This window comes from Pseudoalteromonas aliena (assembly GCF_038155085.1).
GTDB classification, from domain to species: domain Bacteria; phylum Pseudomonadota; class Gammaproteobacteria; order Enterobacterales; family Alteromonadaceae; genus Pseudoalteromonas; species Pseudoalteromonas aliena_A.
In genome coordinates this window covers 173,015-215,827 of sequence record NZ_JBAKAU010000004.1, presented here as the reverse complement: position 1 = coordinate 215,827, position 42,813 = coordinate 173,015, and the positions used below count along the sequence as shown (strand labels likewise).

The 42,813-nt window shown below is 39.1% G+C and carries 40 protein-coding genes and 1 tRNA gene (1 of these 41 running past the window's edge); 24 read left to right on the top strand and 17 right to left on the bottom strand.

Annotation, left to right across the window (positions count from 1 at the left end; all coding sequences use genetic code 11):
• Positions 1–237 precede the first annotated feature (237 nt).
• Positions 238–1,713: an NAD(P)H-hydrate dehydratase gene (locus tag V6260_RS06645; RefSeq protein WP_341593249.1), complete on the top strand. Its 1,476-nt coding sequence runs from the start codon at positions 238–240 to the stop codon at positions 1,711–1,713.
• Positions 1,714–1,726: 13 nt separating this feature from the next.
• Here the strand turns inward: V6260_RS06645 and V6260_RS06640 are convergent, their stop codons facing one another.
• From V6260_RS06640 to V6260_RS06620, 5 genes are all read right to left on the bottom strand, one after another.
• Complete coding sequence (locus tag V6260_RS06640; protein ID WP_341593248.1) at positions 1,727–2,167, bottom strand: hypothetical protein; 441 nt, start codon at positions 2,165–2,167, stop codon at positions 1,727–1,729.
• A gap of 58 nt (positions 2,168–2,225) precedes the next feature.
• Complete coding sequence (locus tag V6260_RS06635; RefSeq protein WP_341593247.1) at positions 2,226–2,504, bottom strand: hypothetical protein; 279 nt, start codon at positions 2,502–2,504, stop codon at positions 2,226–2,228.
• A gap of 136 nt (positions 2,505–2,640) precedes the next feature.
• Positions 2,641–4,290: a chaperonin GroEL gene (gene groL / locus V6260_RS06630; RefSeq protein ID WP_341593246.1), complete on the bottom strand. Its 1,650-nt coding sequence runs from the start codon at positions 4,288–4,290 to the stop codon at positions 2,641–2,643.
• 47 nt (positions 4,291–4,337) lie between these two features.
• Complete coding sequence (locus V6260_RS06625) at positions 4,338–4,625, bottom strand: co-chaperone GroES (RefSeq protein ID WP_089348829.1); 288 nt, start codon at positions 4,623–4,625, stop codon at positions 4,338–4,340.
• 108 nt (positions 4,626–4,733) lie between these two features.
• On the bottom strand, positions 4,734–5,210 hold the full coding sequence (locus V6260_RS06620; RefSeq protein WP_341593245.1) for an FxsA family protein: 477 nt from the start codon (positions 5,208–5,210) through the stop codon (positions 4,734–4,736).
• A 178-nt stretch (positions 5,211–5,388) separates the two neighbouring features.
• Here V6260_RS06620 and cutA point away from each other — a divergent pair, with 178 nt between their 5' ends.
• The 15 genes from cutA to V6260_RS06545 all read left to right on the top strand — a co-directional run bounded on the left by cutA (position 5,389) and on the right by V6260_RS06545 (position 20,972).
• Positions 5,389–5,709, top strand: coding sequence for a divalent-cation tolerance protein CutA (cutA, locus tag V6260_RS06615; protein ID WP_341593244.1), 321 nt, complete (start codon positions 5,389–5,391; stop codon positions 5,707–5,709).
• On the top strand, positions 5,709–7,544 hold the full coding sequence (locus V6260_RS06610) for a protein-disulfide reductase DsbD (protein ID WP_341593243.1): 1,836 nt from the start codon (positions 5,709–5,711) through the stop codon (positions 7,542–7,544). Before cutA ends, V6260_RS06610 begins: the two co-directional genes overlap by 1 nt.
• A gap of 227 nt (positions 7,545–7,771) precedes the next feature.
• Entirely contained in the window at positions 7,772–8,224 is a 453-nt protein-coding gene (aroQ, locus tag V6260_RS06605) for a type II 3-dehydroquinate dehydratase (protein WP_341593242.1), read from the top strand.
• A gap of 38 nt (positions 8,225–8,262) precedes the next feature.
• Positions 8,263–8,724 carry an acetyl-CoA carboxylase biotin carboxyl carrier protein gene (accB, locus tag V6260_RS06600; protein WP_341593241.1) on the top strand — a complete coding sequence of 154 codons (462 nt, stop codon included), beginning with the start codon at positions 8,263–8,265 and terminating at the stop codon, positions 8,722–8,724.
• Positions 8,725–8,750: 26 nt separating this feature from the next.
• Positions 8,751–10,091: an acetyl-CoA carboxylase biotin carboxylase subunit gene (gene accC, locus V6260_RS06595; protein WP_341593240.1), complete on the top strand. Its 1,341-nt coding sequence runs from the start codon at positions 8,751–8,753 to the stop codon at positions 10,089–10,091.
• A gap of 129 nt (positions 10,092–10,220) precedes the next feature.
• Positions 10,221–10,685 (top strand): tRNA (adenosine(37)-N6)-threonylcarbamoyltransferase complex ATPase subunit type 1 TsaE, encoded by a 465-nt coding sequence (tsaE, locus tag V6260_RS06590; protein ID WP_341593239.1) that lies wholly within the window; start codon positions 10,221–10,223, stop codon positions 10,683–10,685.
• Positions 10,686–10,737: 52 nt separating this feature from the next.
• The gene (locus V6260_RS06585; RefSeq protein WP_341593238.1) at positions 10,738–12,081 is read left to right on the top strand and encodes an N-acetylmuramoyl-L-alanine amidase; all 1,344 of its coding nucleotides are present in this window, start codon (positions 10,738–10,740) and stop codon (positions 12,079–12,081) included.
• A gap of 35 nt (positions 12,082–12,116) precedes the next feature.
• The gene (mutL, locus tag V6260_RS06580; RefSeq protein ID WP_341593237.1) at positions 12,117–13,961 is read left to right on the top strand and encodes a DNA mismatch repair endonuclease MutL; all 1,845 of its coding nucleotides are present in this window, start codon (positions 12,117–12,119) and stop codon (positions 13,959–13,961) included.
• Positions 13,962–13,998: 37 nt separating this feature from the next.
• Positions 13,999–14,889, top strand: coding sequence for a tRNA (adenosine(37)-N6)-dimethylallyltransferase MiaA (gene miaA / locus V6260_RS06575; RefSeq protein WP_341593255.1), 891 nt, complete (start codon positions 13,999–14,001; stop codon positions 14,887–14,889).
• Positions 14,890–14,970: 81 nt separating this feature from the next.
• Entirely contained in the window at positions 14,971–15,234 is a 264-nt protein-coding gene (gene hfq, locus V6260_RS06570; RefSeq protein ID WP_341593236.1) for an RNA chaperone Hfq, read from the top strand.
• A 15-nt stretch (positions 15,235–15,249) separates the two neighbouring features.
• Entirely contained in the window at positions 15,250–16,539 is a 1,290-nt protein-coding gene (gene hflX, locus V6260_RS06565; RefSeq protein WP_341593235.1) for a ribosome rescue GTPase HflX, read from the top strand.
• Between the two features lie 100 nt (positions 16,540–16,639).
• Positions 16,640–17,809, top strand: coding sequence for an FtsH protease activity modulator HflK (gene hflK / locus V6260_RS06560; protein WP_341593234.1), 1,170 nt, complete (start codon positions 16,640–16,642; stop codon positions 17,807–17,809).
• Between the two features lie 5 nt (positions 17,810–17,814).
• On the top strand, positions 17,815–18,693 hold the full coding sequence (gene hflC / locus V6260_RS06555) for a protease modulator HflC (protein WP_341593233.1): 879 nt from the start codon (positions 17,815–17,817) through the stop codon (positions 18,691–18,693).
• Between the two features lie 215 nt (positions 18,694–18,908).
• The gene (locus tag V6260_RS06550) at positions 18,909–20,222 is read left to right on the top strand and encodes an adenylosuccinate synthase (protein ID WP_341593232.1); all 1,314 of its coding nucleotides are present in this window, start codon (positions 18,909–18,911) and stop codon (positions 20,220–20,222) included.
• Positions 20,223–20,333: 111 nt separating this feature from the next.
• Positions 20,334–20,972 carry a tetratricopeptide repeat protein gene (locus V6260_RS06545; protein ID WP_341593231.1) on the top strand — a complete coding sequence of 213 codons (639 nt, stop codon included), beginning with the start codon at positions 20,334–20,336 and terminating at the stop codon, positions 20,970–20,972.
• An 86-nt stretch (positions 20,973–21,058) separates the two neighbouring features.
• Here the strand turns inward: V6260_RS06545 and V6260_RS06540 are convergent, their stop codons facing one another.
• Positions 21,059–22,906, bottom strand: coding sequence for a sodium:proton antiporter (locus tag V6260_RS06540; protein WP_341593230.1), 1,848 nt, complete (start codon positions 22,904–22,906; stop codon positions 21,059–21,061).
• An 856-nt stretch (positions 22,907–23,762) separates the two neighbouring features.
• Between V6260_RS06540 and proB the strand changes: the two genes are divergently transcribed.
• Both proB and V6260_RS06530 read left to right on the top strand, forming a co-directional pair.
• The gene (gene proB / locus V6260_RS06535; RefSeq protein WP_341593229.1) at positions 23,763–24,869 is read left to right on the top strand and encodes a glutamate 5-kinase; all 1,107 of its coding nucleotides are present in this window, start codon (positions 23,763–23,765) and stop codon (positions 24,867–24,869) included.
• On the top strand, positions 24,866–26,113 hold the full coding sequence (locus V6260_RS06530) for a glutamate-5-semialdehyde dehydrogenase (protein ID WP_341593228.1): 1,248 nt from the start codon (positions 24,866–24,868) through the stop codon (positions 26,111–26,113). Before proB ends, V6260_RS06530 begins: the two co-directional genes overlap by 4 nt.
• A gap of 58 nt (positions 26,114–26,171) precedes the next feature.
• Here the strand turns inward: V6260_RS06530 and V6260_RS06525 are convergent, their stop codons facing one another.
• The 4 genes from V6260_RS06525 to V6260_RS06510 all read right to left on the bottom strand — a co-directional run bounded on the left by V6260_RS06525 (position 26,172) and on the right by V6260_RS06510 (position 33,163).
• Entirely contained in the window at positions 26,172–28,373 is a 2,202-nt protein-coding gene (locus V6260_RS06525) for a two-component system response regulator (RefSeq protein ID WP_341593254.1), read from the bottom strand.
• A 66-nt stretch (positions 28,374–28,439) separates the two neighbouring features.
• Positions 28,440–31,472, bottom strand: a complete 3,033-nt coding sequence (locus V6260_RS06520) for a response regulator (protein WP_341593227.1) — start codon at positions 31,470–31,472, stop codon at positions 28,440–28,442.
• 182 nt (positions 31,473–31,654) lie between these two features.
• Positions 31,655–32,917 carry an ABC transporter substrate-binding protein gene (locus V6260_RS06515; protein WP_341593226.1) on the bottom strand — a complete coding sequence of 421 codons (1,263 nt, stop codon included), beginning with the start codon at positions 32,915–32,917 and terminating at the stop codon, positions 31,655–31,657.
• A 170-nt stretch (positions 32,918–33,087) separates the two neighbouring features.
• Positions 33,088–33,163, bottom strand: a tRNA-Ala gene (locus V6260_RS06510).
• Positions 33,164–33,332: 169 nt separating this feature from the next.
• On the opposite strand from V6260_RS06510, the gene V6260_RS06505 reads away from it, so the two are divergent.
• Both V6260_RS06505 and V6260_RS06500 read left to right on the top strand, forming a co-directional pair.
• Positions 33,333–33,728 (top strand): hypothetical protein, encoded by a 396-nt coding sequence (locus V6260_RS06505; protein WP_341593225.1) that lies wholly within the window; start codon positions 33,333–33,335, stop codon positions 33,726–33,728.
• Position 33,729: 1 nt separating this feature from the next.
• Positions 33,730–34,230, top strand: a complete 501-nt coding sequence (locus V6260_RS06500) for a prolyl-tRNA synthetase associated domain-containing protein (RefSeq protein ID WP_341593224.1) — start codon at positions 33,730–33,732, stop codon at positions 34,228–34,230.
• Here the strand turns inward: V6260_RS06500 and V6260_RS06495 are convergent.
• Positions 34,197–35,345 (bottom strand): MFS transporter, encoded by a 1,149-nt coding sequence (locus V6260_RS06495; RefSeq protein ID WP_341593223.1) that lies wholly within the window; start codon positions 35,343–35,345, stop codon positions 34,197–34,199. The genes V6260_RS06500 and V6260_RS06495 overlap by 34 nt on opposite strands.
• Positions 35,346–35,544: 199 nt before the next feature.
• On the opposite strand from V6260_RS06495, the gene V6260_RS06490 reads away from it, so the two are divergent.
• The 4 genes from V6260_RS06490 (at position 35,545) to V6260_RS06475 (ending at position 38,724) form a co-directional block, all read left to right on the top strand.
• On the top strand, positions 35,545–36,084 hold the full coding sequence (locus V6260_RS06490; protein WP_002957867.1) for a DUF2058 domain-containing protein: 540 nt from the start codon (positions 35,545–35,547) through the stop codon (positions 36,082–36,084).
• Positions 36,085–36,265: 181 nt separating this feature from the next.
• The gene (locus tag V6260_RS06485; protein WP_341593222.1) at positions 36,266–36,589 is read left to right on the top strand and encodes a c-type cytochrome; all 324 of its coding nucleotides are present in this window, start codon (positions 36,266–36,268) and stop codon (positions 36,587–36,589) included.
• A gap of 165 nt (positions 36,590–36,754) precedes the next feature.
• The gene (locus tag V6260_RS06480) at positions 36,755–37,522 is read left to right on the top strand and encodes a class II aldolase/adducin family protein (protein WP_341593221.1); all 768 of its coding nucleotides are present in this window, start codon (positions 36,755–36,757) and stop codon (positions 37,520–37,522) included.
• A gap of 26 nt (positions 37,523–37,548) precedes the next feature.
• Positions 37,549–38,724 (top strand): mandelate racemase/muconate lactonizing enzyme family protein, encoded by a 1,176-nt coding sequence (locus V6260_RS06475; protein ID WP_341593220.1) that lies wholly within the window; start codon positions 37,549–37,551, stop codon positions 38,722–38,724.
• A gap of 110 nt (positions 38,725–38,834) precedes the next feature.
• Here the strand turns inward: V6260_RS06475 and V6260_RS06470 are convergent, their stop codons facing one another.
• The 6 genes from V6260_RS06470 to V6260_RS06445 form a co-directional block, all read right to left on the bottom strand.
• Positions 38,835–39,059 (bottom strand): hypothetical protein, encoded by a 225-nt coding sequence (locus V6260_RS06470; RefSeq protein WP_341593219.1) that lies wholly within the window; start codon positions 39,057–39,059, stop codon positions 38,835–38,837.
• A 49-nt stretch (positions 39,060–39,108) separates the two neighbouring features.
• Positions 39,109–39,948: an amidohydrolase family protein gene (locus tag V6260_RS06465; protein ID WP_341593218.1), complete on the bottom strand. Its 840-nt coding sequence runs from the start codon at positions 39,946–39,948 to the stop codon at positions 39,109–39,111.
• A gap of 24 nt (positions 39,949–39,972) precedes the next feature.
• Positions 39,973–40,701, bottom strand: a complete 729-nt coding sequence (locus tag V6260_RS06460) for an SDR family NAD(P)-dependent oxidoreductase (protein ID WP_341593217.1) — start codon at positions 40,699–40,701, stop codon at positions 39,973–39,975.
• A 20-nt stretch (positions 40,702–40,721) separates the two neighbouring features.
• Positions 40,722–41,210 (bottom strand): peptidylprolyl isomerase, encoded by a 489-nt coding sequence (locus V6260_RS06455; protein WP_341593216.1) that lies wholly within the window; start codon positions 41,208–41,210, stop codon positions 40,722–40,724.
• Between the two features lie 66 nt (positions 41,211–41,276).
• Positions 41,277–42,740, bottom strand: a complete 1,464-nt coding sequence (locus V6260_RS06450; RefSeq protein WP_341593215.1) for a LysM peptidoglycan-binding domain-containing protein — start codon at positions 42,738–42,740, stop codon at positions 41,277–41,279.
• 55 nt (positions 42,741–42,795) lie between these two features.
• On the bottom strand, positions 42,796–42,813 hold the 3' end of the coding sequence (locus tag V6260_RS06445) for an MBL fold metallo-hydrolase (RefSeq protein WP_341593214.1). Its footprint extends 1,005 nt past the window's final position; 18 of the gene's 1,023 nt are visible here — the last part of the coding sequence; its start codon lies beyond the right edge, outside the window; it ends in the stop codon at positions 42,796–42,798.

Genomic DNA, 42,813 nt, shown 5'->3' with positions numbered 1-42,813 from the left:
CTTTTAAGTTAATTAATACTAAAAAAACCCGAGCTTAGTCTCGGGTTTTTTAATGTCTGAAGAAAAGCGTTTAGTTTTCAGCTATCAGTTATTAGTAAAATGATCTGACCCCGATAATTACTCTACCTATAGTGCACTTTAATAAACGAATTAATTCCGATTGAAAAATGCTCACAAAGCTAGCCCCTAGATATGTGTATTTGATAAGGTAAAGTGTCACTTATTAAAGGAGTCCTTATGCTAAATAAACGAATATTTACCGTAAAAGAAGTTAGGGATAACGAGGTTCTCGCTGCTAAAAATAGTCATTGTGAGTTATTTACTCTCATGCAGCGCGCAGGGAAAGCTGTATTCAATCTCTGGAAAGAGTTTAATGCTGGGCATACCTTGGTGATTGTGGGTCATGGTAATAACGCTGGAGATGGTTATATTACCGCGAGTCTAATTAAGCAGTCGGGTAAGCTGGTGACTTTGTGTGCTGTTGATCCCGAGAAGACATTAACAGGAGATGCCGCTAAAGCATATAAATTGTGGCGTGATGAAGGCGGTGAAATTAATGCATATTCAAGTGAATTATTACACCGTAGCGATTTAATTATAGATGCAATGTTAGGTACCGGGATCAAAAGTTCGGTATGCGATAATTTTGCTAAAATTATTAATGAAATTAACGCCTGTAATAAACCTGTATTGAGTATAGATGTCCCCTCAGGCATCAGCGCTGATACTGGCCAACCTTTAGGTATTGCTATACAAGCAAGTAAAACAATAACTTTTGTTGGTATTAAGCAGGGGCTGACAACGGCTATAGGTAAACAACATTGCGGGCAGTTAATATTTGACGATCTAAATATTGGAACTGCATTTTTAGAGCTCGCAGCTTCAAGCGGTACACTTATAAATATTAATAGTTTTAAAAAGCTTGGTGCACGAAGCCAAAATAGTCATAAAGGAACTCATGGCAAACTACTCTGTGTAGGCGGAAATGAAGGGACTGCAGGAGCAATTAGATTAACCAGCGAAGCTGCACTTAGAGCTGGTGCTGGTATGGTAAGAGTATATACACATTCAAGCTCTATAGTGCCTGTAAGCATTGGTAGGCCAGAATTAATGGTAAGCAGTGCCTATTTACAACAAGCGCTTGAATGGGCTAGCAGTGTGGTAATAGGGCCAGGGCTTGGGCAGGACGAATGGGCACAACAAACGTTCGATGAAGTAATGCAATATTGCCAAAATAATAAAATGCCATTAGTTATAGATGCAGATGCCCTTAACTTACTGGCTAAGCAAGCTTCATCATACATGTTAGAGCGATGCATACTTACGCCACACCCAGGAGAAGCATCAAGGCTATTAAGTACAGCGACACAAGAAATTGAGTCTAATAGGTTTGAAAATGCTCGCCTATGTGCAAAGCGCTATAACGCTACGTGCGTATTAAAAGGCGCAGGTACCTTAATTGATAATGCTGAGCACACATGGGTGTGTGAGGACGGCAATCCGGCACTGGCCGTGGGTGGTAGTGGCGATGTACTAACTGGTATTATTGGTGCTTTACTGGCTCAAGGTTTAAATATTGATGAAGCAGCGCGCTATGGCGTAACACTGCACGCTAAAGCCGGTGATATCGCCAGTGAGCGAGACGGGCAAAGGGGCATGCTACCCAGCGATCTATTCTCAATCGTAAGAGAGTTAGTTAATAAAGTGACGTGAGTTTAAGCGTCACTCAACTATTAGTAGTGTTCGGTTTTAAATTGTGGAACGTTATTGCGCCCACTAAAAAGCATACACCTACATAAAGCCAAACACTGCTTGCTATAATATTCCACGTATCGGCTCGTATTAATGCAGGGATAATTATTAAGCTTCGTATAATACACAAGGTTGCAATAGTAATTAAAGCGGTTCTGGTCAGTACTATGTGACGCACGAAGCCAATTGCGGATAAGGCAAATGCAGTACAGGCAAACATGAGTCCAGCTATTGCAATACTACCTAAAGGCGCAAGGAATGTACCTTGCTGTGATGATTCTATTATTTGTATTGGAGCGCGAGCAAATATAAACCAACTAGTGCCACCCCAAATACAAAGTAAATGCCATACAGCCGCTGCAGATGCAATAACTCCTGCGCTTAATAAAAATTTTGCTTTTATATTTAACAGCACTTTATCTCACTAATTATTAAGCTGTAATCGGTCACGTTTTATTATGTAAACCATCAATTTAATCGTTTAGTTCATCATCCTCGAGTGGATCGCCTGAGTCTCCTTTACGTTTACGCTGCTCTTGTTTAGCTTTTTGAACATTTTCGTAGGTAGGTGGCGGAATAGGCATCAATGAAATAAGCGGGAAAAACGCTAAAAATAAATAAGCCCCCTTAGACATGCTTTTACCCCACGTTACCATTTTCAGCATAGCCCAAACTACGAATGAAAATAACCCAGTCACAAGGGCAACAAAAACAAAGAAGATGAATATTCCGTTGTTATTTAATAAATCCATTTAATATAAATCTTAGTTATACATAATTAAGTTATGGGTATAAATTAAACAATATCAATGGTTTTTATACTAAAAAGCAAAAAACCAGCCGAAGCTGGTTTTTTATATAAGCAAGGTGCTTAAACGGTGATGTTTATTACATCATGCCGCCCATGCCACCCATTCCGCCCATGCCACCCATATCAGGTGCACCAGCAGATTCATCTTTAGGGATTTCAGCTACCATTGCTTCAGTAGTGATCATTAGACCCGCAATAGACCCTGCAAATTGTAGTGCAGAGCGCGTTACTTTAGTTGGATCTAGGATACCCATTTCAATCATGTCGTTGTATTCGCCAGTTGCTGCGTTGTAACCGTAGTTACCTTCGCCGCCTTTAACTGCGTTAATAACAACAGAAGCTTCGTCACCTGCGTTAGTTACGATTTGACGAAGGGGGGCTTCCATCGCACGAAGTGCAACTTTAATACCGTGGTTTTGATCTTCGTTGTCGCCAACAAGAGCAAGTAACTTGCTTGCTGCGCGTACAAGTGCAACACCGCCGCCAGGTACTACGCCTTCTTCAACCGCTGCGCGAGTTGCATGTAATGCATCTTCCACACGGTCTTTTTTCTCTTTCATTTCAATTTCAGTTGCTGCGCCTACTTTGATTACTGCAACACCGCCGGCAAGTTTAGCCATACGCTCTTGTAGTTTCTCTTTATCGTAGTCTGACGTTGCTTCTTCAATTTGTGCTTTAATTTGAGAAACACGACCAGTAATGCCCGCTTCTTCACCAGCACCATCGATGATTGTTGTATCGTCTTTAGTGATAACAACACGCTTAGCTGTACCTAAGTCTTCAACTGTTGCTTTTTCAAGCTCTAAGCCGATTTCTTCAGAAATAACAGTACCGCCAGTTAACACTGCGATATCTTGTAGCATTGCTTTACGACGATCGCCAAAACCAGGTGCTTTAACCGCTGATACTTTAACAATACCACGCATGTTATTAACGACTAAAGTAGCAAGAGCTTCACCTTCAAGGTCTTCTGCAATAATAAGTAGTGGCTTACTTGCTTTAGCAACGGCTTCAAGCGTTGGTAATAGCTCGCGGATGTTCGATATTTTTTTATCTACAAGTAGAATAAATGGGTTATCTAATTCAACTGCGCCTTTTTCAGCGTTGTTGATAAAGTAAGGAGATAAGTAACCACGATCAAACTGCATACCTTCAACAACATCTAGTTCGTTTTCAAGTGATTGACCTTCTTCAACAGTAATAACACCACTGTTACGGCCTACTTTTTCCATTGCTTCTGCAATGATGTCGCCAATTTCTTTATCAGAGTTAGCTGAAATAGTACCTACCTGTGCGATAGCTTTAGCGTCAGCACAAGGAACAGATAACGCTTTAAGCTCTGCAACAGCAGCAATAACTGCTTTATCGATGCCGCGCTTAAGATCCATTGGATTCATGCCTGCTGCAACTGCTTTAAGGCCTTCATTAACAATAGACTGTGCAAGTACTGTTGCGGTAGTTGTACCATCGCCGGCTGCATCATTTGCTTTAGATGCAACTTCTTTCACCATTTGTGCGCCCATGTTTTCAAACTTGTCTTCAAGTTCGATTTCTTTTGCTACAGATACACCATCTTTAGTGATCACTGGAGAACCAAATGATTTGTCTAGTACAACGTTACGGCCTTTAGGGCCTAATGTAACTTTTACTGCGTTAGCCAGGATGTTTACGCCAGTTAGCATTTTAGCGCGTGCGTCACCTGCAAAAAGTACTTCTTTTGCTGCCATGTTTAAATTCCTCTAAATTCTTAAATGTTTGTTAACGAAAAGTAGGGTTAGCCTACAATGCCTAAAATATTGTCTTCACGCATGATCAGGTACTCTTGACCTTCGATCTTTTCAGTTTTTTCAACATATGAGCCAAATAACACTGTGTCACCGGCTTTTACTTCTAAAGCTCTAACGTCACCGTTTTCTAGAACGCGACCATTACCAACGGCAATAACTTCTCCGCGAGTTGATTTTTCAGCTGCAGAGCCAGTTAATACAATACCGCCAGCAGACTTGGTTTCTTCTTCTAGACGCTTAACGATTACGCGATCTTGTAAAGGACGAATGTTCATTTTTTAGTTCTCCTAACAGTTTCTGAACAGTACAGAATAAAGCTTTTCTAATTTGCAATCATTAATGGGGGTGGAGTGAAAAATTCCAAGAGAAAAAACGATAAATTTTTAATCTTTTCTTTCATATTCTCCATCAATAGTTGTTGGTTGTTCCATTTTTGGCTGTTCTTGCTTTGTTTGTTGCTGCCCGGCGAATGGAGATGAACCTTGCTGCATACCCGCACTCATTCTAACCGTTGCTTGGCTAGCAAGACCTGCAGCTAATTTATTACGAATTGCAGGGGTTAATAACAGTAAGCCAAATACATCAGTCATAATACCAGGCGTTAAAAGTAATACACCTGCAATTACCACGCAAATTCCGGTAAATAATTCTTTGGCTGGCATTTGCCCTTGTGCCATTTGTGTCTGCACGTTTTGCAGCGCACCCATACCTTGTTTTTTAACCATTTTTGCACCTAAAATCGCGGTAATAACAACAAGTGCAATTGTTGCAAATCCGCCAATCACATCGCTTACTTGAATCAGTAAGGCTATTTCGATAATAGGGATTATGATAAACAACACAAATAAAAATCTAAACATAGCGCTCTCTAAATAATGGCACTCAAAAGAGTTGATGAAATATAAGTGAGGGTGAGTAGGTCTCTTTTCAAGGTTAGGGCATAGGTATAGTCATTTTACTGATATTTAAGCGTCTACACATTGTATCGGCTATCAGATACTATGAAGCTAGACACTGTCCAATAAGTATAGGTTCATAATGAATACGCATTTTAAAATGATTTTTACGACCTGCAAAGATGAAGCAGAAGCACGCAGCCTAGCAAGGGCATTAGTAGAAAAAAAGCTAGCAGCTTGTGTAAATATTTTATCTAACATGGGCTCTATTTATATGTGGGAAGGCGAAGTGACAGAAGCAACTGAAGCCAAGCTACTTATAAAAACAAAAGCAGATAAAATGAACGATGTGTTTTTAACTATAAAAGAGCTACATAGTTACGAAGTGCCGGAGATTCAGGTTGTAGAAGTTTCAACAGGTAATTTGGCGTATTTTAATTGGATGGACGAGGTACTGAATTAATGCGTTTTTTCTTTTTATTGTTGGTTACATTATTAACCGTACCCGTAAAGGCTGCGACTAATAATGTGCTTGGTGATCTACTTGGGCCTCCTCAACAGACTTTTTTACCTGTAGATCAAGCGTTTGTTTTTGATTTTGACCAACAAGGCAGTACCTTGTTTGTAGGTTGGGATATAGCGCCAGACTACTATTTATATAAAAAGAAAATAGAAATTATCGCCAAAGGTGCAGACATTCAAGTAGGCGATTCTGGCAGTGGCGAAATTATTGAAGATGAATTTTTTGGTAAAACAGAGGTCTTTTTCAATTCTGCGAGTGTTGTAAGTAAGCTAAGCAACATAAACGAAGGCGCCGTGGTTAAAGTTCGTTACCAAGGCTGTGCAAAAGCAGGGCTTTGTTATCCACCAGAAGTGATCAGCATCCCACTTAGTATAATTAGTGGCGCACAGATTAAAAACGTTGATAAAAATAGTGCGACCGATGAAGCGGCAACAGCGCAAAGTACACTTGCAGCACTCAACGAGCCAGCTACTGAACCAACAAGAAATTCAGATGACATCAAAAAAGAACTCACCTTTACTGAGCAGTTAGCAAGTCAGGGCTTAATAACTAATTTACTCATATTTTTTGTAGTAGGCGTAGGCCTTGCTTTTACGCCATGCGTATTCCCTATGTTTCCTATTCTGTCGAGCTTAATTGCGGGTCAACAAAACCTTTCGACTAAAAAAGCGTTTGCGTTGTCGTTTGTATATATACAAGGCATGGCAGTTACCTATGCCGCACTTGGTTTAGTTGTTGCCGCGCTTGGTGGGCAAGTGCAGGGTTACTTACAACATCCATTCGTATTAGTTAGCTTTAGTTTATTGTTTGTTCTACTTGCTATGTCGATGTTTGGTTGGTACGAAATAAAACTGCCTAGCAGTATGATGAGTAAATTAACCCAAGTAAGTAATAACCAAAAAGGCGGCAACTACGTTGGTGTATTTTTTATGGGTGTACTGTCGGGTTTAATTGCATCACCGTGTACTACCGCACCACTGTCGGCTGCACTATTATTTGTAGCGCAAAGTGGTGATTACTTAGTAGGAGGGTTAACGCTGTATGTGCTCAGTTTAGGTATGGGATTACCACTGCTATTACTCGGTACATCTGGTGGTAAATTACTCCCTAAAGCAGGTGGTTGGATGGAGCAAGTTAAAACCTTGTTTGGCTTTGTAATGCTTGTTGTGCCGCTTATATTACTTGAGCGCCTGATAAGTGCAGACATTATATTATTAATGGCCGGTGTACTTGCATTAGCAACGGCACTTTACCTACATTACTGGCAAAGTAGCCAAACACAAAGCAAGTTAAAAACAGCGCTGTGGTTTGCTGCAACGCTACTCGTTATTACAGGCTTTACGTTGACTAAAAGCTACTTTTGGCCGGTGCAAGTACAAACGGTACAGGTAAGCTCAAAAAATAATGAGTTTAAGCAGGTAGCTGATTTAGCTGAGCTAAAAGAAGCCGTAGCGCAAGCAAACGACGAAGGTCGAATGGTTATGGTCGATTTATATGCCGACTGGTGCGTGGCGTGTAAAGAGTTTGAACATTACACCTTTCCTGATGCCAAAGTACAAAGTGAGTTTAGCCACTATCAGCTTATACAAATTGATTTAACTGAGAGCGATAATAAAACAATTGAGCTGATGGAAGAGTACACGGTATTCGGTTTACCTAGTATTTTGTTTTTTAATACTCAAGGTCAAGAGCTTAGCACGCAACGAGTGACTGGCTTTTTAAACGCTGATAATTTTGCTAAACATCTAGCTATAGTGCGTACCAGCGCACAATAATAGTGCAATAGTGCCACTTAATTTAGAGAGTGGCATTTTCTTAACTCTTCTTTTGTCTGTACCTCCAACACTGATAAGACCAGTATTTTGCTGCTATTTACGTCGAAATCACTATAATAGTTGGTTAACGTGAGAAATTGTTGCTACATTACTTTTTCTGCTTACTTAAAAGTGAGAAATTAGTTAGTAACTGCTTAACTCATTACTTATAGGATATATCGCGTATTATGGCTGCAAAATTTAACCTTTTAGTTATAAATGGTCCAAATTTAAACATGCTGGGCAAACGTGAACCGGATAAATACGGTTTTCAGACGCTCAGTGAGATTATGAACGAACTAACCAGTGCCGCTAATAGTCTAGATGTTGAGTTAACGCATTTTCAAAGTAATAGTGAGCAAGCACTCATCGAACGAATTCATGATGCTTGGCAAGCGGTTGATTACATAATTATCAATCCTGCTGCATTTACGCATACGAGCGTCGCATTACGTGATGCATTGCTGAGTGTTGATATTCCGTTTTTTGAGGTGCACTTAAGTAATGTGCACGGGCGTGAAGCGTTTCGCCATCATTCGTATTTTTCAGATGTGGCACAAGGCGTGGTATGTGGATTAGGCGCAATGGGTTATCACGCAGCATTAAATGCTGCTGTAAGCCGGTTGCAAAACGCAATTTAATTTTAAATTAACACACAAACAAATAGGCGGGTCGTGTAATGGATATTCGCAAGATAAAGAAGCTTATCGAATTAGTAGAAGAATCAGGTATTGCTGAACTAGAAATCACTGAAGGTGAAGAATCAGTACGTATTAACCGTAACAACATGAGCGCAGGCCCTGGTTACCCGCAATTTGCTCCACAGCAATACGCACCAGCACAAGCAGCCCCAACTCCAGCTCCAGTTGCAGCAGCTCCTGTAGCAGTTGAAGCAGCAGAACCTACTGGTCATCAAGTTAAATCACCAATGGTTGGATCTTTCTATGCAGCAGCGTCTCCAGAAGCTCCAGCGTATGTAGAAGTTGGTCAACAAGTTAAAGTTGGCGACACGCTTTGTATTATCGAAGCTATGAAAATGATGAACCAAATTGAAGCTGATAAAGCCGGTACAGTAAGAGCTATCTTAGCTGAAAATGGCGAGCCAATAGAATTTGATCAACCTCTATTCATCATTGAATAATAGCGTAACCTAAAAGGCCAACTCTAATGTTAGATAAAGTAGTCATAGCAAACCGAGGTGAAATTGCACTTCGTATATTGCGCGCCTGCAAAGAGCTTGGGATCAAAACGGTTGCTGTGCATTCAACGGCGGATCGCGATCTTAAGCATGTATTGCTTGCAGATGAAACCATCTGTATTGGTAGACCATCAGCAACTGAAAGTTATTTAGATATCCCGCGCATTATTGCTGCGGCTGAAATAACTGACGCTGTAGCGATTCATCCAGGTTATGGTTTTCTTGCAGAAAATGCTGATTTTGCCGACCAAGTCGAGCAAAGTGGTTTTGTATTTATTGGTCCAAAAGGTGACACTATTCGCCTTATGGGTGATAAAGTTTCTGCTATTTCAGCAATGCGTAAAGCAGGCGTTCCATGTGTACCAGGATCTGATGGTCCGGTATCGGATGATAAAGAACGTAACATGCAAATCGCCAAACGAATCGGTTACCCGGTAATCATCAAGGCCGCTGGTGGCGGTGGTGGTCGTGGTATGCGTGTTGTTCGCAGCGAAGCTGAACTTATTGATTCAATTGCATTAACACAGCAAGAAGCCAAGCAGTTTTTTGGTAATAGCATGGTTTACATGGAGAAATTCCTTGAAAACCCACGCCATATCGAAGTTCAAGTGTTAGCAGATGGTCAAGGTAATGCCGTGCATTTAGGTGAACGAGATTGTTCTATGCAACGCCGTCACCAAAAAGTAGTTGAAGAAGCACCCGCACCAGGTATTACTGCAGAAACACGTAAATTTATTGGTGAGCGCTGTACACGTGCATGCATTGAAATCGGTTACCGCGGTGCAGGTACGTTTGAATTTTTATACGAAAACGGCGAGTTTTATTTCATCGAAATGAATACCCGTATTCAGGTTGAACACCCTGTAACTGAAATGGTTACTGGTATTGATTTAGTCAAAGAGCAGTTAAAAATTGCTGCGGGTCAACCATTATCATTCACGCAAGACGACGTTGTTATTCGTGGTCACGCTATTGAGTGTCGTATTAATGCTGAAGATCCTGAAACGTTTATCCCTTCACCAGGAAAAATAACACGTTTCCATCCAGCAGGTGGTTTAGGTATTCGTTGGGACAGTCATATTTATGCTGACTACACAGTACCACCACATTACGATTCAATGGTTGGTAAGTTAATCACTTACGGTGAAAATCGTGATGTTGCTATAGCACGTGCGCGTAATGCACTTAACGAGCTCGTGATTGACGGAATTAAAACTAATACTCCTTTGCATAAACGTATTCTTGCAGATGAAAACTTTCAAAGTGGTGGAACTAATATCCACTACCTTGAGAAAAAGTTAGGACTATAATTTCTCTGTTTTTAAAAAACCGGCTTAGGCCGGTTTTTTTTATGTGTAAAACTGCAATTTATCGCCTTAAATAAATATTCTGGTATGATTAGCCAATATGCGCTTTTAAGTAAATTTTTTGAGGTAATAATGACGTGTAGTTTCCAATCTCACTTAAATGATGAAATAGCCACAGTAGCAATGGGTAATCGGGTTGCAGGTATAATAGGGCAAGGCGCGGTTATTTATTTACATGGAGATTTAGGTGCTGGAAAAACAACTTTTACACGAGGCGTAATTCAAGGTTTTGGCCATACGGGTAAGGTTAAAAGCCCTACATACACATTAGTGGAACCTTATGAACTTGAACGAGCAAATGTATACCATTTTGATCTGTATCGTTTGGGGGACTCTGAAGAGCTTGAATATATGGGAATACGCGATTATTTTTCAGCAAATGCAATTTGTGTTGTTGAGTGGCCTGAGAAAGGTGGGGAATTTATTCCCGTGCCTGATTTAGATATTACCCTAAGCTATGCGGGTAACGAACGTAAAATTGTTATAAATAGTGCGAGTGAGCGCGGTGTAGCAATTGTCGAAAAACTAAATAGCTAACATACAAAGGCTAGCTTTTATAATAAAAATAGTTAAGGCAGTAGTTATTAAAATGACTCCAGGTATAACTAAATTACTTCTTACTCTCATGGTGTTTGCTATGAGTTTGCCGCTGTGGGCGCAAAATACTATTAATAGTGCGCGAGTTTGGCCATCGCCAGATAGCACTCGTATTGTATTTGATCTAGATGAAAAGCCAGATTTTAGCTACTTCATGCTTAAAAATCCGAGCCGTTTAGTCGTTGACTTAGAAAATACTAACGAGCTTAAAATACTGCCAGGCGTTCCGCCAAAACATCAAATTGTTAGTAAGCTGCGATATTCCAAACCGAAAAACAAAAAAAGCGTTCGGTTAGTGTTCGAGCTAAGTTCTCCGGTTAAACCCGTTATTTTTGCACTAGCACCAGCTGGCCCTTATAAAAATAGATTAGTAGTCGATTTATATAATAAAGCTCAAAAGCGAGCCGTTGCGTCACCTGCACAAACAGCGGCTAAAAATCGCCAACTAAGCCAAGAACGCGATATTGTAATAGCTATAGATGCAGGGCATGGAGGTGAAGACCCAGGCTCTATCGGCCCATCTGGCACTTATGAGAAAACAGTAACATTACAAATAGCTAAACGTCTAGAACGTATGATTGATGGCGAGCGCGGTATGATTTCGCGTATGGTACGAAGCGGTGATTATTTTGTAAAACTAAATACCCGCACTAATCGTGCTCGTGAAAAAAAAGCAGATTTTTTTGTTTCTATTCATGCTGATGCATTTACGAGCCCTGGGCCAAATGGTGCCTCTGTATGGGTGTTATCATTGAGCAGAGCTAATTCCGAAATAGGTAAATGGATAGAAGATAAAGAAAAGCATTCTGAGCTTTTAGGTGGTGCTGCGGATGTGATAAAAGATGCTGCAAATGAAAAATACTTAGCGCAAGCTTTACTTGATATGTCGATGGATCATTCAATGAAAACAGGTCTGAATGTTGCTGATGAAGTAGTCAAAGAGCTTAGAAAGGTAGCTAAACTTCATAAGAAAGATCCACAGCATGCAAGTCTTGCAGTATTGAAATCACCGGACATACCTTCTATTTTGGTGGAAACGGGATTTATATCTAACCCTAAAGAAGAAAAGCTACTAAAAAGCGCTAATCATCAAGAGCGTTTAGCTAAAGCGATATTTACTTCGATCAAAAATTACTATTTAAAGAATCCACCGGATGACTCCCTATTTGCTAAATTAAAGTCGCAATATCCGACTAAGCATAAAGTGCGTCCAGGTGAGTCTTTGAGTATGTTGGCAAGTCGCTATGGCATCACTGTTAGTGAGTTAAAACAAGTTAACAAACTCACCTCTAGTACTTTATTTATAGGTCAAGAGCTCGATATACCACAAAGCTAGACATTATTTTAGCGCAATGCCTGCTAGGAAACCCCATGAATATTGAAATATTACCCGCGCGTTTAGCTAACCAAATAGCTGCTGGTGAAGTGGTTGAGCGTCCTGCATCGGTAGTCAAAGAGCTCATCGAAAACAGTTTAGATGCTGGCGCTACCCGCATCCAGGTAGAGATAGAGCGCGGCGGTCATAAGCTTATTCGTATTCGTGATAACGGTTCAGGGGTAAGCAAAAATGAGCTAACCCTCGCGCTTTCTCGTCATGCAACAAGTAAATTGAAATCCCTCGATGATTTAGAAAATATTTGCTCACTTGGCTTTAGAGGCGAGGCGCTTGCGTCAATTAGTTCTGTATCGCGTTTAACGCTTAGTTCAAAACCTAAAGAACAAGAAGCTGCTTGGCAAGCGTTTGCAGAAGGTCGTGATATGGCTGTGCAGGTTAGGCCTGTAGCGCATCCTGATGGCACCACCATTGAAGTAAAAGACTTATTTTTTAACACCCCAGCTCGCCGTAAATTTTTGCGTACCGAAAAAACTGAATTTAGCCATATTGATGAGCTTATAAAACGCATTGCGCTTAGTCGTTTTGATGTTTCTATAACGCTAACTCACAATCAAAAGGTTGTAAGGCAATATCGCGCTAAAACAGACCCTGCGCAAGCTATTACTCGCGTTGCGCAAGTAGCTGGTAAAGCATTTGCAGAACAAGGGTTGCATATTCAATCGGGTGACGGCGGCCTGCAATTACATGGCTGGGTATTACCTGTCGGCTCAGCTAATACAACTCAGTATACTTATGTTAATAATCGTATGATGCGCGATAAGCTTATTTTGCATGCTATACGCCAAGCATTTGAAGAGGTAAGTGGCACTCAAGAGTTACCAGGTTTTGTTATTTATATTGATATAGATCCTCGCCAGGTTGATGTAAACGTACATCCTGCAAAGCACGAAGTGCGTTTTCATCAAGGTCGCTTAGTACATGATTTTATTTTACAGGCAATTAAACAAGTTGTAGTACCTCTGCAAGGTGAGTTTGTTAGTGAATCAATCGACAATGAGCAGCAGGCTATAACAGCTGGTTCTGAGTCTTTGTATACAGGTAATGAAACAGCACAGTCGACAGGTATTTTTGATTACCCCAAATCGCAATTACAATCATCTAAATCAGCCTTTAGTGGCGACTCTGCCTCACGTTCTTCAAGTGGTGGCAGCGGTAATGCTTATCGTAGCAATGAAGCGACTAATCATCACGACGTAAATGCGTTTTATCAAGGTGTAAGTGAGCAACATGCGGTGCATTTTGATAATATTACAAGCACTTCGAACAATACTTTTAGCAATGAACAACTCGCAAAGCTGAATGAAGTCGCAATACTAAGTGTAACCGAAGGCTTATGCGTATTTAGTTTAGAGCAGCAACTTTATTGTTCGCACTTTAAATACGCATTACCTGATGATTGGCATAGGCAAATAAAAGAGTTCGGCAGCCTTGAAGGTAAAGCACTTTTATTACCAGTAAGAGTTAATTTATCAAAAGAAGATTGCATGATAATAGCAGCGCAACAATCATGGTTTACCTTACTTGGTTTTGAACTTGTTATAGAAAAACAATTCGTTATGGTTAAGAAGTTACCTGCTTGTTTGTATTTACTTGATGTATCTAATGCAATAGAACATTTACTGATTGCATGTAAGTCAGAATTAGAAAATATTGAAAGTTGGCTTGAATGGCAGTTAGCGTGTGTACCAGCTCGCTTTTATTCAAGTAATGTATTCTTAGAGCAACAAATTCGCTTACAAAATAATCCGCAAACAATTGAACGTTTGCAAGAAAAAGCAGTTAAAATAGAGTTAAATAGCTATTTAACGCAATTAAATTAAGGTGTTCGTGTTGAGTAATTTACCGGTTATATTTTTAATGGGCCCAACCGCCGCTGGCAAAACAGCATTGGCAATTTCGTTGTGTGAGCATTTAAATACTGAAATTATCAGCGTCGATTCAGCGTTAGTATATAAAGATATGGATATTGGCACTGCAAAACCAGACGCTGAAGAACTTGCACGTGCCCCGCATCATTTAATTGATCTACTGGATCCTAGTGAAACCTACTCGGTGGCTGACTTTAGGCGCGATGCGGTACAAAAAATTGATGAATTTCATAAACAAGGTAAAGTACCTGTACTTGTTGGCGGTACAATGATGTACTTTAAGGCATTAGTTGATGGCTTATCACCATTGCCTGAGGCTGATGCAACTATACGAGCAGAGCTTGAAGCACAAGCTAATGAGCATGGTTGGCCTTACTTGTATAAAGAACTTGTTAAAGTTGACCCAAAAGCTGCCGAAAAAATAAGTGAAAACGATTCACAAAGAATTAATCGCGCTTTAGAGGTTTACCGTATATCAGGTAAAACAATGACTGAGTTGCAAAAGCAAAAACAGCCATCTTTACCTTATACTTTTCATCAATTTGCCATTGCGCCACTGCAGCGTAGTGAATTGCATAAGCGGATTGAAGAAAGGTTTAAAATAATGATTGATCAGGGGTTTGAAAAAGAAGTTTCGTCCCTATATCTACGTAAGGATTTACATCCCAATATGCCTTCTATTCGTTGTGTAGGTTATAGACAAATGTGGGATTACCTTGCGGGTGAAACAAGCCATGATGAAATGGTTTTTCGCGGCATTGCAGCAACTCGGCAATTGGCTAAACGTCAGTTAACGTGGCTACGCAGTTGGCCTGATGTTACTTGGTTAACAACAGGTGATGAAGAAAACTTGCATCGTGTAGTAAGTTCGCTAAGCTAGTAGTAGTTGAACATTATTTAGTTTATTTAAATAAGTTCAGCCACTTAATTATAATAACACCTAGAACGAAGGAATAATAACATGGCAAAAGGCCAATCGTTACAAGACCCATTTTTGAATGCACTACGTCGTGAGCGCATTCCAGTATCAATCTTTTTGGTAAATGGCATAAAATTACAAGGTAAAATTCAGTCATTTGACCAATTTGTTATTTTACTTGAAAACACCGTAAATCAAATGGTGTATAAACATGCAATTTCAACAGTTGTACCTGCTCGCGCAGTCAACTTCCAAGGTGTTCAAGGGGATGAGAACATTGAAGAGCCAGAAGCTGGAAACTTTTAATTAGGAGCGTAATGCTTGTTTGACCGCTATGAATCCGGCGAACAGGCAATTTTAGTTCATATCGACTTACCTAAAGATGGCGATCGTGAAGATCTTCATGAATTAGAAATGTTGGTATCTTCTGCTGGTGTTAGTAGTTTGGCGGTTGTGCAAGGCAGCCGTCAAGCACCACATCCGAAACTATTCGTCGGTACCGGGAAAGCAGAAGAAATAGCTGAAATTGTCAAAATCCACAATGCAGAAGTCGTTATTTTTAATCATCAATTAAGTCCGTCTCAGGAACGCAACTTAGAGCGCGTTTGCCAATGCCGTGTACTTGATAGAACGACACTTATTCTCGATATTTTTGCTCAAAGAGCTCGTACTCATGAAGGTAAGCTTCAAGTTGAGCTTGCGCAGTTACGCCATATGTCGACCCGACTTATTCGCGGTTGGACCCATCTTGAAAGACAAAAAGGTGGTATAGGTTTACGCGGACCTGGTGAAACTCAGTTAGAAACAGATAGACGTTTATTACGTGCGAGAATTAAAAACATTCGCGCTCGATTGGCTAAAGTAGCCGTGCAACGTGAACAGGGCAGACGTGCCCGCACGCGCAACGAAATTCCTACCGTGTCGTTGGTTGGTTATACAAATGCGGGTAAATCAACGTTATTTAACCGAATCACTGATTCTGACGTGTATGCAGCTGACCAATTATTTGCAACACTTGACCCAACACTACGTAAGCTTGATATAGGCGATGTAGGCTCAGTAATTTTAGCTGATACTGTAGGGTTTATACGCCATTTACCGCATGATTTAGTCGCAGCTTTTAAAGCAACACTTACAGAAACGCGAGAGGCAGACTTACAGTTACATGTTATTGATGTGGCAGACCCTCGTCGTAAAGAAAACATTGAACAAGTTCAGTCGGTGCTTAAAGAAATTGAAGCCGATGAAGTTCCGCAATTACTTATATACAATAAAATTGATGCACTTGATGATGTTAGCCCAAGAATTGATCGGGATGACGAAGGCCAACCTATAAGAGTATGGTTAAGTGCACAAACTGGTGATGGTTGTGAGTTATTAAGTGAAGCAATTAGCGACCTATTAGCTCAGCAAATGTTTAGCGAAACGTTACTGCTAGCGCCTATGTACGGGCGTTTTAGAGCTGCATTGTTTACGTTAAATGCAGTCCACGAAGAACGCTTTGATGAGCAAGGCAATTGGTTATTAGATGTTAGAATGCCAATGGTTGAGTGGAATCGTTTAATTAAAGAATTTGGTCCTGAAATTGCTGGTTTTATCAACCGTAATTAAAAATTGACGTTTTAATGTCGGTTTTTGTATGAGAAACGCGGTAGATTTGTTAGATTTAACACAATTTCCTAATTTATTTAGATAACAATGGAGTATAGCTATGGCCTGGAATGAACCGGGTAATAATGGCAATGACAAAGATCCGTGGAATAATAAAGGCGGACGTGATCAAGGCCCACCTGATTTAGACGAGGTGTTTCGCAAGTTTAGTAACAAGTTCAGCAGCTTATTTGGCGGGAAAAAATCTGGCAATGGTAGCGGCGGTGGACTTGGCGGAGCCGGTATTTCATTCATACTTATTATCGCCGTTATTGTATGGGCGTTAAGTGGTATTTATACGGTTAAAGAAGCCGAGCGTGGTGTGGTTCTACAATTTGGTAAATACGACCGAATTGCTGATCCTGGTCTACGTTGGAAAATGACCTTCATCGAAACGGTAATCCCAGTAGATATTGAAGCTGTTCGCTCGTTATCGTCATCAGGTTTTATGCTAACCGAAGACGAAAACGTAGTAAGTGTTGAGTTTCAGGTGCAATACCGTGTTATTGACCCATACCTATATGAATTTAGCGTAACGAACGCTGACAGTAGCTTAGCAGAAGCGCTAGACAGTGCACTACGCTATGTTGTGGGCCACGCGAAAATGGACCAAGTATTAACTAATGGACGTGAAGTTGTTCGTCAAAATACGTGGGATGAGCTTAATAAAATCATCGAACCTTACAATTTAGGTTTAATCGTAACAGACGTTAACTTTAAAGACTCACGCCCACCAACAGAAGTTAAAGATGCTTTTGATGATGCAATTGCTGCGCAAGAAGATGAAGAACGTTTTATCCGCGAAGCCGAGGCTTATGCGCGTGAAATTGAACCACGTGCTCGTGGTCAAGTAACACGTATGACGCAAGAAGCTGAGGGTTATCAAGAACGCATTACACTTGAAGCACAAGGTGAAGTGGCACGTTTCGAAAAGCTCTTACCTGAGTATCAAGCGGCTAAGCAAGTTACTCGTGAACGTTTATACATTGACGCAATGGAAGAGGTGCTAGGTAGCAGCTCTAAAGTGTTAGTTGATGTGAAAGGCGGCAACAACATGATGTATTTACCTCTTGATAAAATCATGGACAAGCAAGGCACTGCAACTCGCGTAGCACTTCCTAGCTCAAGTGATATTCAAGACTTACGTAATAAAGTTAATACGTCACGCAATAGCTCTGTTAACAGTGGTAATGACCGCTTTAACAATGACCGCTTTAATGATGGGAGATAATCATAATGAAAAACTTTAGTTTAGTAATACTATTAGCTGCCATTGTTATGTCTTTTTCATCGGTATTTGTAGTACCTGAAGGACAAAAAGCGATTGTAATGTTATTCAGCAAGGTGCAAAAAGACAGTGACGACAAAGCGATTGTATATGGCCCAGGCCTACAATTTAAAGTGCCGTTTTTTAGTCAAGTACGTCGTATTGATGCACGTATTCAAACGTTAGACGGTACGCCAGATCGCTTTGTTACTAGTGAGAAAAAAGACTTAATTGTTGACTCGTTTGTTAAATGGCGTGTAAACGACTTTAGCGCTTTTTACTTACGTGCTCGAGGCGATAAGCAATATGCTGAAACGTTACTTAAGCAAAAAGTGAACAATGGTCTTCGTACAAACTTTGGTACACGTACAATTCGCGAAATTGTATCAGGTGAGCGCAGCGAGTTGATGGAAGAGGCGTTAGTACAAGCTTCTGAAAGTGCACGTGAGCTAGGTATTGAGGTGTTAGATGTACGTGTTAAGCAAATTAACTTACCGCAAGAAGTTAGTAGCTCTATTTACCAACGTATGCGCGCTGAGCGAACTGCAGTTGCAAAAGAGCACCGCTCTGAAGGTCAAGAAAAAGCCGAAACTATTCGCGCTGGTGTTGATCGTCGTGTAACCGTAATGCTTGCTGATGCTGAGCGTAACGCACGTTCTGTACGTGGTCAAGGTGATGCTGATGCGGCTGCTATCTATGCAAATGCTTACAATAAAGATCCTGAATTCTTCAGCTTTGTGCGTTCGCTTGAAGCTTATAAGAAAACTTTTAAAGATAAGCAAGATGTTATGGTACTTTCACCTGATAGTGACTTCTTCCAATACATGAAAGGCGCTAAAGCCCAATAGGTCTTACGTTAATTACTTAAAAGTTAAAAGGCCTCGCATTTGCGGGGTTTTTTGTTTAATACGTTTTAGTAGTTTAAATCACTGTTATTTATGTGGATATTAGTCTCTGTTTTACTTCTAAATATTACCCGCAGAAAAAATAAGCTGAACAGGGGTGATCTTTCGTTTGGTTTTCTGGTAAAATCTCGTCCTAATTTTCTCTAAGTGAATTTACGATGGGTAAAAACGTTGTTGTATTAGGCACCCAATGGGGTGACGAAGGTAAGGGTAAGGTTGTTGATCTCCTTACAGACAAAGCATCTTTAGTAGTTCGATATCAAGGTGGCCACAATGCGGGTCATACTTTAGTTATCGACGGTGAAAAGACAGTTCTACACCTTATTCCATCGGGTGTATTACGTGACAATGTTAAATGTGTGATTGGTAATGGTGTTGTTTTATCACCAGAAGCGCTAATGAGAGAAATTGGCATGCTTGAAGAGCGCGGCGTACCAGTACGCGAGCGTCTTTTAATTAGTGAAGCATGTCCGCTAATCTTGCCTTTCCATGTAGCATTAGATGTAGCCCGTGAAACTGCACGTGGCGATAAACCAATTGGTACAACAGGTCGTGGTATCGGTCCTGCGTACGAAGATAAAGTCGCACGTCGTGGTTTACGTGTAGGTGATTTATTTAATCCTGAATTATTTGCAGTTAAATTAAAAGAAGTACTTGAGTACCATAACTTCACATTAGTTAACTACTACAAAGTAGACGCTGTAGATTTCCAAAAAACGTTTGATGATGCAATGGCTGTTGCAGATATCTTAAAAGCAATGGTTGTTGATGTAACTGAGCTTTTAGATCAAACACGTTTAGCAGGCGAGCACATTTTATTTGAAGGTGCACAAGGTACATTACTTGATATCGATCACGGTACTTACCCTTATGTAACGTCTTCAAATACAACTGCTGGTGGCGTTGCTACAGGTGCAGGTTTTGGTCCGTTAAACCTAGATTACGTTTTAGGCATTATTAAAGCGTACACAACACGTGTTGGCTCAGGCCCTTTCCCTACAGAGCTTTACGATGGTCTTGATAAGCAAGATCCAGTAGGTAAGCACTTAGGTGATAAAGGTCATGAGTTTGGTGCTACAACAGGTCGTCTTCGCCGCACTGGTTGGTTAGATGCAGTAGCAATGCGCCGCGCAGTGCAAATCAACAGCATTTCAGGTTTTTGTTTAACTAAGCTTGACGTTTTAGATGGCTTAGAAACACTTAAAATCTGTACTGGTTACCAGCTTGAAGATGGCACAGTTACAAACGTAACGCCATTAGCTGCTGAAGGTTACGAGAAAGTAACACCAGTATACGAAGAAATGCCAGGTTGGTCTGAAAACACTGTTGGTGTAACGAGCCTTGAAGGCTTACCAAAAGCTGCGATTGACTACATTAAGCGCATTGAAGAAATCACAGGTGTACCTGTTGATATTATTTCTACAGGCCCAGATCGTGTAGAAACTATGGTACTACGCAACCCGTTTGCATAATGGCCAATGATGTAAAAAAAGCTGCTTAATGCAGCTTTTTTTGTGTCTAAAATTCACCTTGGAACGATCTTTGTATATTATTTAGTAAGTTTATTTTTGTACGTGGTTAACATGCGCCAACTTTTTAAAAAATCAGTACTAGCTGTACCGTTAGTGTCGTTATCTTTACTTATAAATACCAATGCGTTAGCAGATGAATCTCCTGCTGCAGTACCGCTATATACTGAATCAGAGCTTATTGCACTTATAAATAAAAATACACATTTGCAGCGTGTAAAGGCAGATGATTGCCAGTTGGTTCAAGATATTGAAGCGCGAGCCAATAAAATGGCGTTACCATCATATCAGTTCTTATATGGAGACATGCTAGCTTATAGTGTGTGTGTTGAACGAAATGTAGAGTTAGGCGTGCATTACATGCGTAAAGCGGCTGAGCAAGGCTTAGCGGCGGCATTAGAACAATTGGGGCGCTATTACGACATTGGGCGCTTAGTGCAGCAAGATAAAGCGATGGCCATTACATATTTACGAGAGGCATCATCGCAAGGTAATTTAAAGGCGCAGCTACGTTTAGTGACGTTGTTTAACAATGGTTATGGTAGCCCGCGTGACTTTGAGGACGCTTATAGGTGGCTGTTTAATTCAATGGTGGCTGATAAGGCAACACATAAAAAAATTGAGCGAGCTCTGAGTCAGTTAGCGCAAAAAATGCCAGACAGTGTTGTGGCGCGCGCTCGGATGCCAATGTAATAAAATAAAATTTTGGTTAATTGAGATAAAAAGAAACCCTAGCTTTTTGAGCTAGGGTTTTACGCTTTAAGAGTAATCTAAGGGATTTACCCTTCTTCTTTAACCTTATTTTGTGGATCTTTTAAAACCGACATTTTAGGAGGTTGTAATGCGACAATACGTTCGCCCTCTTGGGGTGGCTTTTCCATATCTATTGTAAATGGCCTTAGTTTTACAGGTGTATCGTCATCGCTATCTTTATCACCTTTCAATATAAATAACGGGATAGCCTCAGAGTTCATTTCTTGATATTGCTCCCAGCTAAACTCTTCTGAAATACGTGTTGCACTGACTTTACCGCCTTTAGCTATAATGCTACTCAAGCGTGCGTATGAGCCATCGTCACCAAACAGTATCTGTCTTGATAAAAACGTGGCACTGTCTTTGTTTGCTTTAGCATGTGAGGTAGATGAGCGTAAAGAAAACACATTTTTCTCATTTAACAAATGAGAAAAATACTGAACGCCGAGTGCATTGTGATGCCTATTAGGCGACAATGCTAATACACTTCGAATGGTGGTTAATGGTAAATAGCGCTCAGCATGCTCCGACTGCGGATTACCATAATAACAAGGTAATCCATCCATGCGCGCCATTCTACAGTTTTCCCAAGCTGGATCTGATAAGTGAACAGGTATGTTTTGCTCTTTTAAGCCTCGACCAATAGCCCGTGATACATGGTTAGCACCAATAATTAAAATAGTGTTAGGTGATGGTTGGCGCACACCTAACAATTTAGCCACAGGTATGGCTGTTAAACTTTGTAATACGACAGTGATAATAATTACAGTAAATATTAACGGCACCATTTTTTCAGCATCTGCCACGCCAGCTTCCATCATACTTAAAGCAAATACAGAGCCTACTGCCGCAGCAACAATACCTCTAGGGGCAATCCAAGAGAGTACCAAGCGAGACTTCATGGGCAGATCAGTTCCAAAAGTGGATATTGCAATACACAGTGGGCGCGCAATAAATAATACGACGGCTAAAAAGATGAAAACATCGCTATCAAGCATCATTAAATCAGAGAGTTGTAATCGGGCGGCAAGTAAAATAAACAGTGTCGATATTAAAATCATCGACAAATCTTCTTTAAATTCTAGTACTGAATCTATTTCCAAATCATTTTGGTTTGCCAGCCATATACCAAATACGGTGACTGCTAATAAGCCAGATTCATGGCTTAAATAGTTTGATACAGAAAAACTAATTAGTACAAGTGCCAAAATACCAAACTTATGGAGCTCAAATGGCAGCCACTCACGGCGCATAAGTTGCGTTGTCACCCAGCCTGCTGCTACACCTATACTTAGGCCAACCCCCAGTGTTTTGACTAAAGCAATAATAGTGTGGCTAAGCACTTCGCCTTGGCCTACAAGCATTACCGCTTCAAAAACAAGCACCGCAAATAACGCACCTATCGGGTCAATAACAATCCCTTCCCAGCGCAAAATGCGATCTATATCTTGTGTAGGGCGCATTGAATTCAGTAACGGTGCTATAACGGTAGGGCCTGTAACAACCAAAACGGCGCCTAACACTGCAGCCACACGCCAATTAAGCTCTAATAACCAATAAGCACTGAGACTAATTATAATACAGGTAGTTAGCATTCCTATAGAGCACAAATTGCGCACCACCTTGCTTATCCCTTTAAGTTCTCTGAAGTGCAAGGTGAGAGAACCCTCAAATAAAATCACAGCTACACTTAGCGACACAACAGGAAATAATAAGTCACCTAAGAGTGCATCAGGGTCTAAAACACCACTAAATGGCCCGAGTAAAAGACCAGTAAGCAATAAAAAGAGAATAGCGGGTACCCTAAACGCCCACGCTACCCATTGGGCAAGTACGGAGCAAAGTGCGATACCGGCTATATAAATTGCTGACATAGAATAAAAATTCCTTATTGATGACGTTATTTAAAAGTATAACTTTTGTTAGTTATTAATACAGGGGTATACACGCGAAAGTTTATATTTACTAATTTAATTTTAATTACTTAAGGAATTTTAGTCGGCATTCGGGTTTTTGCGAGAGGGTTACTAGCTTATTTTGTTGAGCTGTATCAATTCAATTTATTGAATTTTAATCAAAAATAACCTTCAAGGATCATCTTGTATTTACTTAGCACGAATTTTAACCTTGATTTTAAAGCATAAAATAGCGTAATATACTTCGTGTTCTAATAATTAGTTATCTAATTATGTTTATTTGATAAAAATTGCGTTGTTAATCATAACGTCATTTTTAATCATTATAATCAGTTATTAATGACTAATCAGGCATTAGAGCGCTATAAAAATCATTTACTGAACTATTGGTATGGTTTTACTAAACACGTTTATTTAGTTTTTTAAATAAACAAAGGTTTGAGTTGAACTATTACTTTCAATATTTTACCCCCATCGTGGCGGTTAAATCTCGGTCCTTTGGTCTTCACCCTATCTGTTGGTGTATCAGACTTTAGAGGCTCTATGTATGTTGTTAATAAAAAAGCCACACACAGCTTTTTACAGCGATGCATAAACAACACTTTTAAATTTTTTAATTAGTGCCGCTCAGGTTTTGAGTTGTTGCTATTTTTATATGACCTCAAATTTAAAGCTAAGGCTTTAGATATGGTTTTTGTGTGCGCAAAAAAGTGTTTTAAATGATTAAATAAATTCGCAGCTATGTTTATAAACGTGGCTACTAAGTTTTAGCTCACGAAAGCTGGGCACAAATAAAATGGAAAGTGGAACATTTATGCAAAAGTTAAATTGGCGACGTATCGTACTTAAAGTTGGTAGTGCTCTAATAGCACCAGATCAAGATGGCTGTCGTTCGCGCTACATATTAACCATCGCACAGTTTATTGTTCGTTGTCGTGCCCGTGGTATTGAGGTTATTTTAGTTTCGTCAGGCTCGGTGGCGGCAGGGTCGCACTTATTTCCTTTAGATAAACCTCGTTCAGTTGTTATGAAAAAGGCAATGGCGGCTGCAGGTCAAACAGAAATGATTGCTATGTGGGACCGCTTTTTTGATTTCCCTTCTGCGCAATTATTATTAACACATGGCGATTTGCGTGATCGTGAGCGTTACCAAAGTATTCGAGAAACTGTTTTTACTCTACTTGAACACGGTATTCTACCCATTATTAATGAAAATGATGCGGTGACAACCGATGAGCTACGAGTTGGTGATAATGACAACTTATCTGCAATGGTTGCAGCAGCCGCTGATGCAGATGCGCTATTAATATTTTCAGATGTAGATGGGTTATATGATAAAAATCCTAATTTGCATGACGATGCTATTTTATTACCTGAAATCAAATCAATTGATGAGTCTATTTATGCTATGGCAGGATGCGCTACTAGTGCGGTAGGTACTGGTGGTATGAAAACGAAAATAGAGGCGGCAGAAAAAGCAACCTCACATGGTATAGCTACTTATATTATCAATGGCTTTAAAGAAGAGACATTCACACGCTTATTAGCTGGTGAAAACCCTGGTACCATTTTCTCGCCGTATGAAAAACCAATGCAAGATTCTGTTCATTGGATGACGCACACTGCAAACGAGCAAGGAGAAGTAGTTGTTGATGGATCTTTCGATGAGTCTTTAGAGGGTGAAAATGGTTGTATCCGCGGTGATGAAATTATGGAAGTACATGGTGAATTTGCCGTTGGTGATACCATTTTAGTACGAAGTGAAGATGGTACGCGTTTAGCCAAAGCGACCGCAAATTATAGTAGCTGCTTGTTAAACTTTATTGCAGATAACGAGCAGAGTGAATTTAGTGAAAAAATGCAGGATTCAATTGGTCCTGTAATTTCTGAAAAAGATATTGCATTATTGGAGAAGTCATGAGTTTAATTACGGATATATCACGCCAGGCAGCAAAAGCTGCGACAACACTTGCTTTACTCGACACCGAGACTAAAAACCAAGTATTAACAGAAATGGCTCAAGCGCTTCGCGCTCAAAAAGCGTTTATCATTAAAGAAAACGAAAGCGACTTGAGTGCAGCGCGTGATAACAATTTAACAGCCTCTATGATCGACCGTTTAACTTTAAATGATGAACGTATCGAGGCAATGGCCGAAGGTATTGAGGTAATTGTAAGTTTAGATGATCCTGTTGGTCAGCTACGTGACATCACTGAGCGCCCAAACGGTATTAAAATTCGCAAAATGCGCGTACCTCTAGGCGTTGTATGTATGATTTACGAAGCTCGCCCAAATGTAACAGCAGACGCGGGTGCACTTTGTTTCAAATCAGGCAACGGTGTTATTTTACGTGGTGGTAAGGAAGCACTTAAAAGCTCACAAGCTATCGCAAGTGTAATGCACAGTGTGCTTGATAAGCATAATCTACCAACTTCGCTTATTTCTGTTATTCCTGATCCTGACCGTGCTTTATTGATGGAATTAATGCAGCAACGCGAAAGCATCGATTTGATTATTCCTCGCGGCGGCGAAGGTTTAATTAACTTTGTAACTGAGAACAGCACTATTCCTGTTATTCAGCACTTTAAAGGTGTGTGTCATTTATACGTAGATAAAGATGCAGATCTGGAAACTGCACTTAACTTACTACTTAATGGTAAAACACAGCGTACCGGTGTTTGTAATGCACTAGAAGGTTTAGTTGTCCATCAAGATGTGGCAGATGAGTTTTTAAACTTGTGTGCTGTAGTATTACGCCAAGAAGGCGTAAAAATTAATGCCGACAGCACTGCAGCAAAGTATTTTGATGATGCCACCGTGCTAGCAGATAACGAATTTGGTGAAGAATACTTAGATCTTGAGATTGCTATTCGTGTCGTGCCAACTTTCAGCGCTGCGGTTGATCACATTGCTCAGTTTGGTTCTAACCATACTGAAGTAATATGTACTAAAAACGACACGACAGCAGAGCTGTTTCAACGTAGTGTTGATGCATCAGTAGTCATGGTAAATGCATCATCTCGATTCTCAGATGGCTCTCAACTTGGCCTAGGTGCAGAGATTGGTATTGCTACCACTAAGCTGCATGCATATGGTCCTATGGGCTTAGAATCATTAACAACTGAAAAATACTTAGTTAATGGTGTAGGGCAAGTTCGCGAATAATAACAGCGGGCTAGTCAAATAAAAAAGCCGAGTAGTCAAACTGCTCGGCTTTTTTGTTTTACTTGTTAAGCTTTTCTAGCCAGTCACTCGCAGGCTCAGGTTTATGCAAGTAATAGCCTTGTAAAATAACTTCAGGGTATTCTTTTAATAAATCAAAATGAGACTGATTTTCTACCCCTTCCGCAACTACTTCTAGTTCAAACACACGGCCTAGGCTTACAATCATATCAATGATTAATTTATCGTTATTGTCTGTCGGTGCATCAAATACAAATGAGCGATCAATTTTTAGCTCTTGTATAGGCAATTGCTTTAAGTAGGTTAAGCTTGAGTACCCAGTACCAAAATCATCAATAGATACGCGCACACCTAAGTTTTTAAGTAAATGTACTGCCTCAACAGCTGATTCCATATGATTAAGTAATGTGCCTTCAATAATTTCTATTGTTAGCTGATTTGGCTGTATATTATAGTTTTCTATCTCAGTTTTTATTTGTGATAAAAAGCGTGATTCGTGAAAGTGCCTACCACTTATATTTATAGAAAGGCTTAAGTCTCGATGACGCTCATCTAAGCTCTCAATAAGTTTTAGTCCATTAGAGAGTACCCAGCAATCTAGGTCATAAATGATGTCTGACTCTTCAGCTATCGGAATAAATTCAGCGGGACTAATAAAGCCTTTTTGTGGATGAGTCCACCGTAGCAAAATTTCGCCACCCTTTAGCTGCTGTTTACTATCAAATTGTGATTGAACATAAAGCGATAGCTCATTTTGTGAAATAGCTTTGCGTAAATCTTGTTCTATTTCAAATCTGCGCCTTGCTTGCTCCCCAAACGAAGTGTCAAAGAAAGTAACTCTGTTACCACCTTTTTCTTTTGCTTTATAGCAAGCTGCCTCACAGTTTCTTATTGTTTCAATGGCGTTTTCCCATTGATCTTCACGAGGGAATATATAAGTGCCTATGCTGATGGTGATACTAATTTCTTGATCTTCAATCATGAAAGGAGCATTAATGACTCTTAATAGCTCTTGCGCTTTTCGTTCTGCTATTTCTTGTGTTCTAAGCCTTCCTACGCCCTTATCCACACTGCTTAACGCTGCAAACTCGTCACTGCCTAGACGAGCTATCACATCTTTTTTATCAAGTTTTTTGTGAATTCGGTTGGCGAGCTCTTTTAATACTTTATCGCCAGCTAGCAAACCTAGACCATCGTTTATAGAGTGAAAGCTATCTATATCAATAATATAAATATAGGCATAACTGTGTTCATTGGAGCAATTTTGTAATTGTTGTTCAAGCTGTTTTAAAAAGCCGTTTCTATTTGGTAAGGCTGTGAGCTCATCGTGCCAAGTTAAATAGTCTATTCTTTCTTGGGTAACTTTTATGCTCGATATGTCACTAAATACACCAATAAAATGTATATTGGTATCTTGATCGCCTTTAACCATACTTAGTGTTAAAAGTTCTGGGTATAGCTCACCATTTTTACGCCTAGTAACAAGTTCACCACTCCAATATCCCGCCTTATTTGCATGTTGCCATACGTTATTAAAACTAATGCCGGGTTGATTATTTTGTTTTAACTTATGCAGCTGAGTGCCTAGAGCCTCAGCTTCACAAAAGCCTGTTATTCGGCAAAACGACGGGTTAACAGCAATTATTTCACCTTGAGAGTCTGTAATTACAACGCCATCGGCTGTGCTTGTGAGTGCTTGATAAAAAAGCTTTTGTTTGGATGATAGTTGCTTTAGCTCTTCTTCTCTTTCACTTAACTCTTGTGCTAAAGACTCTATTTCTAATAATTTATCGTGTAGATCGAAGTTTTTTTCTATAAGCCTATCAAGCATACCTTGAGAGGTAATGTGTGTGCGAATACGAGCCCTTACTAGCGCAAGTTTGTAAGGTTTATGGATATAGTCAATGGCACCCAATGCAAACCCGTGCTCTTCAGAATCTTCATTGGTCATTGCAGTAACGAAAATGATCGGAATACCTTTGGTATTCTGTCGAGACTTTAAAGTTTTACAAACTTCATAGCCATCCATGCCAGGCATCATGATATCGAGTAAGATTAAATCTGGTCTTGTGGACTCTACAAACACAAGTGCTTGTTCACCGCTTGTAGATATTCTTACATCATAGTCGGTAAGTAGCCCCTCTACTAAAACATGTAAATTATTAGGCTCATCATCAACAATTAAAACTAGTGGCTTTTGTTTTTTATTTTGATAATCACTACTTTTTTCAGTCAAGTACATCGAATGCACATTCAATCCTTTTGATAGTATTTACCTATATAATCTAGCTTAGTTTTTTAGTAATGGCTAATTTAAATTGTCTTCTCGAAATTGAGTAATAAGCTTAATAACAAGTTCATAGTTAAATTGATTAACAGCGGTTTTAAGTTGCAGTAGAGGGTGGGGAGCTCTAAAAGTTGAGCTATCTAAACTTTTCAGTAAGTCACCTGGTATAGGCTTTGCGTTAATTGCTAACTCATAAATGAGATCAATAGTTTTATCTAAATCCCCCACGTTGTTTGTTAGTTCAACATTACTAAATTGTTGTGTTAGTAAGTACTGTTTTATTGCATGAAAAGTGAGTGTGAATTGTTCGCTTAATTGTATAAGTGAGATTATTTCTTTATTTTTTATTTGGACTTCAGTGTCTTTGGTAACTTGTTCTAATTTCTCGAGCCCTAAAGTACCAGCTAACCCTTTAAGCGCATGGATATTTCGTGCGAATTCAGCACAGTTATTGGTATCCAATAATTTCTTAGATTTAATGGTAAAACTTTCGTAATCGGTGGTAAATTGATCTAATAGCTTATTAACAAGGTTCGCATTATGCTCTACATTGTCTAAAGCAACTGGTATGTTTAGCAGCATTCTATTTTTTTCTGTAGTTAAGTGTTTCTTTATGCATTCGTAGAGTGCATCAAAAATAAGTGGTTTACTTAAAAAGTCATTCATTCCTGCGCTCATGGCTGCTTTTTTATCCTCAGGGAGTACGGCAGCGGTCAATGCTATTATGGGAGCTTTTTCTTGGTTTTTCCTAAGCTTTTGCGTTGCCGTTATCCCATCCATAATTGGCATTTGGATATCCATAAAGATTATATCAAATACGTTTTCTTTTACTTCATTCATAGCTTGTAAGCCATTAAGGGCGCTGTAAACTTCAATATTTAATTTTTCTAGCATTATTGTCGTTATCTCTATGTTTAGAGGGTTATCATCAACAACGAGAGCTTTATTACCAGTAAATTGAATATAATTTTCATGTTTCATTTTATTTTCAACAGTGCTTTGCGGAGCTAGTAGCTTTAATAGCTCTGAATTACAGTAGCTTTTAGTTATAATGATTATATCTTTAGGTATTGTGTCTAAGTTTAGTGAGTCTATATCGGTAATGATGACTATTATTTGAAGATTATGCGCACCTGTTTGGTTGCTTTCAGTAAGCTTTTGTAAAATTATACTGTTTTTAACTTCTTCTTCAGTGAGGAAGAGTATAACGATATCAAAAGGTGAGCTTGGCTGAGATATTTTAGCCAGTGCTCGCAGTGGCTCTTGCGTTGTTTCTGTTGTTATATCAATGCTATTAAGCAAAGACACTAGCTGATTAGTTTGTGATTTATGTTGGGTAATTAATAATGCGCGCTTTTTATTTTTTTGCAGTGGAGAAAGCTCGAATGGCAAAGTGAAATAAAATTCACTCCCTTTATCTTTTTCACTGCGCGTTTGTATTTCCCCCCCTAATATTTTAGTAAACTCTTGGCTTATTGTAAGACCAAGTCCCGTTCCACCATATTTTCGAGTAGTAGATGCGTCGCCTTGATAAAACGATTTAAATATTTGTTTTTGCTGTTCATGGGTCATTCCAATACCGGTATCTTTAATGCAAAAACGTAGGTTTATGGTGTTTTTTTGCTGGGAAATAGTCTCAATTATTAATTGTATTTTTCCATAATTGGTAAATTTAATCGCATTGCCAATACAATTATTAATTATTTGGTTTAGGTGAAACGGGTCACCTATTAGCTCTAAATTTGGATCAGCGTGTAAGTTAAATTCTAAGTTTAGCCCTTTTTTATTTGCACTATCTTTAAATAAGTTTGCTGTGTTTTTTACAATCAGATCAAGAGTAAATGGAATTTTTTCAATTTTTATTTTTTCTGACTCAAGCTTAGAAAAATCTAGGATGTTATTTAAAATATGCAATAAATTGTGTGCACTAGAATAGGCTTTATCTGCATAGTGTTTTTGTTTGGTTGCAAGATCACTATCTCGCAATAATTGCAACATGCCAAGTATGCCATTCATTGGGGTACGTAGCTCATGACTCATATTTGCTACAAAATCACTTTTCATATGGTTTGCACTTTCTGCTTGTGAAATAGCTACTGTCAAATCCTTATTCATAGACTCCATTTGTATATTGAGAGCTTGCGTTTCTATTAATAACTCTTTGGTCTGCTTATTTTTTTCATAAAGTGCGTTAGCTGCTTTAATTACAGCGGCTATTTCAGTTTGGTTTTGATTGCTATCATTCAAAGTAATTTGTTTTTCGTTATTCATGTCTCTCAGCAAAGTTGTTAGCTGAGTGATCGGTTTGAGTACTGAATTAAAAATAAAATAACTTATTAAAATAATAATGATGGTAATTAATGCAGCAAATGTATTCGATTGTTCTGTGTTGCTAACTAATTGTGAACTCAATTGCTTTTCTGTTTCAGTGAGTTTCTTTTGTTCGGTATTTTTAACTTGGGAAGCTAAATAAAGTAATTCATTCTCTATGCCTGTGAGTACTACGTTTGTAGAAAAAGTATAGCTACGTGTCAGTAAGACAAGTTGATTGTAAGCTATTTTTAGATCAGAGGTTTTCAGGGAAAGTGAATTGTCGGTATCTGAAATATTAATCAATCTTGCTTGTAGGTGATTTAAGTTTTGTTTCACATTTTCTGCTTCATCAAAGCTAGGCTTATATAAATAGCTAACAATAGCGTGTTCAAGGTTACTGATTGTTAGAAATATATCACTATAAATAGCTTTCTCTTTTGTTTCAGAATCGCTTTGAAGCTTTGTAATCTTTATTTTCAGCAACTCTATAGGCTTTTGAAATTGTTCAGAATATAATGATTCTCTCTTGTTGCGATTAATTACTACCTGATTAAATGTTTCTTTATAGTTGTGTAGGTATTCATCAAGGCGCGATAATATATTTTGATGTTCAGGTGTACGTTGGAATGTGTTTTCTTTTAGTTTTCTGAGGCTTTTATGCGCATTATCTAAATAGAAATGAAACTTTTCAATTTTATTTTTACTTGCCTTATCAACAAAAGCTATTACTTGGCTTTGCAAGGAAATTACTTCATTTTCTAACTGGGCTACATTTTCACTTTGAATAAGTGCGTTGTGTTGTGCTTTTTGCAGTTTAAGTAAGGAGTTTTGCGAATAATTAAATAGGTAACTTTGAATGATTAGCAAGCTGATCAACAGGGAAAGCGCTAATGTTATCTTTGATTTTAGTGAGCGAGATGCCATTATCTGCTAATCAACTCATACCATTTTTGCAGGCTATAGTCATAGGTTGGCATAACTGTATTCCACACTGCTACATTACTAAAGCGTTTATGGTAACTTCCGCCATTACGTTGCTCACCCGCTTTTACGGCGACGTCGCCATTGGTATTTAATAAATCTATGTTTGCTATTTTTCCATCGTACCAGTAACCCCATTCAGACGGAGATAGGAGTAGTTTAGAGCGCTGTGGATTACTAATGTAATAGCCTTGGCGAGCGATAAAAGCGCCTGGCCAGCCCGAAAGCCACCAGTTCATATAGTCGTAAGCGGCAGATTTTACATTATTTTTAGCTTGTGATGATAAACACATAACACCATGCCAGCCTCTATAACCTTCTTTAGGGGCGGCAAAGCGTACATTAACGTTTTGGCTATTTAGAGCGGAAACAGCGGGAGAAAACATACTTTCTATATGCGCACGCTTGCTTTTCATAAATTCAATCGACTCTGGAACCGAGTTCCAATAGCCACTAAAGTGACCTTGGCGTTTAAAGTCGAGTAATATACTAAACAATCTATCAAGTTCTGGACGGGTCATTGCACCTATATTGTTAAACTTTATAAGTCCTTTGCTTTGTGCTGCTAGGGCTAGGTCAAATAATCCAATAGTAGGCTCATTTACGATAGCTACTTTACCTCTGTTCTCGTCATCAAGCAGCCAACTCCAACTTTCTGTTTTGTAAGCTATACCGGGCTTAATAAAGTCGGTGTTGTAACCAAAAGAGTCAACATTATGCACATAAGGTAAAAAGCTAATATAATCGCTTTCTTGTGCGCTTAATGTGCCATCGGGTTGAACATTTAATAGTTTATAGGGTGCATCTCCTGCACCAACTTTTGCACCACCTGTAAGCTTGCCTGTTTTTGTTAGGGAGTTAATTTCGTTAAAGTAAGTAAGTCGTTTTTTTTCAATCGGCTGGATAGACCCAGCATTCCAAAGTACGTTTATGCTATTCGACCACTGTTCATATAAGTCGAAAGAACCGGGAGCCATTGATGCCTTTTGTAATACAGTAGCGCTACCTGCAGGTGAAAATACTATATTAATACCTAGGTCACTCATAGCTTGTTTTCGAATAGATTCTTGCAAAGTAACGTGCGTGCCCAACACTCTCAAAGTGATTTTTTTTCGAGCGAATACATAAGGAATATGCGTTATCGCACCAGCTGCGAATCCAAGGGAGGCTAGTTTTTTTAGCGAGGTACGTTTAAGAGGATCCATTCTAGCCCTAGAGCATTAATATGAGTTGCTTTATGTATAGCTAATAACTTGTATAGACACAAGTTGAATGGAGTCAATTTAAATTATATAGATAAAAATATATAGAAGAGAATTACTGATAAGTTAACAAAAATAGAAGATTAAACTGATTTAGATAAGAAGTAGGAAAGTGGTGGAGCTAAGCAGGATCGAACTGCTGACCTCCTGCGTGCAAGGCAGGCGCTCTCCCAGCTGAGCTATAGCCCCACATTCCTAAGTTACATATTATAACATAACTGCTTGACTGCTGAGTTCCAAGCGGGACGAACTTTAAGTTTTTTTATAAATTTGGTCAAGTATTTTTTCGTAAATTTTCACTGTTTACGTAAATTTTTGTTAGACTCGGCTTAATTCAACACTAAAACGATAAAAAACAATGAAAAAATGTGCTCTAGTGCTTATGGTTTTACTCGCTGGCTGTGCCTCAAATGATGAGCCTCCTTTTGAAATAAATAATAAACAGTTTCACGAAAAGCAAGATGAGCAAGGCAATAAGCTTTTTGCTTATGTTGTTTCGGTAAAAGCTAAGCATCGTGAAAACTTTAACTTAGACCGAGGTCCTAACAAAAGACCAAGCCGTGGTGAATTTAAGCAGTATATAGAAAAAGAGCATTTTGAAGAATCGAGCATTCTGAAGTTACAGCTAGAAGACCAAGCGGTTGAATTATTGAATCAAGAGCTAAAAGATCGTAAGTATTGCAATAATAAGCATGAAGTTAATGATGTTTTATGGCGAGATTTGAGCGTACAGCTAAGAGGGCGTTGTTTGTAATATGTTAGCTGATAAAACTAAGTTAGCAGAGCTTTTAGCGCATCTAAATATTACTTACGATACAATAGAACACCCGCCGCTACATACTAGCTTCGCGGCAGATGAGTTTATGATTGAGCGCCCAGGTACGCGTCTTAAAAACCTATTCTTACGCGATAACGAAGGTAAACGACACTTTTTAGTGATTACGGCGCACGATAAGCAGCTCGACTTAAAGGCATTATCAAAGCAACAAGGGCTTTCGCGTTTAGGATTTGCTTCAAGCGAGCGATTAGCTAAATACTTAAAAGTGGCTCCTGGGTGTGTATCTATGTTGGCTCTTTTAAATGATAAGCAAAACGAAGTGAGCTTATGGGTTGATCAAGATATTTGGGGTGGTGATTTGTTTCATTGTCATCCGTTTGAAAACACCCAAACATGGTTGCTTAGTAAAACTGATTTAGAAACATTTTTTAATCACACAAAGCATCAACCGCGGGTTGTATTTTTACCCTCAAAATAAGCCCATAAAATTAACGATAAACCACATAAGCAAACCGCAAGCAGCGTACACATAAACGCTGTTTGCCCATGATGTTGGTATACCACACCGGGTAATAACGACCCCAATGCACCACCACTGTAATAAAACGATACATATCCGCCATTGGTCACACTTGGTGGGGCTTTACTTATTTTATTAACGAGTGGTGCTGCAGTTGAATGGATTACAAACATTGCTCCACAAAACAAAGTAAATGCGATTAAAAATAAGCTAAGCTGGTGGCTCATTAATAGAATAATATTCACACTATAAAAACTAAATACCGCAGTTAATAAATGCCAAGGCGAAGGGACTTTTTTAAGTAACCAAGGCGCAGCAATCGAGGCAAGAGCCCCAATTAAATAACCACTGTAAACCAAGCCTATGTCACGAGTATTGGTAATTAAAAACGTGTTTTGTAATATAAACGGTAAGTAATTAAGTAGTGCAGCGAAACAAAAAAACATACAAAAAACAGCCCCGTAAACTTTAAGTACAGCGCCTTCTTTAAGTTGTTTAATGTAATCGAGTGGGGAGTGTTGCGTCTGAGTAGCAGGGTTTATAAAGCGAGAATGTTTAATTGTCAAAGCTAATAAAATAAGCATAAAAGCAATTACGTAATAAAAGCTCTGCCAATTCCATAAGTCGCTAAACATAGCGGCAAGCACACGACCGAAGTAACCACCAACTATACTACTACCAATATATAGGGTCATATTTTTTTGAAGTGTATCAGCGCTATAACTTACACCTATATAGCTAGTCATTGCTGTTAAAGCTGCGGGGAACGTCAAACCTTGTAAAAATCTGACTAATAATAAAAGTTTAAAGCTAGGTACATAAATAAAAAGCAAGCAACTAAGGCCTAAAAGCACCATTGCAATACGTAGTATGAGTAGTGGATTTATTTTTACTAAAAATAAACCATAAACAAGCGGGGCAATGGCTAAGGGCAACATAGCAGCAGTCATTAAGCTGCCAGCTACCGCAGGTGCTACATTAAATTCGCTCGCAAAAAGGCTAAGTAGGGGTTGCGGTGCATAAAGCACAAAAAATATAAATACCGAGCAAACGAGTAGATGAGGTAAACGCATTATATGGCTTGTGCATTTGCTGATTGGTTGCGTGGTATTGTATTAAAAAATTGCTTTTAATTCATAATTTAAAGCATAGTCATTGCGCTATATCATGATTTGTTTTAGCTAGTTTGCTAGATTAATGTCAATAGCGCTGTTATTTGAACTCGTTGGTGATTAAAATAGCGATAATATTAGTTTTTAGTGGAACAAAGTCATGGGTTCATTACAAGACCAATTGCTTCAAGCAGGCTTAACAACATCGCATAATGCTAAAGTTGCTAAATCAGAAAAGCGTAAGCAACAAAAAAAGCAAAAGAAAGGGGCTACTAGCAACCCAAGTGATCTGCAAAAGCATATACAACAAACCAAGCTAGAGCAGCAAAAAAAAGCCGAAGAGCTTAACCAAACACGCCAAGTGAGCTTAAAGCAGCGCGAACAAGAAGCACGTGTTAAACAAATTTTAGAGCACCACAACCAAGATGCTATTCGTGGTGAGCGCACATTTAATTTTACTTATCAAAATAAAGTAAAAAATATCGACGTGAACGAGAAAACGCAAAAAGCGCTATCGGGCGGTCGTTTAGCTATTTGTGTACTAGAAGGGCAATTTTACGTATTAGATGACGAACCAGCACGCAAAGTGGCTGAGGTTGACGAAAAGTATATTGTTTTTCATGTGGAGCCAGAAAACAAACCAAAAGATGAAGATGACCCGTACGCAGACTTTGAAGTACCAGATGATATAGTGTGGTAACAGTCTATTAAGGGTAAGCTCATTTTTATTTGCTAAAGTATATAAAGATGAGATAGAAACGAGTTAGCGGTTCTTGGTTAAGTTGATCGTCTAGTGTCGTTTCGTACGTATGCTTTTATTTGATTGTTTACTACAATCAATAGAACAGTTTTTCTAACCGTCAAAAAGAAGAGTAAATACAATGAGCAAGATGAAAACACTATTATTAGGCGCGGGTATTACTTTAGCCGCAAGCTTCTCGTTTAATGTAGCTGCTGCCGATGGCGCTGCACTTTATACAGCTAAAAATTGTCAGACTTGTCATGGCGCTGAAGGTAAAGCACCAATTATGGGTATGTATCCTAAGCTAAACGGTCAAAACAAAGATTACTTACTAGCGCAAATGAAAGACATTAAATCAGGTGCACGTAATAACGGTATGACCATGGCCATGAAAGCAATGGTTGCAACGGTAACTGATGAAGAGTTTGAAGCAATTGCAGATTACTTAGCTAACGTAAAATAGTTTACGCAGTTATACCATTTTAATGCAATTAGTATTTTAGTTTTATAAACAGCCACACAATAGTGTGGCTGTTTTGTTTGGTTTTTGCTATAAAATAGAGACCGCTTTAGACTTCTAAACATCTGTTCGTACAGGCTAATAATGTACGTTTTTAAAAGGCTCATTATGTTTGATTTACCCCAACTCGATTTGAAAAATAAAGTATCAGCACAAGAGTGGAAACTTCGTGTTGATTTAGCCGCATGTTATAGACTGGTAGAGCACTTTCGTTGGGGGGATTTAATCTATACGCATTTATCAGCACGTTTGCCTGGCACCGACCACTACTTAGTTAATGCGTTTGGTTTAACCTTTGATGAAGTAACTGCCTCTAATTTAGTAAAGGTCGACTTAGACGGCAATATTATTGACGATACGCCATTTAATATTAATCCAGCTGGTTTTACTATTCACAGTGCGATTCACGAGGTACGCGAAGACGCGCATTGTGTTATTCACCTTCACACCAAAGAAACAATTGCTGTCGCGACACAAAAAAATGGCTTGTTACCGCTTAGCCAGTATTCAATGTTTTCACTGCCATCACTTTCTTATCATGACTACGAAGGGCTTGCAGTAAACGATGACGAGCGCAAAGTGTTGCAAGATGATTTAGGCAGCACTAACCATATGTTATTGGTAAACCACGGTGGCTTAACAGTAGGCCCAACGGTAGGCGATGCGTTTATGCGCTTTTATGATTTACAGCGAGCATGTGAAATTCAATTAGCGCTACAATCAAGCTCGCAAGAGGTTGTTGAAGTACCGCAACCTATAATTGACAATATTTATAATCAAGCAAACGTAGTACACAGTGGCAGCACCGGCGGGCAACTTGCGTGGCCTGCAATGTTACGTAAAGCGTATCGACTTGACCCTAGTTTTGCAAAATAACCCATAGCGGTTAATAAGGAATTTTAATGAAAGTAAATCGCGTTGAAGTATTTGATATTCACTGTCCTGATAGACCTTCTTGGACACCTGTGTTTGTACGTATTCATACTGACGAAGGCATTAGTGGTGTTGGCGAAGCGGGCCTTGCATACGATTTAGGTCACAGTGCTGCAGCGGCTATGATTAAAGAAATGGCCGACGCCTTTTTAATCGGCCACGACCCATTTCAAACAGAAAAATTATGGTCACGTATGTTGCGTGAAAGCTTTTGGGGTTTAGGCGGCGGACCTGTTGTATATGCTGCAATGAGCGCAATTGATACCGCACTTTGGGATATTAAAGGTAAAGCGCTTGGTTTACCTGTATACCAATTATTGGGCGGTAAAGTTAACGATAAACTACGTACTTATGCATCACAATTACAGTTTGACTGGGATAGTGAATTTAAAGCATTAGTACAGCCACAAGAATATGCAGAAGCTGCTTTAAAAGCGCTGGCTGAAGGTTACGATGCAGTAAAAGTAGATCCAATTCAGTATGACAAAGATGGCAATACTTATTACGACCGTACAAATATAATCTCACGCACTGAGATGAAGTTATATAGAGCACGTATGCAGGCAATTCGAGAGGCGGTAGGCGACGAAGTCGACATTATTTTTGAATGTCATAGTTTACCAGGTGCGACATCGGCAATTCAAATTGGCGAAATAGCACAAGAGTTTGATTGTATGTATTACGAAGAACCGGTTAACTACTTAAACCATTCATTACACGCAAAAGTAGCTGATAAAGTGTCAGTTCCTATTGCTGGTGGAGAGCGCTTGTATAATCGCTGGGGTGTGCGCCCGTATTTAGAAGATCAAAGTATTGATGTGCTACAGCCAGATATTGGTTTATGTGGTGGTTTTACCGAAACCAAAAAAGTATGTGATTACGCTGATATTTTTGATGTGCGTATTCAGGCGCATGTATGTGGAGGGCCTGTTGCTACAGCCGCATCACTGCATTTGGAAACCGCAATACCTAACTTTTTGATTCATGAACACCATACTTATGCGATTAAAAAGTGGAACCGCGAGTTATGTTTACAAGATCCACAACCTAAAAACGGCTTCTTTGAAGTATCAGAAGAGCCTGGGTTGGGTATTGAATTAAATGATGAGATTGTTATGCGTTCGCAACGTGTAGAAATAAAGTGATTTTTTAACCTGAGTTTAGGTTATATAAAAAGCTGGTAAGTGATTAGTCACTTACCAGCTTTTTTGTTTGGTAGAAATTATAGATTATTATAACTCGTTAATTTTACATTCTACACCTTACTAAGGGTTACGATGCTGCTGGTAGTAAATATATCATCAACTAATTGAGTTTCTTGTATATGTACAAGTGTTTTAATCGCTTTGCTAACGGCTGTTTTATTTGGCTCTACCAATAGAGCATGTTGCAGCTTTGGTGTCGGATCTGGATTTCGAGATATGCAGCCATTGAGAAGAAACCCTGAAAATACAACGATTAGTAAAAAGTACATTTTCATAAATTGGCCGTATTATCATAAAAAGAGAGTTTAATATAACTAGTTTTAATTACACTTGGTAGTAGTGCTTAGCGTTTGCATAGCTAAGATCATGCCATGTCTTATCGTTTGAGCATAACGCCTTATGGGAATGCCATAGAATATTGTAGCTTGTACTTATTTGGCATACAGGGAAGTTGCTAGCAAACATAATACGCTGCTGGCCAAAGTGATTAAAAAGAAAATTAAAACACACGGCTTGTTGCTCGCTGGTGAGCTGCAGTAATTCAAAACCAGAAAATTTAATAGCTATGTTGTCGTGCTGAGCAAGGAGCTCAACACCTTGTTGCCATGCACCTAGATTACCAGGCAACCCCGCATGATTAATTATAATTTGAAGTTGCGGTAGCTGTTTAGCATAATAAGCCACTTGTTTGGTTATTTCGCTATTTTCAATATCAAATTGAGCTTCAAAATGTAGTTTATTTATAGCCAATAAATTAAGGCTATTAATACAATGAGGGCTTATTAGTCTTACTGCATCATCACCTTCGGTTATATCTCTTATACCGCAAAGGCTTGAATGAGCCAGTGCATTTAGCGCGTGACTAAATTGCTCCGCAGGTACATCAATTTGGTTATAACTAATGGCTTTAAATGGAAGGCTTTTTAAATGCGAGCTTAGCCAGTTTAGCTCGTTAATAGGGGAGGTGTTATCAAACCCGGCTTCTATATGCACAAGCCCTATGAGTTCAAAGTCAGTACTTTCAATAAGTTGCTGCTCACTTACTGCTTGTTTTATTTTTTCTAAATTTGGCCACGCGGGTGGATTAGCGCCTTGTAGCCATGAGTATTGACCCTTTGCTAAATTAAAAAAATGTACGTGTGGGTCAATAATTTTTAAGCTCATTGCACATTACTCATTGCATAGTATTCATTGCGCAGTGTAACCACCGTCAATGCTTTGTAAGCTGCCAGTAATAAAGCTTGCATCATCGCTTGCTAAAAAGCTCACAAGGGCAGCAACCTCGTCGGCTTGACCTAATCGGTTAAGCGGTTGCAGACTTGCTTCCTCGGCAACTATTTCAGCTTTGTTTGCGCCACTTTTTGCGCAGTACGCATCTATCGCGTTATGGAAAAGCGGGGTTTCTATTGTGCCAGGGCATACCGCATTTACTCTAATATTAAAGCTCGCGTAATCAAGCGCCGTTGTTTTGGCCATTGAGGCAAGGGCATGTTTTGTTAGGTTATATGCAAAAGAGTTTTGCTTACCTATAATTGCCTGATCGGAGGCGACTAATATAATAGCGCCGCCATTATGCGTTTTCATACTTGGCAATACGCTTTGTACTGCACTATAGGCGCCTTTAACATTAAGCGCAAAAAGTGCATCGAGAGTTCGCTCGTCGGTGCTTTCTATATTTGCGCTTAAGTGTTTTCCGGCATTAGAGACAAGTACATCAATACGTTTGCTTTGTTCACAGATAGCCGTGATACAGCTTTGTACCGCCGATACATCACTTACATCACACTGATGAAATATACCGATTTCGCTTAGCTCTATATCAAGGTTATGTACTTCATAGCCACTGTTTAGTAAACGCTTTACTACGGCTAGGCCAATACCTTTTGTACCACCTGTAACTACTGCAACTTTAGACATACTTAATTCCTTTCTGCTGACTAGTGAGAGTGACCACAACCGCCTTCAGCGTGTACATGTCCGTGAGAAATTTCTTCACTTGTCGCTTCACGTACAGACACAACTTCAACGTCAAATGTTAGTGTTTTTCCCGCAAATGGGTGATTTAAATCACAATCTGCGTTAAAACGACCAACCTTAACAATCGTTACTTGGTGGTGACCTTGGTTAGACTGCACCATTGCCGTCATACCTGGCTTCCATACTTTTACATCACCTTGTAGGTGCTTAAGAGGAATACGTTGAATTAAGTCATCAACACGCTCGCCGTACGATTCACTTGGTTCTAGAGTTACACTAAATTTTTCTCCAGCTTCTTTACCTTCAAGTGCTTTTTCTAAACCAGGAAGCATGCCTTCGCTACCATGAATGTAAGTAAGTGGAGCTTCGTTTATGCTGCTTTCAATTTGCTCGTTGCTTTCACTGAGGGTGTAGTGAAATTCAACGGCTGAATTTTTGCTAATTTGCATGCTTGTCTCTTTAAATAAAAACTATGTTAGAGCACAATTTTACGCGAAATATATACGTTTATAAACTTAACGTGGCTGATTTAGTGTTTTTTGTAAATCTAGTAGTAAATTCTTTTTTATTGGTGCTGCTTTTTGCTTTTCAGCCTGTGGTATAAATAGTACTAATTGAGTACCAGGCTTTAAAATGCTTGATGCAGAGAGTTTGTTCCATTTTGCCAAGTCGCTGTATGGTAAATCATATAATTGACTAATACTCCAAAGAGTATCCCCTTGTTTTATTTCGTAATCTATCTCAATAGTAGGTATTACGACTTCTTGTGGTTCAAGATAAGGACTTATTTTGTAATCAACAGTTAATGTACTTGGTAGAGTTTTAGGTTGTCCGATTAATAACTTTTCCCCAACGCCTATTAAATTGCTATTTTTATTATTAAGTTGTTTTAAAGCTTTTACTGACATACTAAAACGCCTAGCGATACTGTAAAGCGTATCGTTTTGTTTAACTATGTACTCTCCAGCAAAGTTTGATTTGAAGAACTGACTTTTTAATAATGCTTCTTGCCCTATAGGTAGCAATAAAGTATGTGGCCCGTTAGGTGAGCTTTGATTTTTTAAATACCCCTGATTAATAGCATGTAACTGCTTTGAACCTATACCAGAGAGTTTAGCAATCACTGAAAAGTCGAACTGCTGCCCAATGTTCATCTGTGTTGTAAATGGCTTATATGCAAGCTTTGGGCGCTTAATTCCTTTTTGTGGGTGTTTAACTAAATAGCTTAAAGCAAGTAACTTCGGTACGTAGTCAGCGGTTTCTTTTGGCAGGCTGAGCGACCAGTAATCGGTGCTTTTATTGCGTTTTTTATTTTTTTCAATTGCACGTTTAACACGACCCTCACCACTGTTATAAGCGGCCAAAGCATGTAGCCAATTACCATCAAAGCGTTTATGTAAGTAACTTAAGTAATCAAGTGCTGCATCGGTTGAAGCAAGTACGTCTTGGCGGCCGTCGTACCATTTATCTGATTTAATGCCAAAATGATGTGCAGTAGCACCAACAAGTTGCCATACACCAACAGCTTTTTGTGATGATTCGATAGTTGGCCTGAAGTCACTTTCGACAAAAGGTAGTAAAACAAGATCCATTGGTAATTGCTTTTGCTCTATCTTTTTTACTATGTGATACAAATAAGGAGCTGCACGCTTACTAACTGTGCGTAGATAATTTGGTTGCTTTAAATACCAATTAATACGTTTTTTTAATGCATGGCCTTGATTTGTCTTAAAGTTTAGGTTATTTGATATATGCTCCCATAAATCGTTTGTTTTTAAGAGGTGCTTTTTTTCAGCCGCTAATGAGGGAGTACTTGGTATAGTTGGCTCAGCATCATTTGTTGTTTGTGATATTAAGTTCTGCTGCTTATATTTTGGCTCAAAATGAGTGAAAATTTGTGGAATTTCTTGAAGTGCAGGCTTTGTACTTTTACAGCCAAACAAAAAAATACCCAAACAGCATAAAACCAAATTTCGCATAGTGATCACTTTTGTAAATTCCTTTTACTATTTTAACACAATCCGTTGTGTTGAGTTATTCGGTGCTTTTTGC

What these genes read in the sequence shown, in the direction of transcription:
- groL (WP_341593246.1), bottom strand. Translation starts at nt 4,290, where the DNA reads ATGGCAGCAAAAGAAGTACTTTTTGCAGGTGACGCACGCGCTAAAATG.
- mutL (WP_341593237.1), top strand. Translation starts at nt 12,117, where the DNA reads ATGAATATTGAAATATTACCCGCGCGTTTAGCTAACCAAATAGCTGCT.
- accB (WP_341593241.1), top strand. Translation starts at nt 8,263, where the DNA reads ATGGATATTCGCAAGATAAAGAAGCTTATCGAATTAGTAGAAGAATCA.
- aroQ (WP_341593242.1), top strand. Translation starts at nt 7,772, where the DNA reads ATGGCTGCAAAATTTAACCTTTTAGTTATAAATGGTCCAAATTTAAAC.
- V6260_RS06465 (WP_341593218.1), bottom strand. Translation starts at nt 39,948, where the DNA reads ATGAGCTTAAAAATTATTGACCCACACGTACATTTTTTTAATTTAGCA.
- V6260_RS06475 (WP_341593220.1), top strand. Translation starts at nt 37,549, where the DNA reads ATGAAAGTAAATCGCGTTGAAGTATTTGATATTCACTGTCCTGATAGA.
- V6260_RS06620 (WP_341593245.1), bottom strand. Translation starts at nt 5,210, where the DNA reads ATGTTTAGATTTTTATTTGTGTTGTTTATCATAATCCCTATTATCGAA.
- V6260_RS06505 (WP_341593225.1), top strand. Translation starts at nt 33,333, where the DNA reads ATGAAAAAATGTGCTCTAGTGCTTATGGTTTTACTCGCTGGCTGTGCC.
- V6260_RS06460 (WP_341593217.1), bottom strand. Translation starts at nt 40,701, where the DNA reads ATGTCTAAAGTTGCAGTAGTTACAGGTGGTACAAAAGGTATTGGCCTA.
- V6260_RS06525 (WP_341593254.1), bottom strand. Translation starts at nt 28,373, where the DNA reads ATGTACTTGACTGAAAAAAGTAGTGATTATCAAAATAAAAAACAAAAG.
- V6260_RS06530 (WP_341593228.1), top strand. Translation starts at nt 24,866, where the DNA reads ATGAGTTTAATTACGGATATATCACGCCAGGCAGCAAAAGCTGCGACA.
- proB (WP_341593229.1), top strand. Translation starts at nt 23,763, where the DNA reads ATGCAAAAGTTAAATTGGCGACGTATCGTACTTAAAGTTGGTAGTGCT.
- V6260_RS06480 (WP_341593221.1), top strand. Translation starts at nt 36,755, where the DNA reads ATGTTTGATTTACCCCAACTCGATTTGAAAAATAAAGTATCAGCACAA.
- V6260_RS06635 (WP_341593247.1), bottom strand. Translation starts at nt 2,504, where the DNA reads ATGGATTTATTAAATAACAACGGAATATTCATCTTCTTTGTTTTTGTT.
- V6260_RS06515 (WP_341593226.1), bottom strand. Translation starts at nt 32,917, where the DNA reads ATGGATCCTCTTAAACGTACCTCGCTAAAAAAACTAGCCTCCCTTGGA.
- V6260_RS06495 (WP_341593223.1), bottom strand. Translation starts at nt 35,345, where the DNA reads ATGCGTTTACCTCATCTACTCGTTTGCTCGGTATTTATATTTTTTGTG.
- miaA (WP_341593255.1), top strand. Translation starts at nt 13,999, where the DNA reads ATGGGCCCAACCGCCGCTGGCAAAACAGCATTGGCAATTTCGTTGTGT.
- V6260_RS06550 (WP_341593232.1), top strand. Translation starts at nt 18,909, where the DNA reads ATGGGTAAAAACGTTGTTGTATTAGGCACCCAATGGGGTGACGAAGGT.
- hflK (WP_341593234.1), top strand. Translation starts at nt 16,640, where the DNA reads ATGGCCTGGAATGAACCGGGTAATAATGGCAATGACAAAGATCCGTGG.
- hflC (WP_341593233.1), top strand. Translation starts at nt 17,815, where the DNA reads ATGAAAAACTTTAGTTTAGTAATACTATTAGCTGCCATTGTTATGTCT.
- V6260_RS06455 (WP_341593216.1), bottom strand. Translation starts at nt 41,210, where the DNA reads ATGCAAATTAGCAAAAATTCAGCCGTTGAATTTCACTACACCCTCAGT.
- V6260_RS06645 (WP_341593249.1), top strand. Translation starts at nt 238, where the DNA reads ATGCTAAATAAACGAATATTTACCGTAAAAGAAGTTAGGGATAACGAG.
- V6260_RS06485 (WP_341593222.1), top strand. Translation starts at nt 36,266, where the DNA reads ATGAGCAAGATGAAAACACTATTATTAGGCGCGGGTATTACTTTAGCC.
- V6260_RS06610 (WP_341593243.1), top strand. Translation starts at nt 5,709, where the DNA reads ATGCGTTTTTTCTTTTTATTGTTGGTTACATTATTAACCGTACCCGTA.
- V6260_RS06625 (WP_089348829.1), bottom strand. Translation starts at nt 4,625, where the DNA reads ATGAACATTCGTCCTTTACAAGATCGCGTAATCGTTAAGCGTCTAGAA.
- V6260_RS06540 (WP_341593230.1), bottom strand. Translation starts at nt 22,906, where the DNA reads ATGTCAGCAATTTATATAGCCGGTATCGCACTTTGCTCCGTACTTGCC.
- V6260_RS06470 (WP_341593219.1), bottom strand. Translation starts at nt 39,059, where the DNA reads ATGAAAATGTACTTTTTACTAATCGTTGTATTTTCAGGGTTTCTTCTC.
- tsaE (WP_341593239.1), top strand. Translation starts at nt 10,221, where the DNA reads ATGACGTGTAGTTTCCAATCTCACTTAAATGATGAAATAGCCACAGTA.
- V6260_RS06450 (WP_341593215.1), bottom strand. Translation starts at nt 42,740, where the DNA reads ATGCGAAATTTGGTTTTATGCTGTTTGGGTATTTTTTTGTTTGGCTGT.
- V6260_RS06490 (WP_002957867.1), top strand. Translation starts at nt 35,545, where the DNA reads ATGGGTTCATTACAAGACCAATTGCTTCAAGCAGGCTTAACAACATCG.
- V6260_RS06500 (WP_341593224.1), top strand. Translation starts at nt 33,730, where the DNA reads ATGTTAGCTGATAAAACTAAGTTAGCAGAGCTTTTAGCGCATCTAAAT.
- V6260_RS06545 (WP_341593231.1), top strand. Translation starts at nt 20,334, where the DNA reads ATGCGCCAACTTTTTAAAAAATCAGTACTAGCTGTACCGTTAGTGTCG.
- accC (WP_341593240.1), top strand. Translation starts at nt 8,751, where the DNA reads ATGTTAGATAAAGTAGTCATAGCAAACCGAGGTGAAATTGCACTTCGT.
- cutA (WP_341593244.1), top strand. Translation starts at nt 5,389, where the DNA reads ATGAATACGCATTTTAAAATGATTTTTACGACCTGCAAAGATGAAGCA.
- hfq (WP_341593236.1), top strand. Translation starts at nt 14,971, where the DNA reads ATGGCAAAAGGCCAATCGTTACAAGACCCATTTTTGAATGCACTACGT.
- V6260_RS06585 (WP_341593238.1), top strand. Translation starts at nt 10,738, where the DNA reads ATGACTCCAGGTATAACTAAATTACTTCTTACTCTCATGGTGTTTGCT.